General features: G+C 61.3%; 59 protein-coding genes and 2 tRNA genes (2 of these 61 only partly in view). 25 read left to right on the top strand and 36 right to left on the bottom strand.

Annotation, left to right across the window (positions count from 1 at the left end; all coding sequences use genetic code 11):
• From NKJ06_RS00870 to NKJ06_RS00860, 3 genes are all read right to left on the bottom strand, one after another.
• Positions 1–145, bottom strand: the 5' end (the start) of a protein-coding gene (locus NKJ06_RS00870) for an alpha/beta fold hydrolase (protein WP_352808583.1). 752 nt of this gene lie to the left of the window's left edge; 145 of the gene's 897 nt are visible here — the first part of the coding sequence; the start codon lies at positions 143–145; its stop codon lies off the left edge, out of view.
• A complete protein-coding gene (locus NKJ06_RS00865) occupies positions 142–327 on the bottom strand; it encodes a hypothetical protein (RefSeq protein WP_352808581.1) in 186 nt (61 codons plus the stop codon). Before NKJ06_RS00865 ends, NKJ06_RS00870 begins: the two co-directional genes overlap by 4 nt.
• Before the next feature lie 76 nt (positions 328–403).
• Positions 404–598: a DUF2934 domain-containing protein gene (locus tag NKJ06_RS00860; RefSeq protein ID WP_352808579.1), complete on the bottom strand. Its 195-nt coding sequence runs from the start codon at positions 596–598 to the stop codon at positions 404–406.
• Positions 599–897: 299 nt separating this feature from the next.
• Here NKJ06_RS00860 and NKJ06_RS00855 point away from each other — a divergent pair, with 299 nt between their 5' ends.
• From NKJ06_RS00855 to NKJ06_RS00845, 3 genes are all read left to right on the top strand, one after another.
• Complete coding sequence (locus NKJ06_RS00855) at positions 898–1,158, top strand: hypothetical protein (protein ID WP_352627210.1); 261 nt, start codon at positions 898–900, stop codon at positions 1,156–1,158.
• Positions 1,159–1,300: 142 nt separating this feature from the next.
• Positions 1,301–2,002, top strand: a complete 702-nt coding sequence (locus NKJ06_RS00850) for an MgtC/SapB family protein (protein WP_352808625.1) — start codon at positions 1,301–1,303, stop codon at positions 2,000–2,002.
• A 128-nt stretch (positions 2,003–2,130) separates the two neighbouring features.
• Positions 2,131–2,850: a DUF1236 domain-containing protein gene (locus tag NKJ06_RS00845; RefSeq protein ID WP_352808623.1), complete on the top strand. Its 720-nt coding sequence runs from the start codon at positions 2,131–2,133 to the stop codon at positions 2,848–2,850.
• 135 nt (positions 2,851–2,985) lie between these two features.
• On the opposite strand, the gene ku is transcribed toward NKJ06_RS00845, so the two are convergent.
• From ku to NKJ06_RS00825, 4 genes are all read right to left on the bottom strand, one after another.
• Positions 2,986–3,819 carry a non-homologous end joining protein Ku gene (ku, locus tag NKJ06_RS00840; RefSeq protein WP_352808621.1) on the bottom strand — a complete coding sequence of 278 codons (834 nt, stop codon included), beginning with the start codon at positions 3,817–3,819 and terminating at the stop codon, positions 2,986–2,988.
• Between the two features lie 197 nt (positions 3,820–4,016).
• Positions 4,017–5,279 (bottom strand): Nramp family divalent metal transporter, encoded by a 1,263-nt coding sequence (locus tag NKJ06_RS00835; protein WP_352808578.1) that lies wholly within the window; start codon positions 5,277–5,279, stop codon positions 4,017–4,019.
• A 116-nt stretch (positions 5,280–5,395) separates the two neighbouring features.
• On the bottom strand, positions 5,396–5,560 hold the full coding sequence (locus NKJ06_RS00830) for a DUF3309 family protein (RefSeq protein WP_352627205.1): 165 nt from the start codon (positions 5,558–5,560) through the stop codon (positions 5,396–5,398).
• Positions 5,561–5,714: 154 nt separating this feature from the next.
• The gene (locus NKJ06_RS00825) at positions 5,715–6,332 is read right to left on the bottom strand and encodes a flavodoxin family protein (protein ID WP_352808576.1); all 618 of its coding nucleotides are present in this window, start codon (positions 6,330–6,332) and stop codon (positions 5,715–5,717) included.
• A 391-nt stretch (positions 6,333–6,723) separates the two neighbouring features.
• On the opposite strand from NKJ06_RS00825, the gene NKJ06_RS00820 reads away from it, so the two are divergent.
• Positions 6,724–7,572 carry an alpha/beta fold hydrolase gene (locus NKJ06_RS00820; RefSeq protein ID WP_352808574.1) on the top strand — a complete coding sequence of 283 codons (849 nt, stop codon included), beginning with the start codon at positions 6,724–6,726 and terminating at the stop codon, positions 7,570–7,572.
• Between the two features lie 16 nt (positions 7,573–7,588).
• Here the strand turns inward: NKJ06_RS00820 and NKJ06_RS00815 are convergent, their stop codons facing one another.
• Entirely contained in the window at positions 7,589–8,041 is a 453-nt protein-coding gene (locus tag NKJ06_RS00815; protein WP_352808572.1) for a hypothetical protein, read from the bottom strand.
• A 227-nt stretch (positions 8,042–8,268) separates the two neighbouring features.
• Positions 8,269–8,868, bottom strand: a complete 600-nt coding sequence (locus NKJ06_RS00810) for an alpha-ketoglutarate-dependent dioxygenase AlkB (protein WP_352627200.1) — start codon at positions 8,866–8,868, stop codon at positions 8,269–8,271.
• A gap of 283 nt (positions 8,869–9,151) precedes the next feature.
• On the opposite strand from NKJ06_RS00810, the gene NKJ06_RS00805 reads away from it, so the two are divergent.
• Together NKJ06_RS00805 and NKJ06_RS00800 are read left to right on the top strand one after the other, a co-directional pair.
• Positions 9,152–10,150 carry an ATP-dependent DNA ligase gene (locus NKJ06_RS00805; protein WP_352808619.1) on the top strand — a complete coding sequence of 333 codons (999 nt, stop codon included), beginning with the start codon at positions 9,152–9,154 and terminating at the stop codon, positions 10,148–10,150.
• Positions 10,151–10,306: 156 nt separating this feature from the next.
• Complete coding sequence (locus NKJ06_RS00800) at positions 10,307–10,528, top strand: KTSC domain-containing protein (RefSeq protein ID WP_352808570.1); 222 nt, start codon at positions 10,307–10,309, stop codon at positions 10,526–10,528.
• A gap of 26 nt (positions 10,529–10,554) precedes the next feature.
• Here NKJ06_RS00800 and NKJ06_RS00795 read toward each other — a convergent pair whose 3' ends face one another.
• The 8 genes from NKJ06_RS00795 to NKJ06_RS00760 all read right to left on the bottom strand — a co-directional run bounded on the left by NKJ06_RS00795 (position 10,555) and on the right by NKJ06_RS00760 (position 20,497).
• Complete coding sequence (locus NKJ06_RS00795; RefSeq protein WP_352808568.1) at positions 10,555–11,442, bottom strand: isocitrate lyase/PEP mutase family protein; 888 nt, start codon at positions 11,440–11,442, stop codon at positions 10,555–10,557.
• A gap of 334 nt (positions 11,443–11,776) precedes the next feature.
• Positions 11,777–12,241, bottom strand: a complete 465-nt coding sequence (locus tag NKJ06_RS00790; RefSeq protein WP_192259672.1) for a DUF2231 domain-containing protein — start codon at positions 12,239–12,241, stop codon at positions 11,777–11,779.
• A gap of 171 nt (positions 12,242–12,412) precedes the next feature.
• Positions 12,413–13,663 carry an NAD(P)/FAD-dependent oxidoreductase gene (locus tag NKJ06_RS00785; protein ID WP_352808566.1) on the bottom strand — a complete coding sequence of 417 codons (1,251 nt, stop codon included), beginning with the start codon at positions 13,661–13,663 and terminating at the stop codon, positions 12,413–12,415.
• 2 nt (positions 13,664–13,665) lie between these two features.
• Positions 13,666–14,388, bottom strand: a complete 723-nt coding sequence (locus NKJ06_RS00780) for a methyltransferase domain-containing protein (RefSeq protein ID WP_352808564.1) — start codon at positions 14,386–14,388, stop codon at positions 13,666–13,668.
• The gene (locus tag NKJ06_RS00775) at positions 14,385–15,557 is read right to left on the bottom strand and encodes a type III polyketide synthase (protein WP_352808562.1); all 1,173 of its coding nucleotides are present in this window, start codon (positions 15,555–15,557) and stop codon (positions 14,385–14,387) included. The genes NKJ06_RS00780 and NKJ06_RS00775 overlap by 4 nt, the downstream gene beginning before the upstream one ends.
• A gap of 113 nt (positions 15,558–15,670) precedes the next feature.
• Entirely contained in the window at positions 15,671–16,675 is a 1,005-nt protein-coding gene (locus NKJ06_RS00770; RefSeq protein WP_352808560.1) for a L,D-transpeptidase family protein, read from the bottom strand.
• 229 nt (positions 16,676–16,904) lie between these two features.
• Positions 16,905–18,092, bottom strand: coding sequence for an acetate/propionate family kinase (locus NKJ06_RS00765; protein ID WP_352808558.1), 1,188 nt, complete (start codon positions 18,090–18,092; stop codon positions 16,905–16,907).
• Positions 18,089–20,497, bottom strand: a complete 2,409-nt coding sequence (locus NKJ06_RS00760) for a phosphoketolase family protein (RefSeq protein ID WP_352808556.1) — start codon at positions 20,495–20,497, stop codon at positions 18,089–18,091. Before NKJ06_RS00760 ends, NKJ06_RS00765 begins: the two co-directional genes overlap by 4 nt.
• 317 nt (positions 20,498–20,814) lie before the next feature.
• Between NKJ06_RS00760 and NKJ06_RS00755 the strand changes: the two genes are divergently transcribed.
• From NKJ06_RS00755 to NKJ06_RS00740, 4 genes are all read left to right on the top strand, one after another.
• The gene (locus tag NKJ06_RS00755; RefSeq protein WP_352808555.1) at positions 20,815–22,806 is read left to right on the top strand and encodes a protein-L-isoaspartate(D-aspartate) O-methyltransferase; all 1,992 of its coding nucleotides are present in this window, start codon (positions 20,815–20,817) and stop codon (positions 22,804–22,806) included.
• Between the two features lie 80 nt (positions 22,807–22,886).
• Complete coding sequence (locus NKJ06_RS00750; RefSeq protein WP_352627181.1) at positions 22,887–23,093, top strand: hypothetical protein; 207 nt, start codon at positions 22,887–22,889, stop codon at positions 23,091–23,093.
• A gap of 32 nt (positions 23,094–23,125) precedes the next feature.
• Positions 23,126–23,368, top strand: coding sequence for a hypothetical protein (locus NKJ06_RS00745; RefSeq protein ID WP_352808552.1), 243 nt, complete (start codon positions 23,126–23,128; stop codon positions 23,366–23,368).
• A gap of 55 nt (positions 23,369–23,423) precedes the next feature.
• A complete protein-coding gene (locus tag NKJ06_RS00740) occupies positions 23,424–23,891 on the top strand; it encodes a YbhB/YbcL family Raf kinase inhibitor-like protein (RefSeq protein WP_352627178.1) in 468 nt (155 codons plus the stop codon).
• A 222-nt stretch (positions 23,892–24,113) separates the two neighbouring features.
• Here the strand turns inward: NKJ06_RS00740 and NKJ06_RS00735 are convergent, their stop codons facing one another.
• A complete protein-coding gene (locus NKJ06_RS00735; RefSeq protein WP_352627176.1) occupies positions 24,114–24,545 on the bottom strand; it encodes a hypothetical protein in 432 nt (143 codons plus the stop codon).
• A 194-nt stretch (positions 24,546–24,739) separates the two neighbouring features.
• Between NKJ06_RS00735 and NKJ06_RS00730 the strand changes: the two genes are divergently transcribed.
• Positions 24,740–26,650, top strand: a complete 1,911-nt coding sequence (locus NKJ06_RS00730) for a multicopper oxidase domain-containing protein (protein ID WP_352627174.1) — start codon at positions 24,740–24,742, stop codon at positions 26,648–26,650.
• 38 nt (positions 26,651–26,688) lie between these two features.
• Here the strand turns inward: NKJ06_RS00730 and NKJ06_RS00725 are convergent, their stop codons facing one another.
• A complete protein-coding gene (locus NKJ06_RS00725; protein WP_352808549.1) occupies positions 26,689–27,048 on the bottom strand; it encodes a hypothetical protein in 360 nt (119 codons plus the stop codon).
• Positions 27,049–27,061: 13 nt separating this feature from the next.
• On the opposite strand from NKJ06_RS00725, the gene NKJ06_RS00720 reads away from it, so the two are divergent.
• Both NKJ06_RS00720 and NKJ06_RS00715 read left to right on the top strand, forming a co-directional pair.
• Positions 27,062–27,466, top strand: a complete 405-nt coding sequence (locus NKJ06_RS00720; protein ID WP_352808547.1) for a hypothetical protein — start codon at positions 27,062–27,064, stop codon at positions 27,464–27,466.
• Between the two features lie 64 nt (positions 27,467–27,530).
• Entirely contained in the window at positions 27,531–28,721 is a 1,191-nt protein-coding gene (locus tag NKJ06_RS00715) for an NADH-quinone oxidoreductase subunit D (RefSeq protein ID WP_352627168.1), read from the top strand.
• 12 nt (positions 28,722–28,733) lie between these two features.
• Here NKJ06_RS00715 and NKJ06_RS00710 read toward each other — a convergent pair whose 3' ends face one another.
• From NKJ06_RS00710 to ehuB, 5 genes are read right to left on the bottom strand one after another with little or no spacing between them, the layout of a single operon-like run.
• Positions 28,734–29,456: a GntR family transcriptional regulator gene (locus NKJ06_RS00710; RefSeq protein ID WP_352627166.1), complete on the bottom strand. Its 723-nt coding sequence runs from the start codon at positions 29,454–29,456 to the stop codon at positions 28,734–28,736.
• On the bottom strand, positions 29,453–30,232 hold the full coding sequence (ehuA, locus tag NKJ06_RS00705) for an ectoine/hydroxyectoine ABC transporter ATP-binding protein EhuA (RefSeq protein ID WP_352627164.1): 780 nt from the start codon (positions 30,230–30,232) through the stop codon (positions 29,453–29,455). Before ehuA ends, NKJ06_RS00710 begins: the two co-directional genes overlap by 4 nt.
• The gene (gene ehuD / locus NKJ06_RS00700) at positions 30,229–30,888 is read right to left on the bottom strand and encodes an ectoine/hydroxyectoine ABC transporter permease subunit EhuD (protein ID WP_352808543.1); all 660 of its coding nucleotides are present in this window, start codon (positions 30,886–30,888) and stop codon (positions 30,229–30,231) included. The genes ehuA and ehuD overlap by 4 nt, the downstream gene beginning before the upstream one ends.
• Positions 30,885–31,613, bottom strand: coding sequence for an ectoine/hydroxyectoine ABC transporter permease subunit EhuC (gene ehuC, locus NKJ06_RS00695; RefSeq protein ID WP_352808541.1), 729 nt, complete (start codon positions 31,611–31,613; stop codon positions 30,885–30,887). The genes ehuD and ehuC overlap by 4 nt, the downstream gene beginning before the upstream one ends.
• Positions 31,614–31,666: 53 nt before the next feature.
• A complete protein-coding gene (ehuB, locus tag NKJ06_RS00690) occupies positions 31,667–32,536 on the bottom strand; it encodes an ectoine/hydroxyectoine ABC transporter substrate-binding protein EhuB (protein ID WP_352627158.1) in 870 nt (289 codons plus the stop codon).
• Between the two features lie 231 nt (positions 32,537–32,767).
• On the opposite strand from ehuB, the gene NKJ06_RS00685 reads away from it, so the two are divergent.
• From NKJ06_RS00685 to NKJ06_RS00650, 8 genes are all read left to right on the top strand, one after another.
• Complete coding sequence (locus tag NKJ06_RS00685; RefSeq protein ID WP_352808539.1) at positions 32,768–33,958, top strand: M24 family metallopeptidase; 1,191 nt, start codon at positions 32,768–32,770, stop codon at positions 33,956–33,958.
• A 36-nt stretch (positions 33,959–33,994) separates the two neighbouring features.
• A complete protein-coding gene (locus NKJ06_RS00680; RefSeq protein ID WP_352808536.1) occupies positions 33,995–35,143 on the top strand; it encodes a M24 family metallopeptidase in 1,149 nt (382 codons plus the stop codon).
• A gap of 10 nt (positions 35,144–35,153) precedes the next feature.
• A complete protein-coding gene (locus NKJ06_RS00675) occupies positions 35,154–36,410 on the top strand; it encodes a sarcosine oxidase subunit beta family protein (RefSeq protein WP_352808534.1) in 1,257 nt (418 codons plus the stop codon).
• A gap of 14 nt (positions 36,411–36,424) precedes the next feature.
• A complete protein-coding gene (locus tag NKJ06_RS00670; protein WP_352808532.1) occupies positions 36,425–36,691 on the top strand; it encodes a sarcosine oxidase subunit delta in 267 nt (88 codons plus the stop codon).
• Entirely contained in the window at positions 36,688–39,642 is a 2,955-nt protein-coding gene (locus NKJ06_RS00665; protein ID WP_352808530.1) for a sarcosine oxidase subunit alpha family protein, read from the top strand. Before NKJ06_RS00670 ends, NKJ06_RS00665 begins: the two co-directional genes overlap by 4 nt.
• A complete protein-coding gene (locus NKJ06_RS00660; RefSeq protein WP_352808528.1) occupies positions 39,635–40,126 on the top strand; it encodes a sarcosine oxidase subunit gamma family protein in 492 nt (163 codons plus the stop codon). The genes NKJ06_RS00665 and NKJ06_RS00660 overlap by 8 nt, the downstream gene beginning before the upstream one ends.
• 292 nt (positions 40,127–40,418) lie before the next feature.
• Positions 40,419–40,724 (top strand): DUF1236 domain-containing protein, encoded by a 306-nt coding sequence (locus tag NKJ06_RS00655; protein ID WP_352808526.1) that lies wholly within the window; start codon positions 40,419–40,421, stop codon positions 40,722–40,724.
• A gap of 62 nt (positions 40,725–40,786) precedes the next feature.
• Complete coding sequence (locus NKJ06_RS00650) at positions 40,787–40,993, top strand: hypothetical protein (RefSeq protein ID WP_352627145.1); 207 nt, start codon at positions 40,787–40,789, stop codon at positions 40,991–40,993.
• Between the two features lie 53 nt (positions 40,994–41,046).
• Here NKJ06_RS00650 and NKJ06_RS00645 read toward each other — a convergent pair whose 3' ends face one another.
• From NKJ06_RS00645 to NKJ06_RS00630, 4 genes are all read right to left on the bottom strand, one after another.
• A complete protein-coding gene (locus NKJ06_RS00645; protein WP_352808524.1) occupies positions 41,047–41,802 on the bottom strand; it encodes an NYN domain-containing protein in 756 nt (251 codons plus the stop codon).
• A gap of 206 nt (positions 41,803–42,008) precedes the next feature.
• Complete coding sequence (locus tag NKJ06_RS00640; protein WP_352808522.1) at positions 42,009–44,261, bottom strand: xanthine dehydrogenase family protein molybdopterin-binding subunit; 2,253 nt, start codon at positions 44,259–44,261, stop codon at positions 42,009–42,011.
• Positions 44,258–44,758 (bottom strand): (2Fe-2S)-binding protein, encoded by a 501-nt coding sequence (locus NKJ06_RS00635; protein WP_352627140.1) that lies wholly within the window; start codon positions 44,756–44,758, stop codon positions 44,258–44,260. The genes NKJ06_RS00640 and NKJ06_RS00635 overlap by 4 nt, the downstream gene beginning before the upstream one ends.
• A 13-nt stretch (positions 44,759–44,771) precedes the next feature.
• Entirely contained in the window at positions 44,772–46,133 is a 1,362-nt protein-coding gene (locus tag NKJ06_RS00630) for a c-type cytochrome (RefSeq protein ID WP_502905577.1), read from the bottom strand.
• Between the two features lie 515 nt (positions 46,134–46,648).
• Here NKJ06_RS00630 and NKJ06_RS00620 point away from each other — a divergent pair.
• The gene (locus NKJ06_RS00620) at positions 46,649–46,831 is read left to right on the top strand and encodes a hypothetical protein (protein WP_352627136.1); all 183 of its coding nucleotides are present in this window, start codon (positions 46,649–46,651) and stop codon (positions 46,829–46,831) included.
• A gap of 44 nt (positions 46,832–46,875) precedes the next feature.
• Here the strand turns inward: NKJ06_RS00620 and NKJ06_RS00615 are convergent, their stop codons facing one another.
• From NKJ06_RS00615 to NKJ06_RS00600, 4 genes are all read right to left on the bottom strand, one after another.
• Positions 46,876–47,625: a metallophosphoesterase family protein gene (locus NKJ06_RS00615; protein WP_352627135.1), complete on the bottom strand. Its 750-nt coding sequence runs from the start codon at positions 47,623–47,625 to the stop codon at positions 46,876–46,878.
• Positions 47,618–48,427 carry a nucleotidyltransferase family protein gene (locus tag NKJ06_RS00610; RefSeq protein WP_352627320.1) on the bottom strand — a complete coding sequence of 270 codons (810 nt, stop codon included), beginning with the start codon at positions 48,425–48,427 and terminating at the stop codon, positions 47,618–47,620. The genes NKJ06_RS00615 and NKJ06_RS00610 overlap by 8 nt, the downstream gene beginning before the upstream one ends.
• A gap of 192 nt (positions 48,428–48,619) precedes the next feature.
• Positions 48,620–48,696 (bottom strand) — tRNA-Arg (locus tag NKJ06_RS00605).
• Between the two features lie 50 nt (positions 48,697–48,746).
• Positions 48,747–49,052 (bottom strand): ETC complex I subunit, encoded by a 306-nt coding sequence (locus NKJ06_RS00600; protein ID WP_352627134.1) that lies wholly within the window; start codon positions 49,050–49,052, stop codon positions 48,747–48,749.
• 124 nt (positions 49,053–49,176) lie between these two features.
• Between NKJ06_RS00600 and NKJ06_RS00595 the strand changes: the two genes are divergently transcribed.
• Positions 49,177–49,253: transfer RNA gene (locus tag NKJ06_RS00595), tRNA-Pro, on the top strand.
• A gap of 428 nt (positions 49,254–49,681) precedes the next feature.
• Positions 49,682–50,407 carry a glycosyltransferase family 25 protein gene (locus NKJ06_RS00590; protein WP_352627132.1) on the top strand — a complete coding sequence of 242 codons (726 nt, stop codon included), beginning with the start codon at positions 49,682–49,684 and terminating at the stop codon, positions 50,405–50,407.
• A gap of 79 nt (positions 50,408–50,486) precedes the next feature.
• On the opposite strand, the gene hdaA is transcribed toward NKJ06_RS00590, so the two are convergent.
• The 4 genes from hdaA to NKJ06_RS00570 form a co-directional block, all read right to left on the bottom strand.
• Entirely contained in the window at positions 50,487–51,191 is a 705-nt protein-coding gene (gene hdaA, locus NKJ06_RS00585; RefSeq protein ID WP_352627131.1) for a DnaA regulatory inactivator HdaA, read from the bottom strand.
• A gap of 1 nt (position 51,192) precedes the next feature.
• On the bottom strand, positions 51,193–52,401 hold the full coding sequence (locus NKJ06_RS00580) for an AI-2E family transporter (RefSeq protein ID WP_352627130.1): 1,209 nt from the start codon (positions 52,399–52,401) through the stop codon (positions 51,193–51,195).
• Entirely contained in the window at positions 52,373–52,930 is a 558-nt protein-coding gene (locus NKJ06_RS00575; RefSeq protein WP_352627129.1) for a CDP-alcohol phosphatidyltransferase family protein, read from the bottom strand. The genes NKJ06_RS00580 and NKJ06_RS00575 overlap by 29 nt, the downstream gene beginning before the upstream one ends.
• 223 nt (positions 52,931–53,153) lie before the next feature.
• Entirely contained in the window at positions 53,154–54,143 is a 990-nt protein-coding gene (locus NKJ06_RS00570) for a methyltransferase (RefSeq protein ID WP_352627128.1), read from the bottom strand.
• A gap of 268 nt (positions 54,144–54,411) precedes the next feature.
• On the opposite strand from NKJ06_RS00570, the gene purM reads away from it, so the two are divergent.
• Positions 54,412–54,530: the start of a phosphoribosylformylglycinamidine cyclo-ligase gene (gene purM, locus NKJ06_RS00565; RefSeq protein ID WP_352627126.1), read on the top strand. The gene runs 1,006 nt beyond the window's last position; 119 of the gene's 1,125 nt are visible here — the first part of the coding sequence; the start codon lies at positions 54,412–54,414; the stop codon falls past the right edge of the window.

Raw genomic sequence — 54,530 nt, 5'->3', positions numbered from 1 at the left:
CATGCAGGACCGGCGAAATGCGCGCGTAAGTGGTCGCGTCGTCCGGCCAACCATGCAGCAGGACAACGGGCGCGCCGCTTTCTGGCCCGCCACCGAGATAGGCGATGCGCAGCAGTGGCGTATCGCAAGATGAGACGGGGTTCATTTGCTCTCCGGCGCTGTAACCGGCTGGTCGCCGCCAGTCGTCGACTTGGGCCTGGCATCCTGGTCGACCTGCGGGTTCTTGTTGATGGCGTCGGTGTTGGCTTTCGTCGGTTCGATGCTGTTATCACAGGCGCCGAGCGCAAGAGCCGCAGCCAACACCAGAAGCGACAAGGATCTTTTCATCGAAACCTCCTCTGGCTGATATTCGACAAACGAGGCTCCGCGAATTTGGTTGCCTGGGTGGCGCTCGGGCCAGCCTTCAATCCTTCGAGCTTTTTGAGCCGGCGCTGACTGTCGGGTCAGGAACGATAGGGCCGCGTTCGGCCTCCGGACCTTCTCCCTCTATCTCCTGCACGGCTTGATCCCAGTGCTCCTGCTCGCGCCCGGTCGGACGGCCCTCCCGCTCCCAGATCTCGTAGGCACGCCGTTTGATGCGCTCTTCCCTGCTGTCCATGACATTCGATCCTCCGATCTATCAATCTCAATTCCGGACGATATTTTTTGTTCCTCTCTGCCGGCAGAGAGCCGCCGCGGGCGCTGCGTTTCAAACAAGACGCATGTGGATGCGAGCTCAAACCGCTTGGTTATTGCCGTACCGACGTTTTTTCGTGACATGCCGGCGCTGTCGGATTTATGTATCCGACTGTTGATCTGCGCCCTGCACGCCTGGCCTCCACCATCGTCCGATGTGCAGTGCCCTGATCGCCCCGGATCGAAAGACATCACGGGCATTTCGAGACCAAGGTGACGCCCATGCGGGAATTGCCGAAAGACATCGACGCCGATGTAGTGATCGAAATCAGCAAGCTCCTGGACGACAGTCCGCTTTTCGTCCCCGTGCGGGTTCATGAGCTTGCAGCCAGGGTGAGGCAGAAGGTGAAGACAGGTCTGCCGGACCTCTCGATCGAAGAACTGATCGTGGAAATGGCCTCCGTTCGCCAGTTGGCCATGGCGTTCGATCTGCCTGGATCGGAGAATGTGGTGCAGATTCCGATTCGTTATCCGCGCCGCTAAATTCATTGCTCGCTGGGCTGACGCCATGCGCCGTTATCTCTTCTGCCAATCGATCGCACGGCTTACCGTCAAGACGTCGTCGGGAACCTAACGTGCGACTGCGGATTGAGTGCCCGCGAGGGTTCGAATCCAGGTCATTGCGATGCCCCTTAGTCCGGATTGGCAAGATATAGCGGCACGGTTGGTTTTGACCGTGCTTGCCGGCGCGCTGATAGGATTGGATCGCGAAGCGCGCGGTCACGCGGCAGGGCTGCGGACAACCATTCTGGTCGGACTGGCCGCCGCTCTCACAATGTCTCAGGCAAATCTGCTGCTGGGAGTCAGCGGCAAAAATCCCGATTCCTTTGCATCCATGGACGTGTTGCGCTTTCCGCTTGGCGTGCTGACCGGTGTCGGCTTTATCGGCGGCGGCGCCATCCTTCGCCGCGGCAACCTTGTCAGCGGAGTCACAACGGCCGCCACATTATGGGTGATGACGGCGATCGGACTGGCGTTCGGCGGCGGCCAGTACGGTTTGGGGCTGGCTGGGACGGCGCTGACCTTGTTGACACTTCTCGTGCTGAAATGGATCGACGTGCACATTCCGCGCGACCATCACGCCGAACTCGATATCGCCTGGAAGGCGGGAAAGACCGGCGATCTCGGCGAAATCGTCAAGCCGCTCGGTTACCGGGCACGGCTGGTCGGAATGGAGCGGCGCCCGGATCACCACGACCCTGTATTCTCATTTGAAATTGGCTGGACACGACCGGACCGTAGCGGCCCGCCGACGGATTTGCTTTCGCTCTTGGATCAGCACTGCGAGGTCAAAAAATTCAGCCTGGTCAGCGAGCCGGCGCACTGAATGGAATTCCCTGTCGGTTCGAAGAGCGCTCGGCCTTTGTCGTTTTTGGCAGTCACGCCATCTTGGAACAAAGTTTTTTGGTTCAAGTTTACCCAACGAAGGGACGAGCTTTTCCCAGGAGATTTCTCATGAAACATGTTCTCATGACCAGCATGCTGGCGATTGGTCTCGGCTGTGGGGCGGCGATGGCCCAGACGCAACAGCCAGCCGAAAGCCAATCAGGCGCTGACACCAATTGTGCTTCCGGGACGGATAACTGCCAGACCGGTTCGAAGATGGGCGAGCAGGCGCAGGGGAAGGCTAAGGCCAAGGTCCAGACCGACGAGCAAGCCCAGGGCAAGGCTGGTGCCACCACGGATCAGCAGGCGCAGGGCAAAGCCAAGGTCCAGACCGACGAGCAGGCCCAGGGCAAGGCCGGCGCCAACACGGACCAGCAGGCGCAGGGCAAAGCCAAGGTCCAGACCGACGAGCAGGCTCAGGGCAAGGCTGGCGTCACCACGGACGAGCAGGCGCAAGGCAAAGCCAAGGTCCAGACCGATCAGGCCCAGGGCAAAACTCCTGCACAGGATACGACTTCGACCGGCTCGATCAACAATGTTACGGTTGAGCAGAAAACCCAGATCACCCAGGTGATCAGGGAGACGAAGATCGAGCCGGTAGCCAGCGTCGATTTCGACATCTCCATAGGCGTGGAAGTTCCGCGGCACAAAATCAGGCTGCATCGTTTGCCGGCTCGCATCGTCAGAATTGTCCCGGCTTACGAAACTTATGAATATTTCCTGCTTGCCGACGGTCGGATCGTCATCGTCGATCCGGATACGCTCAAGATCGTGCTGATCTTGACCTAACAGTTCCGGCCACTGGCGGTCCGCCCCGCCCATGTCGGGGTGGGCCGAGAGCGCTGGCGAGAATCTCTCTCCTATCGCCCCGGGCACGAAGGACGCCCTCACCATGATGACTCAGCAGCGTGATGGGTGAAAGCCCTATGCACTCTTGCGCTTCGCCGCGATCGACTTCGCCTTGGTGGTGGCCTTGCCACCCTCCTGCGCCAGGCTTTTGCGCAAAATGTCGGCGAGATTGACGACGTTGGTCTTGGGTTTTGGCGCCGGCTTCGGCGGCTTCTTGCCCTCGCGCTTTGCCTCGATCATCGCGATGAGCGCGTTTTCATAGGTGTCTTCGAATTTCGACGGGTCGAATTTGGCGGGTTTCTTGTCGATCAGAAGCTGGGCGATTTCCAGCATCTCCGGATCGACCTTACGGTCCTTCAGGCCTTTGAATACCGACTGCGCCGAGATCATCTCGTTGTGATTGCGCAGCTCGGTCAAAAGCATGCCTTTGCCTTCTGCCTGAATCAACACTTCCCTGCCGCGCTGGTACAGCACCACGCAGGAGCGGGCGGCCACCTTCTTGTGTGCCATTGCATCCCGGATCACAGCATACGCTTCCGCGGATGCGGCATCGGCAGGAACAAGGTAGTAGGGTTTTTCGAGATACCGGGCATCGATGTCATCAATCGGCACGAAGCCGCCAACCTCGAGCGTGTGCTGCGACACCAGCTTGAGCTTCTTGATTTCAGCCGGCTCGATCCGAACGAAGTCGCCTTTTCCGGTCTCATAGCCTTTCAGCTGGTCTTCGGCTTCGACCGTTTCGCCTGTTCCATCGTCAACATAAGCGCTCCTGACCGGCAATCCGTCCTTGCGGTTCAGGATCTTGAAGTGAATTCTTTCGGCCTCGGTGACGGCACCGATGATCTTAACCCCGCATGAAACCGATCCGACCTTCAGGAAGCCTTTCCAGGCAGCACGCGGCGCAACCATAGCAATCCTCACAACTTGCCGATGGATTCTGAACGAGTGGTGCCGCGAATGGTTCCTGGTTTGATTGCGGACAAGCCTGGCGACCCAGCCACGATTTTTCGGAACCGTCCTCACTTCGACAGCGACTTGGGGCTCGGCGCCTCGAGCATCGACGAGTTCCGCCACATCACGGTTGCCCTGCCGCACATGGACGCCTGCTAGTACAACAATTGGAAAATCATGACCGCCGCCGCCAGCGTCATGATGCATGTCGCTACCCAGCCCACCAGACGCATAGCCGTCGGTACAACAGCATTCCCCATCACGTCGCGTCGCGCCGTCATCAGCATCGTCACCACCATTACCGGGACCGCGACCACGCCGTTGACCACCGCACTCCAGTAGAGCGCTTTGATCGGATTGACAGGCGTAAAATCGAGACACGCACCAAGGAACGTCGCCAGCGCGATCGTTGCGTAGAACGCTTTCGCCTTCAGCGGTTCGCGCTCCAGCCCGATCGGCCATTTGCGCGCCTCGCCGAGCGCATAGCCGGCCGACCCGGCAAGGACCGGAATTGCCAGGAGCCCTGTTCCGATGATGCCGAGGGCAAAGATTGTGAAGGCGAACTGGCCGGCGACGGGTTTCAGCGCTTCCGCCGCCTGGCTCGAGGATGTTATGTCGGTGACACCCCCGGCATGCAGTGTGGCGCCTGCGGTTATCATGATGGCAAGCGCCACCAGATTCGAGAATGCCATCCCAACATAAGTATCCAGCCGAATGCGCTTAATGGCGTGGGCTGACTGCCGCGGTGCCTTTTTCAGAGGCTTGCGTCGGGGATTGGCTTTTTCTTCTTCAACCTCCTGCGAGGCTTGCCAGAAGAACAGATAGGGGCTGATGGTCGTTCCGAAAATGGCCACGACCGTGGTCCAGAACTGCGGGTCTGGCGACAATGTCGGGATGAACAATCCGCGCGCGATTTCCGCCCAGGGCACGTGCACGAACAGGATCGTACCGAAATAGGCAAACAGCGAGACCGTCAGCCATTTCAGGATCGAGACGTAGCGGCTGTATTTCAAGAATATCTGAAGAACCACCGATATGCCCGCAAAAAGCGCGACATAGAGCAATTGCGGGCCGCCAATGATAAGCCGCAGCGCATCGGCCATGGCACCAAGGTCGGCGCCGATGTTGATGGTATTGGCGATGAGAAGAAGAAAAACAATCGCCTGCAGCAGCCAGTTTGGATAGTAGATCCGCATGTTGCCGGCGATGCCCCGGCCAGTGGTCCGGCCAATGCGCGCGCTGATTTCCTGAACCACCGACATCAGTGGGTAACTGAATAGCATCGTCCATGTCAGTCCGTAGCCAAATTGCGCACCAGCCTGTGAATAGGTGGCAATGCCGCTCGGATCATCGTCGGAGGCTCCGGTTATCAAGCCCGGCCCGAGGACGGTGAGAAACCGTGATTTGAGTGCCCTCACCCAACCGGAAACATCGGCGTTCAGCGCTCGCTCCTTCGCTGTCGTTTAATCCGGGCATTACAAAGGGCCCGCCGCCCCCTGAGAAGCGACGGGTCGGACATTCGCCTCAGGTGACGCTAGATGCGCCCGAGCACGACCAAGATGATGATAATAAGCAGCACCAGACCAAGACCGCCGCCACCATAGTAGCCGGTGCCGTAGAATGGCCCGCCGCCAAGTCCACTAAAGCCGCCAAGCAATGCAAGAATCAGAATGATGATGAGAATGGTGCCGAGACTCATGACGTTCTCCCGTCTGCAGCTTACCTCCGTTGCGAAACGCAGCGGCGCCCGCCTGCTAAGACTATGAACTCGCCACAAGCCTTCCTGTTCCCGGGCGAGGTCCACTGGTTTTGACACGTCGGTTCTTGACAGTTTCAACATGCCTTGAACAAAGTCACCCCGCGACGCCTGGATAGCCTTGGCCTTTCAACAATCCAGCGAGATGGGCGGTGTTGGACGCAGCCATTTCAATCGCGCCGGAGACCTTCTCCGGTGTTCCCGGCAAGTCGACATAATTGACATCACCCATGGCTTCGCCAACCCAATAGATCCCGCTATTGGCGGGAATGGTGAAGCCAACGTCGTTCAGTGCTTGAAAACATTCGGCGTGGCAGTGATGCGCCCCGTCCTCGTTGCCGACGATGGCCACCAAAGCCACCTTTCCTGCCGCCGGCATGCGCCCTTTGTCGTCGGTCTCCTCCAGAAATGCATCCATTCGCTCCAGAACGCGCTTGGCCACGCTCGAGGGCTGGCCGAGCCAGATTGGCAGCCCGAGCACGAAGATGTCGGCCGCCAGTATCTTCTTCCTGAGTTTCGGCCAATCATCGCCCTTGCCCATATCGGAAAGCACACCTGGCTTGATATCGTGATCGACCGAACGCACGATCTCGCCTTTGACGCCGTACGGCACCAGCGCCGCCAGGACATCGGCAAGCAACCGGTCCGTGGAGGATTTTTCTCTGTCGTTCGAAGCTTTGAGCGAGCAATTGAGGGCGAAGGCCGTAAGTGGCATGTGAGATCTCCTGCATTATCCCAGCCAACTGCAATCGCCGCAGCTCCCACGCGGCGGCGCGTTTATGCAACTTGTTGCGGGATTGCTTGGCATTTAACGCTGAGGGTAAAGGCTTGTTCCGCGGACGGGCCACTCGACCTGGCACGAGAATTCCCAGGTTTTTGCCATCCCTTGCGGAACCAGAAAGCAACCATATCGGTTCTTGAGCAGCCGCTTCGCACTGGGCGGCGAGAAGTGGCTCCCCTCCCACTTCGTCACGGTCCCGCCGGCTCCGAGCCGGCGGGATTTTGAGCAATGACGCCTGCTGGGAACGGGCGGCGACGTCGAGCAACGCGGCTGACCCAATCGGCAACCTATTCGACCGACCGTCGTTTCCCCGGAATTCTTGCGAATGGATACAATGCTCGTCCAGACTCCAGAAGTAAGCGGCGTGCGGTTGGCGGTGTCCGTGGCCGGCGATCCGGCGCGGCCGGCCCTGATCCTTCTCCATGGCTGGCCCCATTCCAGAGAAATCTACGATGGAGTGCTCGACGAACTCGGCAAGCGATACTTCACTTTGGCTTTCGACCTTCCGGAGATTGGCGGGTCGCGAGGTGCCCCGCCATCGGCGGAGAAGAAAGTCCTGGCAGATATCGTGATTTCAGCCGCCGAGGCGATTGGCGCCAGGTCCATGGTGGTTGCCGGCTTCGACGTCGGCGGCATGATCGCCTTCGCCGCCGCGCGCTATTACGGTGACCGCATCGTTGGCGCGGTGCCGATGAATACGGTCATCCCCGGCCTTCATCCATGGGCTGATGTAATCGCAAACCCGGCCATCTGGCACTTTGCGTTCCATGCGGTGCCGGAGTTGCCGGAATTATTGGTGACCGGCCATCAGCGTGCGTATTTCGACTTCTTCTTCGATCTTCTCGCTGGCCGTCATGGTGCCGTGACGAATGAAATGCGGCAGATATTCACTGCGGCCTATTCGAGGCCGGAGGCACTCAAGGCCGGCTTTGACTGGTATCGCGCATTTGAAGCGGATGCCAAGGCCAACGCCGTTCGGGCAAGCATCGAGGTTCCACTTCTCTACATCCGCGGTGACGCTGACTTCGGATCGATCGACGACTATCTCGAAGGTTTGAGGCTATCGGGTGCGAAGAACGTGCGAGGCCATGTGGTCGCCAATTGCGGCGAGTTTCTGCCTATCGAGGCACCGGAGGCATTCGTCAGGGCGGTGGCGGAATTTGCGCCGAGATAGCACACGCAAATGCCGCTCAGCGCCCTGCGGTGCGAAGCGCCGATATGAAAACCAGCAGCAGCGCCAAGGCGTTGAGACCCGCCGCGATGGCATGCGAATATTCCCATTGGCGCCGGAGCAACTCCCAGTTTTCGGGCAGAATGGTCCAATTCCGCGTTGCCCGATTGATCGGATATGTCAGCGTCCAGAAGGCAAACTGCGTGGCGCCGATGCTGAGAAAGGCGACCACGATCAAACCAAACGATCCGCCTGATCGATAAAGCAAAACTGCCAGAGCAGCCGTCGAGAGCAACGCCCCCAGCACCACGATGCCAAACAGGCTCCAGCCATCATAGGCGCGTTGCGCGGCCAGATAACTCGTCCCGTCGAGCTTCATCTTGTTGAACATCGCGAAGAGATGCGCGCCGGCCGGGATGAAAGCCAATGCAACGAAAATGAAGCTGATCACTCTCAGACCATAGATCGGCATATCCGGTCTCCTCTCGAGGAGAACAGCTAGGGCAATCGACATGGTTGGAAAGGTGGTTTGAATTGTGCAGCCAAGCCCGATTTACCCGCAAGCCTGTGAGTACGCAGTGGGTTGCGGAAGTCACGTCGCGCTGTGCACCAGCGTTGAAGAGGAACAGCTGGCGTTCATCGTGAGAGCCCGTCGCAAAGCCCCAGCATTCTGAAAGGCCAGCGTGAGGCACAGGGATCTTAAGCCCGCAATGTCCGCAAGGTGATCGAATAGCGGTGCTCGGCAAGCGGCGGGATGCTGTGCTCCCATTCCGTGCGCGAGGGACCGGTCATGAGATAGGCCGACCGTGGCTCGACGAGGATGGTCTTTCGATCCCATCTGGTGCCGTTCTTTCGCCGGAGGCGGAAACTGCAAGGCGCCAGCAGCGAAACACCCGCCACGTCTTCGAAATGAGGCTTGTCGCGGTGCCAGCCGATGCCAGCGCCAGACTGGTACTCGTTGATCAACACCTGCGCGAAAGCTTCGGCTGGCCGGCTAGCCAAGACCGCGACCTTCTTGCGCAGAGACAACAGAAAATCAGGTATCGGGGGCGCCTCCACGACTTCACGCCGCTCGTAATCGTAGCGCAAGCCAAAACCGACGACGCGTCGGTTTGCCGGATGGCCATGAAAATCAAACGCTTGAAAAGGCAGGCCTTCCAGGTGCCGGGCGAGTTCGGTTTCTTCTTCCGGTGTGATCAAGTCGGGCCGATAGAAGAAACCCTCCGGCAGATCGTCGGTGGCACCGAAGAGATCGGCTTGGCGCGCGGGAGCGGCAGTCTTGGATTTGAGCGACGGCATGGTCCTTAGATGGTGAAGCGAACCTATCCGGCAACCTCCAGATTGTTTCCAACGGCGTTGTCGAAATCTTCCAGAACGGTCGGGCCTCGCTCATCCAGCTTGAGCGAATTTCTGATCGTCTGAAATCTCGCCATGACAATGCCGGCATTCCCGGCGGCAATCGGAAAACTCCGTGTGCTTCAACAGGCGGCACTCCGAGCTCCGTCACCTGCGTTATCCAACGGAACGGAGCGGCCGCAAGACGGTTGAGGTTTTGGCATCGCGTCCTCGGGACCAGAGATCAATGAACATCTTTCCACTGCCGCTCGACATCCGTCCAATGGAGGCGAAGATTGCCGACGCGATCCCCGAAAAAAATGGGCCCTGGCAGTACGAACCCAAATGGGATGGATTTCGCTGCCTGGTATTCAAGAATGGCAATGCCGTGGACTTGCGCGCCAAGTCCGGAAAGCCGCTCGGCCGCTATTTTCCTGAGATCATCGCGGCGGTACGCGACCTCAAGAGTGGGCATTTCGTCATCGACGGCGAGATCGTCATCGAGGTCGATGGCACGCTCTCCTTCGAAGCGTTACAGATGCGTCTTCACCCTGCGCAGAGCAGAATCCGTAGGCTGAGCTTGGAAACGCCCGCCAAGCTGATCCTCTTCGACGTGCTTGCCGAACCCGGCGGTCGGATCATCACGGACAGACCACTTGCCGAGAGGAGGCGGGCGATCGAGGATTTCGTGACCTCCTCGGACAATCCGGATCTTCGTCTGTCGAAGTGCACGCATGACAACGCCACCGCAGCACAGTGGCTAAGGGGAGCCGGACATGGGTCGACCGACGGCATCGTCGCCAAATTGCTCGAGGGTCATTATCTGCCCGGCCAACGTGCAATGGTAAAGGTAAAGCGGCTGCGTAGCGCCGATTGCGTCGTCGGTGGTTTCCGCTACCTCGCTGGCAGTCGTGACGTCGGCTCGCTGCTCCTCGGTCTCTACAATGATGACGGCAAGCTCGACCATGTCGGCTTCACCTCGACCATCGGCAACAATGACAGGGCAGCGCTCACGAGAAGGCTGGAGGGGATGCGGGCTGAGCCTGGGTTCACCGGCAAGGCGCCCGGTGGGCCGAGCCGTTGGAGTACCGAGCGCAGCGGAGAGTGGGAACCGCTGAGACCCGAACTGGTGGTTGAGGTTCGCTTCGATCACGTTACCAGCGACCGGTTCCGCCATGGCACCAAGCTGCTGCGCTGGCGCCCGGACAAGGCACCACGGCAATGTACGTTCGAGCAGATCAAATAGCCTCTCCTGCGTTCGCTCTTTCACGATTTCGGTACCCGGCACATGTCTGCCCATATTCAGCAATCCGCGTGACAGATAGCGGTAGTGGTGAGGCGTGGCAGGAGTGGAACCGGACAATCCCCAGCGGGTTTTGTCCGAGTGACATCGGGTGCCGACATGCCGTCGACTGTGATCCGCGACACGAACTACGACCCCGCGACCAGGATCCTCTCCGTCTGGTTCGTGCCGAGCGGTATCCGCTATGACTATGAGGACGTGGCCCCAGCAACCTACGCCGCTTTCAGAAAGGCCTCATCCAAAGGCCGTTTCTTCAATGAATTCATTCGTGATCGCCACAAATATCACCGCTTTGGGGAACGGCAGGCCGTCGGGAAATGAAGTGCTTAATCACGGGCCGTGCGGGGTCACTGTCCTGACAGCTTCTGCTTGATCTTCTTTATCATGCCGTCGTGAGATTGACCCATGAAACGGTTCTCGATCCCGGCCCATTCAGACATGCGCACGATGTCCTCGAAGCCCGCGAGGTCGACGCTTGCTTCCGGCACCAGCGGCTTGCCTTGCCGCAAATCGTCGAGCGCCTGCTGCAGGGCATGGACAGCACGGAACAAAAGCGTCGTCGGATAAAGGATCATGTCGTAGCCCATTTCATGCAACTCGGCAGGCGATTGCCAGGGCGTCTTGCCGCCGCGCTCCAGAATGCTCGTGGCTAGTGGAACATTTCTGAACGCCTCGCCGACCTGGGTCAGCTCCTCCACGCTGGTCGGCCCCTCGACGTAGACACCGTCGGCGCCGGCGTCGAGATAGCGCTTGCCGCGCTCGATCGCATCGCGCAGCCCGTGCGGCTGCCGCGCATCGGTGCGGGCGAGCAGGAAGAAATCCGGGTCGGTGCGTGCCGCGACGGCGGCGCGAATCTTTTGCTCCATGAATTCCGGCGCAACGACCTCCTTGCCAGCCGTGTGGCCGCAGCGTTTGGGTGGCTTCTGGTCCTCGACGAACAGAGCCGAGGCACCGATCGCCTCGTAGCTCCTGACGGTGCGCGTCACGTTCTTGACGTCGCCATAGCCGTCGTCGCCGTCGATCAGCACCGGCAGGTCGGAAGCCTCGACGATCTCACGTGCCCTGGCATGCTTTTCGCCAAACTGTTCGAGATCGATGTCGGGCACCGCGTGCATGGCCGCGACCATGGCGAACCCGCCGATCTGATAGGCCGGGAATCCGGCGCGCTCGATCAACCGGGCCGTCAGCGCGTCGCCCGCCGACGGCAACACCAGCGGCGCGTTATGATCAATCATCGATCTCCAGGATAGACGCCGGACCATTTTCGAACCTCCCGTCGGAAACGCGAGCGATAGATCGAGGTTCCAGGCGCTTTCGAGAGAGTGTTTGGCCCGACATTGTGACAACGCCGAAGCTGACACGGTCAAAGCGCCGATTTCGTGAGGCTCGCACGTGCCGAGGGAGGCAAAGGGCGGCGATTCACCTCAGCGGAAGATCTTGCGGATTTACCGGAAGCGCTCGCGGGTACCGATCCGGCCGGTGGTTTGCATCTGTTTTGAGATCACGATCATGGGCGTCGAGACGCCGGCTGGCACTTGCAACGATATCCCGGTTGCAAGTCGCGCCGGTTCAGCGCAATTCGTCCGAACCGTCAGCGACACCCACGCGATGCCGATAGACCATTTCCCATCCCTTCCAGCCTGTAAACAGCAGGATGAGAACCACTATCAGCGAGAGGATCAGGCCGGTGGGAACCACAGCCGCCTCCCCATGTTCGTATCGGGAGTACCAGTTGTAAAGTTCGATCAGGACGACGAGTATATTTCCCCCTGCATGAAGCCATGCCGTTGTGAGATTGCGAATCTGAACATCGCCCAGAACGTCGGTCAAGCCGGCAAGAGCGGCCAGGGCCGCCATTATCAGGCCCGCTCCGAGAAGCCACAGTGAACCGGTGACCCATCCCGGATTGCCTGTTCGCCAGAAGATCAAGTCGCAAACGAAGGTAGCAACAAAAAAAGCGATAGGGAATGGAATCAACATGGGATGAATTGGATGGCCGGCGACGCTGGCTGTGCTGTGCGGGTTGTGGGTCATCGTGATGCCTCCAACAAATGTGGCGCGTGTTCGCGTCCACGTCGGATTGCGGTCAAACCCCGCTGTGCCATTGGAGGCAAATAGCCTCAAAACCTTGGTAAAACGCTGGTTCCGATGGAATGTTCCATAACCTTGCTCGGACAATGCTGCGAACGGAAGCCGCAGCGCCGATCATCCAAGACCGGGGATCGCCCTCGTCTTGCCGCTTATATGCGCGCCCAGTGTCAGCGCCTGCGGGAAACTCCGGACAGCCGCGCCCATTGATGCAGCGCCACCGGGCCCAAGGGCCAATCGGGCGATGGCTGCGGCCGCGTGGACACGCGTCGAAAACAGGCCTCTCCAGGCCGCCTGGTAGCGTCTGCCGGCAGCTTCGCGGCCCGCCCGGCCGCTTGACGCGCCGGCGAGTTCGGCGGCCAGCAGCCAGCTGGACTGAAGTGCCATCGAGATGCCTTCGGCGATGATTGGATGAGACTCCCCGGCGGCATTACCGACGCGGAAGATATCCTTTTCATAGCAGGCGCGGATGCCCGGCCGGATCGGGCCGGCTGCAAGCCACGGACCGTCGAGGCGAGCCCCCTCAAGAGCATCGCTCACACCTCGGCAAGAGGCCATGAGATGGCGAAAGACCGCGTCGGCGGCCGACGGATGGCCATCCTGGCTAGGGTCATCAGGTTCGGAGCCAAGGGGCCTGCGCAGCCGCGCGAGCATGTCACGCCTTAGGCAGCATGAGATCGACAGCCGGCCATGATCGGCCAAGACCATGCCGCCATAGCCGCCGGGAAATATCAGCAGAGGCATCAGATCAGGCGCGAGTGACGACCCGGTGAAGTGCGCCTTGAAGCCGAGCAGGTCCGACGCGTGGTTGGCCTTTTCGAGCTGGCTTGGCAGCGGTCCCGGTTCCCAGGAACCATGCGCGGCGACGACTACCGGAGCCCGCAAGACTGTCGTTTCGTCCCCGGAATTCTCGTCTTTTGCCTGAATTCGCACCGCTTGCATGTCGCCATCCTGATCAATGGCGACAGCGCGGCAAGGCTGGAAGATTTCCGCGCCTGCCGATCGCGCCGCTTGCAGCAGCAGATGGTCCAGCATGTCCCGGCCCAACGCCCGGCCAAAGGCGTCTTCTACAGGAGGCCCATATTTTGCACCCGGCATCGGCGCCTCGATGCAAGTCGCGCCGGAAAAGAAGCCGACGCGGCGGATTTCGGGGCCGGCATTGGCGCGCCAGGCGTTGCCGACCTCCAGCCGGTCGAGAAGCGCTAGATTGCTTGCCGAGATGTATTCGCCACACACCTTGCGACGCGGGAACATTCTCTTTTCCACGACCGCCACGGTCCACCCGCGCCGGGCCAGCAGCAACGCCAGCGAAGTGCCTGCCGGGCCGGCCCCGATGACAATCGCATCGTGGGTGGATGGTCGTCTCATGATCATCTCGATCGCGCACTGGCATTGGCACCGGCGCCAACGAAGACGTGCGAGAAGGGACCCGCACGCCGCTCCTCAAGTGGCCTGCCGCCGGCCGCAAGCCAGAGGTCGGAAAGTTCTTTGCCACGAAAGCCAGCGCGCACGCTCTGAGCCGCGTCATGTCGCGTGACGTCGTTGGCGCCGATCGCCGGGAGGAGACGGGTCGCGGCCAGCGCGAACCTTGCCCTCAGCGGTTCCGTCGCCAGGAGCAGCGGGGCTTTCGACGCCAGCAGTGAAAACAGACGCACGAGTTCGGTGTCATCGAAATGATGCAGGAACAGATTGACGGTGATCGCGTCGAACCGCTCGCCCCCGGTCCCTTCCGCCCAGTCGAAGACGTCAGCGGTGATGACTTCGGTGCTCCATCCCAGCCTGTTGAATTCGGCGAGGATTCCGGTACTGGCAAGGCCGACGCGGTCGAGCAAGGTCAGCTCTACCTCGGGCCAGTGCCGTGCCAATCGCCTTCCGAGCTTGAGCATGAAGGTGCCGTCGCCGGCGCCGATCTCCAATATGCGGTGCGGCGGTCTTGGCAGGAATTTCCTGAGCAAAGACGCCATGATCGGCGCCTGAAACATCAACGCGTTGATCCATCGGAGGTCGCGGCGCGAGGCGAGCGCCCGCGGATCGTCGGCCGCAAGCCCGTCAAGGATTTCCGGGACGAGGCTGCGGTGACTGAGCGCGTTCATGACACGGTTCGAAAAAGCATGGTTTCGGCCGTTAGTCCGGGTCCGAACGACATACCGCAGCCGAGCAGTCCGGATGGAGCCTTCAGCATTTCTTCCATCACGAACATGACCGTCGCCGACGACATGTTGCCGTATCGGCGCAGCACCTCGCGCGATGGCGTGAGCGTGGCGGGCGCAAGTTTCAGCGCCCTCTCGACGGCATCGAGGACCGAGCGTCCGCCGGGGTGCACGGCCCAGAGGTCGATCGCGTCCGGTGGCCGGTCGCCGAGAAAGGCGTCCTGGTTGCTTCGCAACACGTCTTGGATCGCCGTCGGCACCTGGCCGGAGAGAACCATGTCGAAGCCGTGGTCGCGAATATCCCATCTCATCAGGTCGCGCCGCTCATCCGCGACCATGCAATGAAAGCTGTCGAGTTCAATGCCGGGCGGCTCGGCGGTGACAAGAGTTGCCGCGCAGCCATCGCCCCAGAGGCAGAAGGACAGCAGCTTTTCCAGTTCGGGGCTTTCCCTGAGATGCAAGGTGCAGAGTTCGATATTGACCAGCAAGACCCTGGCCCGTGGATCTGACCTGACGATATGGCGGGCAAGCTTGAGGCCGTTGATCGCTGCGTAGCAGCCCATGAACCCGATCATCGTGCGTTCGATGCCGTCCGGCAGGCCGCAGCGTTTGACCAGATCCAAGTCGATGCCGGGCGCGGAAAATCCGGTGCAGGTGGTGACGATGAGATGGGTGATGCGCGACGTCTCGTCGCCAAGATGCAGCCCGTCGACGGCCTTTTGCGCCAGCACTGGAGCGGCTTCGCCAAACATCGCCATTCTCGCGGCTGTTCCTGGAAACGCGCCGCGAGTGAAGGTTCCGCTGAGGTCGGCGGACGGCCCTTCGGGGTCGAGAGCAGGTGGAAAGCAGGAATAGCGGTTCTCGATGCCGGCGAGGCCGGCCATGCGTTCAAATATCCTGCGGTGATTGGCGGCGAGCATGGAGGCCGCGAACCGCAGATAGAACCGGTGAACCTCGTGTTCAGGTACCGCTGTCGCAATCCGGTTGATATAGGCGTTAGCGGGCATTTCCGTCTCCCAGGGCGCCGCGCGCTGCATGGCGCGGATGCCCGAGTGATCTTTGCTGAATGGCGCCAGCGTTAAGGCGCCTGGTTTGAGCGTTGCCTGTTCCATGAACGCTTCATGAAGCCAGTTTCGTCCCGGGCGGCCGCACTGCCAACGGACACCATATTGGTCCCGCAATCGGGAACCGCGCGCTTCCATGTCGGTGTCGCGGCTGGCGAACGCTACTGCGGCCGCGTATCGCCAGCGTCCGCCATCTCGTCCTTGAAGTTAACTTTCGTGCCCTGCTGCACCATGGCAGCGAGGTCTTCGGCATCCCAGTTGGTCAGGCGGATACAGCCATGCGAGAAGGTCTTGCCGATCTTGCCGGGTTCGGGCGTGCCGTGAATGCCGTAGCTTTCGACTGAGAGGTCGATCCAGACCGATCCCACGGGATTGTTGGGGCCCGCCGCGATGGTGAAGGGCCGCTTGGTCTTCACTCCCTTGAAGGCGAAGTCCGGATCGTAATGATAGGTGGGGTTGTGCACCACGCGTTTGACTTCCGCCGTGCCGCTCGGCGCCGGCTTTTCGTCGCTGCCGATCGAGGCGGGGTAGACTGCGAGCCATTTGCCGGAAGCATCGAGCACGCGCACCGAACGGTCGCCCTTGTCGATCTCGATACCGGCAACGGCGACAGGAGGATCGCCCCGGCCAACATCTGGGACCACCAACATCGTGCCGGGCTTCCTGAAGCCGATGCCCGGATTGAGTTCTCTGAGCAATTGTTCGCTGATATGGAAGCGCTCCGCCAGCTTCTCCACCGCGTTGTGATAGCCGAGCCGCCGCAGGTGGGCCATCTTCTCCATGCGAGCCGGAATACGCTTGGTGAAGGGTCCGCGTACATCCTTGGGCGTTACCTCATAGGGTACCAGGACCGGGCCGGCGGAATTTGCCACGAGCTTGTCCCAGGTCTCCCGGGTGAGCTTGCCGTCGGCCCGGAATCCGTTCGCGGTCTGAAAGGCGCTAACCGCCTTAGCGAAATTCTCTGACAGACGGCCGTCGATCAGGCCCGGCGAGAAACGGGCGCGATCCAGGAGAATCTGCGCCTTCAGGACTGTCGGATCGATGCCCTTTGGCTCGCCGGCAGCGAATTGGGCCTGATTGACAGTGATTGAGTCCAGCTTGGCCGCCTCCGTCCCTCCGCATGCGAGGACGAGCGCCGCCACGACGACAAGAAGGAGCCTGATCATCAATGTCACTCCCTGCACTGCAAACAGAAATCTGGACTGCAACAGAACTCTGCTTCTATGACGCGGCACGCCCTATCTGGTTCCCTTTGCTGACACATCCATGATCGCCGAAAGGGGCGACGCTTAAGGCGCCCGCGGGTGTTGGCAGCCTTCTCACGGCCAGCCAAGGACCTCGTGCGAAAGCACGGCAGGGATAGTCCCAAGGTGAGCAGAAGCCGGCTCGCTGGCCTTAAGTTGCGGACCCGGCCTGCATTACCGCGCGGCTATGGTGCGCGATGACGCTTTCCTCGTCTGTCGCAATCACACGCACTTCCACCTTGCTGTCCGGACGACTGACGATTTCGGCGTGGGCGTCATTGGCCGGCTCGTCGAGCGCCAGGCCGAGCCACGTCAATTTTTCGCAGATCTTCTTGCGGATGGACGATGACCGTTCGCCGATACCGGCGGTGAACACGAGGCATTCGAGACCATCCATGGTGTTTGCGAGCGCTGCTGCTTCCCTCGCGGCGCGGAAGGCGAAAACCTCGATCGCCTCGCGGGCGCGAGGGTCGCTGCTTGCCTCCAGCGTGCGCATGTCGCCCGAAATGCCGGACACCCCGAGCAGTCCGGATTTCTCGTAGAGCATCGTCTGCAGCTCGTCCGCCGCCATGCCTCTTTCCAGCAGGAAGTACAACAGCACGCCGGGATCGATGGCGCCGCAACGCGTGCCCATGACAAGTCCATCCAGTGCCGAAAAGCCCATCGTCGTATCGACGCTTTTGCCCTCGCGCAGAGCGCAAAGGCTTGCCCCGTTGCCGAGATGAGCGACGATTGTCCGTTTTGCCGCGAGCGCGGGCGATATCTCGCTCAGCCGCTCAGCAATATATTCGTAGGAGAGGCCATGAAATCCGTAGCGTCGCAGTCCCTCCCGTTCATATTTTTGCGGCAGGGCAAAGCGCCGCACGAGCGGATCGATCGTCTGGTGGAATGCGGTATCGAAACATCCGATCTGTGGCAGATCCGGTTGCAATGCAGCTATCGCGCGAACTGGCGCGAGACTGCGAGGCTGATGCAAAGGCGCGAGTGCGGTCAGCCTGTCCAGGGCCTCAATGGTAGTGGGCGTCAGTCGGACAGGTTTGCTGAACTCGTTTCCCCCATGCACGATACGGTGGCCGGTGCAGATCAGTTTTCTTCCACCAAGTTCGCGCTGCACCAAACTCAGTATTTCGCCGATACCCGCGCCATGCGGATCGTCCGCAGTGAACTGCCTATCACACTGCACTGTTCCATCGGCCGCTTTTGCTGTGAGTCTGGGCGTGTCGCCCAGATCCAGAGTGCCGCGCGAAACGAGCTGCTGGCCATTCGGCGAGCCAAGATCGTATAGCGCGAACTTGACGCTGGACGAGCCGGCATTCAACGCCAGGATCGACTGACTCATCGACCGGCCTTTGCCCCGTTCGCAGCCGGCCAACTCCATTTCCGGATCTCGGGCATGTCTTCGCCGTGCTCGCGGACATAGGCCTTGTGCTTGGCCAGTCGATCGTGAAGTTCGCCGGCGAGGCCTTCCGCCCTTTCGGCCAGGCCCGGCACGCGTGCGATCGCGGCAAGTGCGAGATGGTAGCGATCGAGTTCGTTGAGCACCACCATGTCGAACGGCGTCGTCGTGGTGCCCTCCTCACGAAAGCCGTGCACATGCATGTTGTCATGATTGGCACGACGGTAGGTCAAGCGATGGATGAGATAGGGATAGCCGTGATAGGCGAAGATCACCGGCCTTGTCTTCGTGAACAGCGCATCGAAAGCCTGGTCGGTGAGCCCATGCGGGTGTTCGGTGTTCGACTGCAATGTCATCAGGTCGACGACGTTGACGACGCGGATTTTCAGATCGGGGATTGCAGAGCGAAGAATGTCCGTCGCAGCCAGCGTTTCCAGCGTCGGAACGTCGCCGGCACAAGCCAGCACGACATCCGGCTCCTCGCCTTTTGAAACCGTGCCGGCCCATTCCCAGATGCCCGCGCCGGCCTTGCAGTGCGCCTCAGCGTCCTCGATAGACAGCCATTGCGGTGTCGGCTGCTTGCCGGCGGTGATGACGTTGATGCGGTTGTAGGTTCTCAGGCAATGGTCGGTGATCCACAGCAGCGTGTTGGCATCCGGCGGGAAATAGAGCCTGACCGTGTCGGCCTTCTTGTTGGCGACAAAGTCGGCAAAGCCCGGGTCCTGATGACTGAAGCCATTGTGATCCTGGCGCCAGACATGAGAGGTCAGCAGGTAATTGAGCGAGGCGATCGGCTTGCGCCAGGCAAGCTCGCCGGAGGTTTTCAACCATTTCGCATGCTGGTTGACCATAGAGTCGACGATGTGAATGAACGCCTCGTAGCATGAGAACAGACCGTGGCGGCCGGTAAGCAGATAGCCTTCCAGCCAACCCTGGCAGAGATGCTCGCTCAGCACTTCCATGACACGGCCGTCGCGGGAAAGATGGACGTCGTAGGGCTCGATACGTTCCATCCAGATCCGATCCGTGACCTCGAACACATCGTCTAGGCGATTGGAAGACGTCTCGTCCGGTCCCATCAGCCGGAAATTCCGCGCTTTGGCGTTAAGGCGAAAGACCTCGCGAAGATAGCCGCCACAAATCCGTGTCGCTTCGGCAATGACGCCTCCGGGCCGAGGCACTTCGAGCGCCAGGCTTTTCCAGTCCGGCAGCGCCAGGTCGCGCTTCAACAACCCGCCATTCGCATACGGAGTTGCGCCCATGCGCCTTGTTCCAGTTGGGGCAAGTGCCGCGAGTTCCGGCAGCAGATGTCCAGCTTTATCGAACAGTTTCTCCGGTTCGTAGCTTCGCATCCAGGTTTCGAGGATCTTGCGGTGCTCGTCATTGCCGCGGGCGTTCGATACCGGCACTTGGTGCGAGCGCCAGAAACCCTCGACTTTTTCGCCATCGACCTCTTTCGGTCCAGTCCAGCCCTTGGGGCTGCGCAGGACGATCATCGGCCAACGCGGACGTTCGCCACGCCATCCCGGACCTCGCGCCTGTTCCTGAATGGAACGGATCTGATCGAGCACCTTGTCGAGCGTTTTGGCCATCGCCTGGTGCATGGCAACCGGCTCATGGCCTTCGACAAAGAACGGTTCGTAGCCGTAGCCGGTGAAGAGGTTGCGCAACTCCTGGTCATCCATGCGGCCGAGGATCGTCGGGTTGGCGATCTTGTAGCCGTTGAGATGAAGGATTGGCAGCACCGCGCCGTCCAAGGCTGGGTTCAGGAATTTGTTGGAATGCCATGCCGCCGCGAGCGGACCGGTTTCGGCCTCGCCGTCGCCAACCACGCAGGCAACCACCAGATCCGGATTGTCGAACGCCGCGCCGAAAGCATGGACCAGGGCATATCCGAGTTCGCCGCCCTCATGAATGGAGCCGGGCGTTTCGGGCGCCACATGACTTGGCACCCCGCCTGGAAAGGAAAATTGCCGGAACAGTTTTCTCAGGCCGTCTTCGCCATGGCCGATATCTGGGTAGATCTCGCCATAGGTGCCCTCGAGCCAGGTATTGGCGACCATTGCCGGACCGCCATGCCCAGGACCGCAGACAAACAGCACATCGAGATCACGCTCGCGGATAATCCGGTTCAGATGCAGGTAGAGGAAATTGAGGCCCGGCGTCGTACCCCAATGGCCGAGCAGCCGCGGCTTGACGTGCTCGGCTTTCAAGGGTTCGCGCAGCAGCGGATTGTCGAGCAGATAGATCTGGCCAACCGAGATGTAATTCGCGGCGCTCCAGTAGCGGTTCATGAGATCGATCCGTTCGAGGCTGATCACCTGCGTCGTGGCGGCCTTGTCGTTCATCGCCCAGTCTCCAGCATCGGTTTCCCCCAGCATCGGCTCGCTGGAGATAACTGGAGCGACTTCGCGCCTGAGCAAGCCCAAATTGGCAATGGCGTTCGAAGCAATGTCCAGGCGCCGCTTGGGCAAACAGGAACCGTCAGCGTCTCGAACCGGGTCCATGGACTTGTCATGCAATACAGAAGGAACTTTGGGGCCCTCCAGCGGTTAGAGGCATGAACCGGGAGAGAGCCGCTGAAGGCAGAGGACGTGGCTCACCGGCTGGTGTCAAAGGATATCCTTGAACAATCGCGGACAAGCGGCCGCCAAGGGAGCTGAAAATGCTCGATCTTCCCAGTGCTCGCGACCGGATGGTCAATGTTCATATCGCCCGGCGTGGCATCCACAATCGCGAGATCCTGCAGGCCATGCGGGAAGTTCCGCGCGAGGCTTTCGTCGACCCCGGCTTCGAAGAATTCGCTTATGAAGACGGACCCCTGCCCATCGCTGATGGACAGACGATATCGCAACCCTACATCGTCGCGCTCATGATCGAGCTGGCGGATGTCAAGGCTGGTGACCACGTACTGGAGATTGGCACCGGCTCGGGCTATGCGGCGGCCGTAATGAGCCGGATCGTCGAACAGGTCTACACGATCGAGCGTCATCCCGGATTGGCCGAAACCGCGAAGCGTCGGTTTGAGAGACTTGGCTACGAGAACATCGAGGTCAGGACCGGTGACGGCACCAAGGGCTGGCCGGAGGCAGCGCCCTACGACGCCATCGTGGTGACGGCCAGCGGACCCGGCGCGCCGCTCGCCCTGCAGGAACAACTCGATGTCGGCGGCAGGCTTGTCATTCCGGTCGGTGACGATCTGGATTCGCAACGCCTGCTCAAGGTCACCCGAACGGGTGCTGCAACCTACAGCGAGGAGGATTTTGGCGGCGTGCGGTTCGTCCCTCTCATCGGCGAGCAAGGCTGGCCCGAGAGCGGCGAAATCGTCGAGGTCGGTCGTCCGCTCCGGCATCCGCATCCTGCCAGTGTGCCCGATATGATCGCAATGGCGGCCGAGCCGCTTCCGGATTTCGACGACCCCGCCTTCGGCGAATTGTTCGATAGGTTCGCCGACCGGCGCGTCGTTCTGCTTGGTGAAGCAAGCCATGGCACGTCGGAGTTCTACAAGGCACGCGCGGCGATCACCCGCAGGCTCGTCGAGAAGCACGGTTTCACGATCGTTGCGGTCGAAGCCGATTGGCCCGACGCCGCGGCTATCGACCGCTATGTTCGTCATCGCGAGCCACGAGCCGGTATCGGCGCGCCATTCCAGCGGTTCCCGACCTGGATGTGGCGCAACACCGATGTCTCGGCCTTCACCAGTTGGATGCGCGACCACAACGAGAAGCTCGAGCCATCCAGGCAAGCAGGGTTCTACGGCCTCGACATCTACAATATGAGCGGGTCCATAGCTGCGGTTCTCGAATATCTTGACCGGGTTGATCCTCAGGCAGCAAAGATCGCGCGCGAGCGCTATGGCTGCCTGACCCCATGGCAAAACGAACCGTCCACCTACGGCCGCGCGGCGCTGACCTCGGGCTACCGTGAATGCGAGCAGGCGGTTCTCGAGCAATGTCGAGACCTGCTCGCCAGGCAACTGGACTATGCCCGACGGGACGGCAGCGACTTTCTCGATGCCGCTCAGAACGCCCGGTTGATAGCCTCCGCCGAACGTTATTACCGGATCATGTACTATGGCGGCGCGGAATCCTGGAACCTGCGTGACACGCATATGTTCGAAACGCTGGAACATCTGCTGGACGCCAACGGACCGAATTCCAAGGCGGTTGTCTGGGCGCACAATTCGCATATCGGAGATGCCCGTTATACAGAAATGGGCGTTGTCCGGGACGAACTGAATATCGGCCAGCTTTGCCGGCAACGGTTCGGCGACAGGGCAGCCCTGATCGGTTTGGGCACGCATTCCGGCACCGTGGCCGCCGCCTCCGACTGGGACGGCGAGATGAAGGTGAAGCAGGTACGGCCCTCACACGCCGACAGCTACGAGCGGCTTTGCCATGACTGCCGCATTCCGCGTTTTCTGCTCGACCTGAAGCGCGACGAGATGCTGCGCGAGCGGCTCCTGGAACGCAGGCTGGAACGCTTCATCGGGGTGATCTACCGGCCGGAAACCGAACTTCGCAGCCACTATGCCGACGTTTCCCTACCCCAGCAATTCGACGCCTTCGTGTGGTTCGACAAAACCACAGCGGTAACTCCGCTTGGTCCGGAGCATGCAAGAGCTGGTGTTCCCGACACCTATCCGTTCGGACTTTAGCGGTCGGCGAGCGGCGAATGGCTGGGAACATTTCGGCCGGCCTTGGGTTTTGAAACCGAACCCCTCGAAGGAGTTGTCTCATGAGCACGAGCAGACATCCAAAGTGGAAAAAGCCGAGCGATGCCGACCTGGTGAACAATCCGGGCATCGGAACCTCCAAGGGCACGATCAAGGAAGGCGACGAACTCGACCTTGAAGGCGAGAACACGATCGAAGGTGACGTCGAGAACGACACGACGGCGGCCGGCGGAATCAATCCAAGGCAGAAAATGCGGACGAACAAGTAGCCCCCCGAATTGCACGAAAAAGGAGGCTGTCGATGGCCGGAAACAAAACCCACGAGCAAAGCCTTCGCGTAATCGAAAAACGCGAGAATACGAAGAATGCCGGCAAGGACTTCGACGCGAAGACGGAGCTTGGAAAGACCGACGCTGAGCGTGCAGCCTTGCGGCAGGACAACCTCAGACCCAAGCTGAGGGATATTGCCGACCCCGATGATCGGAACATCATCCGCGGAGAGAACCAGGAAAGCTCTCACAACAAGCGTCGGCGAGGTCGTTGAGGTCGGCCCCGTGCGCCGATATCCGCGTAGCAACTGTCTTCCGAAGGAGCAACTCATGCCACTCACGCTCAGCAGTTCCGCCTTTGCCGAAGGCGCAAAAATCCCCGAAAGATATGCGCGGGACGGCAAGAACGTGTCTCCGCCGCTGAAGTGGTCGGGGGCACCTGATGATACAAGGAGCTTCGTTCTGGTCGTTCAGGATCCGGATGCGCCGAGCGGAACGTTTGGCCATTGGGCGGTGTTCAACATGTCCCCGGACACCCAGGAACTTCCCGAGGCGGCAAGCGGCAAGCCGGGTCCGCAGGCCCTCAGGCAGGCGACGAACGATTTTGGCAACGCCTATTATGACGGCCCTCAACCACCGGTCGGTCACGGCGTCCATCACTATCATTTCCGGCTGGCCGCGCTCGACACGCCAAACCTTGCTATTCCGGCAAGCGCCGGCATCCAGCGTATCTGGCAGGAAGCGCAAAAACATCTGCTCGAGCAGGCAGAACTCGTCGGAACATACGAACGGATTTGATGAGTTGCATCCAGCCGGTGGTTGGTTGTCGCGGCCGGCGGGCCATTGTTGCCGGTTATATTGATGCCCTATGTCGTGTTAACACGCCTCCGCCCTGCCCCCACCGAACGCAGGGAACGTGATCGCGCTGCCGACCCGCCGTATCGCCAGGACAGGCGCTGATCCGGAAATGGGGCGGTCGGGAATCGCATAGCCGCGGGCGCCACGATCCCCAACTCTCGGTCAGTGCATGATCCTTTGCCTCAACCACGCGAGAAACCTGTTCCCGCCAATCGTTGCGCGAACCCGGGCGGCGGCCCACCGTGCTTTCATGGTAGCGCCTACGTGACAATCGCAGACGATGTCGTGAAGTTGCCAGTCATTCAGTTCGAAGAAGCGCTTGGCCTCGCCATAGGTGTCATCCCTTAGGCCCGATGCGCGCAGCACCGCGTCCTCGAAGGCAACAGCAATCGCCGACCCCTCGCCACGCACCGTGGCTCGTGCTTCCGGATGCAAATGCTCGGTGCCGGAAAACGCTGCGAGGCATCGCTCGGGATTCTGCTCGAGAAGTTCCGCCCAACGCTCGATGCGCTGGTTTCGTGTCATTGCCGAATATTCAGCCGAGGATCCAATAACGGCGACGGCCTGCAGTTGGTCGAGTGTCTGGTATTTCATGGTCGGCTCCTGTTTCAAAGGAAGATGCGCCCACGCCTTCAAAGGAATTATCGCGCGGCGATGCTCCGACAAGAGCGGAAGCCCGACAGAATTCGTCACCGCCAAGTTCAACCGGCTGGATCGTAAACACGCCGGCCGCGTTCATGGAAAAGAGGGGTTATCACCAGCCACGGATCCAGAATCAGGTTCTGCCAATGCTCGTCCAGCCGATCGACTATTTTCTTGTTGCCTGGTTCGCTCTTGCCGCTGCCTCGACGCTCTATGTCGGCATAGATCAGTACCGCAACAATCCCGAACCGGTTGTGATGAAATGGGGGTTCATTCTCGTAACCCTCTACATGGGCCCACTCGGCCTGCTGCTGTATGTGCTGGCCGACAAGGAGCCGCGACTAGGCGAGCACGAGGACTTCACCAGGCCGCTGTGGAAGCAAGGCGTCGGCTCGACCATCCACTGCGTTGCCGGAGATGCTACAGGCATCATCCTCGCCGCCGTCGTCACGGCGACGCTCGGTCTTCCTATGTGGCTCGACCTCATTGTCGAATATGTTTCCGGCTTCGCCTTCGGTCTGTTCATCTTTCAGTCGCTGTTCATGAAGTCGATGATGGGCGGCACCTATTGGCGGAACGTGCGCAAAAGCTTCCTGCCCGAGTTCATCTCGATGAACTTCATGATGGCAGGTATGGCGCCTGTCATGAGCTTCCTGATGATGGGGCGCGACATGCGCGCGATGGAGCCGACGGAACTTCTGTTCTGGGGCGTGATGTCGATCGGTGTCATCGCCGGCTTCACACTCGCCTATCCCGCCAATGTCTGGCTGGTGGCACGCGGATTGAAACATGGGCTGATGACGCTGCGCCCCCGGACGGCCAACGCGAACAGTCGGCAGCCGCCTGCTCACCGACAGCATGCAACGCGAATGCATCATACCGATGCCAGCCAGGAACAGAGGCGCGGCAGCACCGCCCACAAGGCAGAAGGCAGCGTTGGCCATCAGATGCAAACGGACGCCACGACGCCGCAGGTCTCGGCACTCGGCATCGTATCCGTGATTGCGCTGGCGATCGGCATGGCCGCGCCGGCGAACTGGCTGAACCTGACGCTGTCGGCCCGTGATGTCGGCGGGGTGATCATGCCGCAAGGCATGATCATGGGCCGCGATACGCCGGCGGAAGCCATGCGCGATATGGCGGCAGCCGATCCGCGCCGGGTGACGGCTTCCTATGATCTGTCCGCCAAGGGCGACCAGGAATTGCCGTTCCGCCTGGAGAACGGCGTCAAGGTGTTCGAACTCAGACCGTCGGTGATCCGCTGGCACATATTGCCCAACGTGGCGGTCGATGCCTATGCCTATAACGGCCAGATTCCCGGGCCGCGCATCCACATCCGCCAAGGCGACAAGGTTCGCATCAATGTCACCAACGACCTGCCGGAGGAAACGACGGTGCATTGGCACGGCATGATCCTGCCAAACCAGATGGACGGACCCGCCGAGATTACCCAAGCGCCGATCGAGCCCGGACAATCCTACTCCTATGAGTTCACCGCTACCCAACACGGGACCTATTTCTATCATCCGCACGCCAAGCCCGACCGCACCCAGGCGCTCGGCCTCTACGGCGCGCTGATCATCGACCCCGTCGATCCCGCCGACGAGGTCCAGGCCGACCACGACTATCTGATCGAGCTTCAGGAATGGCTGGTGCGCGGCGGCCTGACCTATCCGTCGATGCCGATGGAAGGCGGCATGCCGAACTTCTTCACCATCAACGGCAAAGCGTATCCTTCAACCGATACGATCCATATGAAGCTCGGCGAGACGCTGAAGGTGCGTTTCATCGGCACCAACAATGGCTTTATCCATCCGATGCATATCCATGGCGGCCCCTTCGAGGTCGTCGCCCGTGACGGCGAGACACTTTCCCCGTCGGCGCGCTTCCTGGCCGATACGATCAATGTTGGGCCGGGGCAGCGCTATGACGTCGTCTGGAAGGCACAGCGGCCCGGCAAGTGGCTGATCCACTGCCACATTCCGCATCACACGACGAACAACAATGTCGAGGAAAAGGGCGGCGGCGGGTTGATGGTCATCATTGATGTCAGCTAACCGACACGAGACCATGGCCGAACAAGTGCGCTCGCGTCCTACTTCTTGATAATGTTCCCGTCGCGCAGGTCGAATGCTTCGGTGCCGCGAGCCTGGCGGTAGAAATCGTCCTGCAATTCACCCCATTCGCCGAGGAAGGCACCGCACTTGCTGCAATGGATTGGCGTCGACTCCTTGGCGTTGTCGGGAATGTCCATCTGGATCGTCCCGCAAGCCTTGCAATCGAGTTTGTCGTCCAGTCGGCGTCCCATTTCCCAATGATCGCGCATTTTCACACAGGAGCCAATTGTCGTTTTCGTACGAAGCGGCGCCGGCCAGCCGATAAGGGCAACAGCTGAAATTGCCCCAACACGGCCGACCCACGGAACCATCGCCCGGTATAACGGTTGTGTCTGCATCGTCCTGGGAGACATGCAAGGAACGATTATGCGAATGTTGACGATAGTTGCCGCGCTTTCCGGTGCGGTCATCACGCAACCTCTCTACGGGCAAACCATCGATCCGCAGGCCCCACAGATAACACCGCTGGAGCCCCTGCCGGACCAGATACCGCCCCAGCAAGGGGCTCCTGACGAGAATTTCACCAACGTCGCCATCGTTGCCGTCGAGGATCTACCTGCGGAAATCAAGGCACAGGCGGAAGCCATGATTACCCAGACCAGTGCGCAAGATCTGCTGCGTCTGCAGAATTCCATCGATGCATCGCCTCAGGCAACATTGGCGCTGAGGGCGAACGGGCTCAACTCGTCACAGGTCGTGGCCGCCAACATCGATGGCGATGGCACGCTGACGCTGATCATCCAAACGACAACTTGATCGGCCACCCGAACCATACGGCTACGCCGTAAGCAACGAAACGCAGATGTCGCGGAGAGCCGCCATGGCCGAAGCCGCTGTTCGCAACTTCACCATCAATTTCGGACCGCAGCATCCGTCGGCTCACGGGGTCCTGCGGTTGGTACTGGAACTGGATGGCGAGATCGTCGACCGTGCCGATCCGCATATCGGCCTACTCCATCGCGGCACGGAAAAGCTCATAGAATACAAGAACTATCTGCAGGCCCTGCCCTATTTCGACCGGCTAGACTACGTCGCACCGATGAATCAGGAGCATGCCTTCTGCCTCGCCGCCGAGAAATTGCTCGAAATATCGGTGCCAAGGCGTGGGCAACTCATCCGCGTCCTGTTTTGCGAAATCGGCCGGCTTCTGTCGCATCTCCTCAACGTCACGACCCAGGCGATGGACATCGGCGCACTGACCCCGCCGCTCTGGGGTTTCGCCGAGCGTGAGAAGTTGATGGTCTTCTACGAGCGCGCCTCGGGCGCCCGCATGCATGCGAATTATTTCAGGATCGGCGGCGTGCACCAGGACCTGCCTTCCAAGCTTCTCGACGACATCTGGGATTTCTGCGATCCGTTCCTCAAGGTCTGCGACAATCTCGATGCCCTGCTCACCAACAGCCGCATTTTCAAGCAACGCAATGTCGATGTTGGCGCGATTGGGCTCGATGACGCCTGGGCCTGGGGCTTTTCCGGCGTGATGGTGCGTGGATCGGGAGCGCCATGGGACCTGCGCAAGGCGCAGCCATACGAATGTTATCCCGAGATGGATTTCGACATACCGGTCGGCAAGAATGGAGACTGTTACGATCGGTACCTGGTTCGCATGGAGGAAATGCGCCAGTCAGTCCGGATCATGAAGCAATGCCTGGAAAAATTGCGCTCGCCGGAAGGCCAGGGGCCGGTGGCGATCCCGAACCAGAAGATCACGCCACCGCCGCGTGCCAGGATGAAACGCTCGATGGAGGCGACCATCCAGCATTTCAAACTTTACACGGAAGGGCATCGTGTGCCGGCCGGCGAGGTTTATGCGGCGGTCGAGGCTCCGAAGGGCGAGTTCGGCGTCTATCTGGTTTCGAACGGAAGCAACGTTCCCTATCGATGCAAGATACGCGCGCCTTCCTTTGCCCATCTGCAGGCGATGGATTTCCTGTCCCGAGGGCACATGATCGCCGATGTCGCCGCAATCATCGGCTCACTTGATATCGTGTTCGGCGAGATCGACCGCTGACCAATGTGCAGATCACATGCCGTCATCGAAATCGGTGGCCTCATCGGCGTGGCGCATCATGCGGCGGAAGCTCATCGAGATGTGGGCGCGCCTTATGTGGCCGATCGATTCCCAGTCTCCGATCTCCGCGGCGGCAAGGACTTCCTCCATCTCCCGGCGGAAGGCAGTGAATTCTTCGACAAGGCCCAATTGCGGCATCATCTTCAGGACGACGCGTGCGACCTGAAAATACAGGCGCTCGCTGATCTCACGCAGTGGCTGGTTGCCGGTCATCGCAGTGAGTTCGTAGAAGAAATCCATATTGAGACGAAGGAACGCGCGCTGGTCGGGGTTGAGGACATCGGAGTCACAACGCGCGATTAGCGCTCTGATCCGATCGAGATCCTCAGCCGTACGCGGGATCGGCGACAACTTGCCGACCAGCAGCGCCAGTTCCAGCCTCAGGTGGTAGACCTGTTGGAGTTCCTCGATATCGACGTCCGTGACGATCGTGCCGACGCCATGGACGGATTGAACAAGACCTTCGGATTCGAGGCGCGCCAGCACGCGCCGAACCGGTGTCCGGCTGATCTCGAATTCCTGGGCGAGTTCTTCTTCGGAGAGATGACTTCCCGGAGCATAGTCCAGCAGGCAGATGCGGTCGCGCAAGATCCGGTAGATACGCTCGAACCGCTCCCGCGCCGAGAGCGGGCGCGGGGTCTCGGTTATGGGCGCGGCATCCGTTTCAAGCGTCATCCAGCCTCCAGGACAGCGTGCAGGAACTGCCGTGTCCGCTCATTCTTGGGCGCCCCGAACAGTTCGTTTGGCGGTCCCTGTTCGCAGATCTTGCCTTGGTAAAAGAAGCAAACGCGATCGGAAAACTCCTTGGCGAAGCCCATCTGATGGGTAACCATCAGCATGGTCAGATCGTGCTCGCGCCCGATCTGCCTTATCACCTGCAGCACTTCGCCGACAAGCTCCGGGTCGAGCGCCGACGTCACCTCGTCAAACAGCATGATCTTGGGTCGCATGGCCAGCGCCCTGGCGATGGCGACGCGTTGCTGCTGGCCACCGGAAAGCTGCGACGGGTAGTGGTCCTTCTTCTGGGCCAGCCCCACCAGTTCCAGCAATTCGGCCGCCCGCGCCTCGGCATCCGCGCGCTTCATGCCAAGCACCGTCATCGGCGCCTCGATGCAGTTCGCCATCGCCGTCATGTGCGGGAAGAGGTTGAAGGATTGGAACACCATGCCGATTTTCGCCCTGATGCGGCGAATATGCGCAATGTCGGCGGGAACGAGCATGCCGTTCTTCTTCATGTGGGTCAGCGGTTCGCCTTCGACCCAGATGACGCCATCGTTGATCGTCTCCAGCGTCATCAGCATGCGCAGCACCGTCGTCTTGCCCGAACCTGATGGGCCGATGACGGAGACTTTTTCGCCACGTGCGATTTCAAGATTGAGCCCGTCGAGGACGGTCAGCGTGCCATAGCGTTTCGACACATTGTCAAAACGAACCATCGGTTGTTCCGTCATCGCATGGTCCTCTGGTTGAGCAAGCGTTCGAGAGCCCGGATGAGCGCGGCTGAAACCAGGCTCATGGCAAGGAAGAACAAGCCGACCAGCGTGATCGGCTCGGTGTAGCGGAAGGTCTCCGAGCCGATGATCTTGGCCGTCTGCATCAGCTCCATCACGGCGATCGCGGAAAGCAATGGCGTCTCCTTGAACAAGGCGACGAGATAGTTGCCCAGTGCTGGAACGATCGGTGGAATCGCCTGCGGGATGATGATGTCGCGAAACGTCGTCCAGGCCGACAGATTGAGCGCGATCGAGGCTTCCCACTGACCGCGATGGATGTTGTCGAAACCGGCGCGATAGACCTCGGAACAATAGGCGGCGTAGTGGATGCCGATGGCAAGCACGCCGGCGGTGAAGGCGTCGAGCACGAGGCCGAATTTCGGGAAGACGAAGTAGATAAAAAATATCTGAATGAGCAGTGGGGTCGAGCGGATCAGCTCGACGAGAATCGAAATCGTCCAGCCGGTCCGCGGTACGGCGATGCGCACGACCGCCAGCACCAGGCCGAGGGTGGCGGCAAGCACGAAGCCGATCAGCGTCGCCTCAATCGAGATGATTGCCGCGTGCGCCAGCACCGGCAGGATTTCGAGGGTGAAGTTCCAGTCCCAGATCATGCTGCCTTCCCCCGCGCCAGACCAGCCGACGCCCGCCTTTCGAGCAGCCGCATGCCGATGGTGAGGACCAGCGACATGACGAGATACATCAGCAGGACGAGAGTGAAGATCGGAATGGTCTTGAACGTATTCTGATTCATCTGCTGCGCCTTGAAGGCGAGATCCGAGAGCGTGATCAGCGAGACCAGCGACGTCGATTTGAGAAGCTCGATGAACAGATTGCCCCAGGGCGGGATCATGGCGACAAAGGCTTGCGGCAGGATCACGCGCCGCAGCATCTGGGCACGGCTCATATTCAGCGCCGTGCATCCCTCCCACTGGCCGCGAGCGACAGACAGGATCGCGCCACGTACGACCTCTGATCCGTAGGCGCCGACGTTCAGCCCGAGCGCTAGGACGGCGACCGGGAATGGGTCGAGCGAAACGCCGAATTGCGGCAGCACGAAAAACAGCCAGAACAGTTGCACCAGCGCCGAGGTGCCGCGGAAGATCTCGACATAGACCGTTGCCAGCCATCTGAGCGGTGCTGGACCGTAGAGTCGGGCGAGTGCTGCAAGCACGCCCATGATGACCGCGAGCAGGCTGCCAAGGATGGCGATCTCGATCGTCAAGACCGCGCCCTGCAGCAAGCCGGGTAGAAACAGGCTGTAGGCCTGCTGTGTCGCCAGGAAGCCGATGACCGCGAGTGCAATCGCCAGCATCGCTACAAGCGTGCCAATTCCCATCTGCCTCTCCGAAAAAAGGGGCGGCGCCTTCGCGCCGCCCAGCAGTTGGGACCTTATTTGCCGGCGCAGAGTTCGGCGGTGGTCTTGTTCGGCAGGTAGTCCTTGCCGAAGCCGAGCGGCTCGACGAGTGCGATATGCTCCGGCGAGCCAAGGAATTTCTTCAGCTCGGCGTTGAATGCCTCTTGCAAATCAGTGTCTTCCTTGCGGAAGCCGAAGCCACCGTGGCCCTTCACCGACTTGCCGGCAACTTCGCCGAACGGTTTCGTCGATTCCACGCCGTCGGCCTTCTTGGCCATGTCGGCGATAGACAGGGCGGTTAGCGCAGCGGCGTCGGCACGGCCCGACTGGACGGCGGCGACGAGGCTGGACTGGTCAGGCAGGGAAACGACCTGCCCTGCCGCGACACCGGCATCCTTGGCAAAGCCGCCCTCGACCGCGCCGGCCATCACGGCGAGCTTGAGATCGGGATTGTCCTTGAAGCTCGAAAAGTCCTTCACGGCCTTCGGATTGCCCTTTGCCACCAGCAAGGCCTCGCCGATGCCGTAAGAAGGTTCGGAATAGTTGATCTCGGCGCAGCGCTTGGGAGTGATGAACATGCCGGCGGCGATGATGTCGAAGCGTCCGGCCTTGAGACCAGGAATGAGCGACCCGAACTCGGTCAGCACGCCGTCGACCTGCTTGATGCCCATCTTGGCGAGCACCGCCTTGGCGACTTCCGGCGCCTCACCGGTCAGCTTGCCGTCAGGCGTGGCGTAACCGAAGGGCGCCTCGTTGGCGAAGCCGACGCGGATGTAGCCGTCTTTCTTGGCCCGTTCGAGGGTGGTTTCCGCGTGTGCGGCCACGGGCACGAGCGACGTGGCGGCAAGTGCAAGACACGCGGCCGCCTTAACGACCATACGGCGCGATATCGATGATTTGAACATGCTTTTCTCCCATTGAACAACTGATGATGGTTCCCAGCGTCGCGGCCTTCTTCGAGGTTGAAACGCGCTTGACCAGACGTATACAACTGCCCTAGACATTGTGCAAGCCAAGACACAGAAACCTTTGAAAATTCGACAACCATGCAACAAGCTCCTATCAAGTTGTGCACAATTTAGGCAAATTTGCTCATCGCAAGGGCGGAAGACATATCCGGGAGGCAGGGCATTCAGGTGGCGAGCGCGAACCATTTCGGAACATTCACGCAAGCGGAATATGCGCAGCGCTTGACCGGCGTGAAGGCGCGCATGGAAAGGGCCGGCTTCGACCTCATCGTCTGTCAGGATCCCGCCAACATGTGCTGGCTGACTGGCTATGACGGATGGTCGTTCTACGTTCCGCAGTGCGTGCTCGTCCATATGGAGGAGGACCGGCCGATCTGGTTCGGCAGGGCGCAAGATGCGCGCAGCGCGCGTCTAACCACCGGCCTGCCGGAGAAAAACATCGTGCCGTTCTCGGAACGGCTGGTGCAGCAGCCCGTCGAACATCCCTATGACGAGCTTGCCCAGCTGATCCGCTCGCGCGGCTGGGGGACCGCTCGCATCGGTGTCGAGATGGACGCGCATTACTACACCGCGCGCTGCCACGCCCATCTCACCCAAGGGTTGCCCGACGCGCACTTCGCCAACAACCGCGATCTCGTCAATTGGGCGCGGCTGGTCAAATCCGAAGCGGAGCTGACGCTGATCCGCGAGGCCGGTGCGATCTGCACCCATGCCATGAACCGCGCCATCGACAAGATGCGGCCCGGCGTGCCGCAGAACCACGTCATCGCCGAGATCTATCACGCGCAGATCATGGGCGTGCCCGGAGCTGGCGGCGACTATGCCGCGATCTGTCCGCTGATGCCAGTTGGCGAGGGCACCAGCACGCCACATCTGACCTGGTCCGACGCGCCGCTGCCGGACAGCGGACTTGCGATCCTGGAGATTGCCGGCGTCCGTCGACGCTATCACGCGGCGCTGACGCGCACCGTGCATTTCGGCAAGCCGCCGCAGGCCATCCTCGATATGGCCAGGGCAATCGTCGAGGGCGTCGACGCCGGCCTTGAGAAGGCGCGGCCCGGCAGCACCGCCGAAGAAGTAGAAGCGGCATGGCAGGCTGTTTTGCGCAAGAACGGGCTGAAGAAGGAAAGCCGCGTCGGCTATCCGGTCGGGCTGGCATATCCGCCCGATTGGGGCGAACGCACCGCAAGTCTTCGCCCCGGCGACACCACGGAGATGCAGCCGGGAATGTGCTTCCACTTCATGGCCGGCGTTTGGCTCGACGATTTCGGCATCGCCATCTCGGAATCCTTCGTGGTCACGGATCGCGGCGGCGAACGCCTCTGCGATGTGGCGCGCGAACTTATCGTCATCGACTGACAACCGGCGCAAGAACTGGCAATTCGAGGATATCCAATGGACCGCAATCCCTTTTCCGAAGCCGAAATCGCCGGCCGCCTTGCAAGGATCCGCACGGCACTGGCCGAGCGCGAACTCGACGCGGCCGTCTTCGCGTCGCCGGAGAACGTCTTCTATCTCACCGGGCTCGATCACTGGGGCTATTTTGCCCCTCACCTGCTGATCGTTCCGCTCGAAGGAAAACCCGTCCTGGTCACCCGTTCGATGGAAAGGGTGACGATCGAGAAGCAGGTGAAGGCAGCGGTGTTCCGCGGCCACTCCGACAGTGAAACGGCGGCGGATCTTGCGGCGCGGGTGCTGGCGGAACTCGGCCTGTCCAGTAAGCGGATCGGCCTCGAGTACTGGACGGCGGGCCTCAGCCACGGGCTTGCCGTGGCGCTCCAGGCGCAGGCGGATGCCAGATGGAGCGACGTCTCCGGTCTGGTCGACAGGATGCGGCGGGTGAAAAGCGCCGAGGAACAGGCCCTGATGCGGCAGGCCGCCAGAGTGACCGACGCTGCCGCCGGAGCCGCGATCGCGGCGATCTCGGACGGCGCCACCGAGCAGGAGGTCGCCGCCCAATGTGTTTCGGCGATGATCCGCGCCGGCGGCCATGCGCCGGGCTTCGGCCCGTTCATCCGCCCGGCCGCGCGGCTTGGCGAGGAGCATACGACCTGGGGCGACGGGATTTATCGCAAGGGCGAGCCGGTCTTCGTCGAACTATCCGGCTGCATCTCGCGCTACCACGCGCCGCTCGGCCGGCTTGTTCGCATCGGCCATATCAGCGACGAAGACGCCGCTATGGCCGAAGTGACTGCCAAGGCATTCGACGCGGTCGTCAAGGCGCTGCGGCCCGGCACCAAGGCGCGCGATGTCTATGCCGCCTGGCAGGCCGTCGCCGACGAGGCCGGCCTTGCCCACTATCGCCGCCATCACTGCGGCTACCTCGTCGGCGCCGGCCAGCCCCCATCATGGACCGGCGGCAATTCGGTGACCGGGCTGCGGCATGATTCCGATCTCGAGATCAAGACCGGGATGAGCTTCCACATCCTGTCCTGGCTGATGGGTACCGGTCGTGGCGATGACTTCGTCTCCAACACCGTGCTGTTGACCGATGCGGGTGCCGAAGTGCTGACCCGCACGCCGACCGGCCCGATCGTTCGATAGAGCCGCACGCATGGCGCCTTACTCGGCATTCCAGATTTTCCGCAATGCGCTGTCCGGCCAGAAGAACTGGCAGCGCGCCTGGCGGGCGGCGGAGCCCAAACCGTCCTACGATGTGATCGTCATCGGCGGCGGCGGACACGGCCTAGCGACCGCTTTCTACCTCGCCGAAAACCATGGCATCCGCAATGTCGCCGTGCTCGAAAAAGGCTACATTGGCGGCGGTAATGTCGGCCGCAACACCACCGTCATCCGCTCCAACTATCTGCTCGACGGCAACACCCAGTTCTACGAGTTCTCGATGAAGCTCTGGGAAGGCATGTCGCGGGCGCTGAACTTCAACGTCATGTTCTCGCAGCGCGGCCAGCTCGTCACCGCGCATTCGGCCGACCAGCTCGACGGCTTCAGCCACCGCGCCAACGTCATGCGGCTGAACGGCATCGACGCCGATATCCTCGATCGCGACGACGTGCGCCGGCTGGTGCCTTATCTCGATTTCTCCGATACGGCCCGCTTCCCGATCCATGGCGCCATCTTCCAGGGCCGCGCGGGCACCGCGCGCCACGACGCCGTCGCTTGGGGCTATGCGCGCGCCGCCGATGGCCATGGCGTAGACATCATCCAGAACTGCGAAGTGACGGGCTTCATTCGCGATGGCGAACGGATCGTCGGCGTCGAAACGACCAAAGGCCGGATCGGCGCCGGCAAGGTCGGCCTCGCCGTCGCCGGCCATACATCCATTCTCGGTGCCAAGGCCGGCCTTGAACTGCCGATCGAAAGCCATGTCCTGCAGGCTTTCGTCACCGAACCGCTGAAGCCGCTGGTCGACCATGTCGTCGCCTACGGCGCCGATCATTTCTACGTCAGCCAGTCGGATAAGGGCGGGCTGGTCTTCGGCGGCAATCTCGACGGCTACAATTCCTACGCCCAGCGCGGCAATCTCGGCGTCGTGCGCGAAGTGGCGGAGGCGGCGATCGCATTGATGCCTTGCATCTCGCGCATCCGTCTGCTGCGTCATTGGGGCGGCGTCATGGGCATGACGCCGGATGCCAGCCCGATCATCTGCCCGACGCCGATCGGCGGCCTCTATCTCAACGGCGGCTGGTGCTATGGCGGCTTCAAGGCGACGCCGGCTTCCGGCTGGTGCTTCGCCCACACGATCGCCACCGGCAAGCCGCATCCGTTGATCGCGGCCTACGGGCTCGACCGTTTCCGGACCGGCCGCACGCTGGACGAGGCCGGCGCCGGCCCCTCCGCCTGGCTGCAATAGGAGGCCGGAAGAAAATGCTGCGCATCGAATGCCCCTGCTGCGGTCCGCGTGACCATGACGAGTTCCGCTATGGCGGCGACGCTTCCGTCAGGCGTCCGACCCATGACGATCCCGATCCGGAGGCCTGGTACGCCTATGTCTATGTCCGGAAGAATCCGGCAGACCTCCACCGAGAGTTCTGGCAGCACGTGATCGGCTGCCGCCAGTGGCTGGTGGTCGAGCGCGACACGCGCAACCACGTCGTTTCTTCGGTCACCTTCGCCAGGACATCGCAAGCATGAACGTCCAGAACAAGCGGCTACGCGGCGGCGGTCGCATCGACCGCTCTTATCCCGTCGAATTCAGCTTCGACGGCCGAAAGATGACCGGATATCGTGGTGACACGCTCGCATCCGCGCTGCTCGCCAACGGCGTCAGCCTGGTTGGACGCAGCTTCAAGTATCATCGTCCGCGTGGCATTCTTTCCGCCGGGCCGGAGGAGCCGAACGCACTGGTCACGCTCGGGACAGCGGGCAGGCGCGAGCCGAACCTGCCGGCGACGACACTGGAACTTGACGACGGCATGGTCGCAGAAAGCCAGAACCGCTGGCCGTCGCTCGCCTTCGACGTCCAAAGCATCAATGGCCTGTTCGCGCCATTTCTTTCTGCCGGCTTCTACTACAAGACCTTCATGGGCCCGACGCGGCGCGCCTGGATGGTCTACGAGCATTTCATCCGTAGAGCCGCCGGCCTCGGCCAGGCCGGCATCGAGCCGGATCCCGATCGCTACGAGGTTCGTCATGCCTTTGCCGATGTCGCAATTGTCGGTGGTGGTCCGGCCGGATTATCGGCGGCGCGGGCTGCGGCCGCCGCCGGCGCGCGAGTAGTGCTGATCGAACAGGATTTCCTGCTCGGCGGCCAGCTTCTGGCGGAACGCTCGGACGGCGCGGCGGCCTCATGGTTGAGCCATGTCGAATCCGAGTTGAAGAACTTCGAAACCGTCACGTTGATGAAGCGGACCAGCGCTTTCGGCATCTATGACGGCAATGTCATAGGCCTGGTCGAACAACGCGACCAGATCGACCCGCCGCGAACCGGCGAAGCTCGGGAGACAGTCACCATGCTTCGCGCCCGCTCGATCGTTTTCGCCACCGGCGCTATCGAGCGGCCAATGGTGTTCGCCAACAACGACCGGCCCGGCGTCATGCTTGCCTCGGCCGCCCGGACCTACCTCAACCGCTTCGCCGTCCTGCCGGGCAGGAAAGTCATCGTCACCGCTGCCAATGACAGCGCCTGGCGCACTGCGTTCGACTACGCCGCAGCCGGCGCAGAGGTGACGGTTGCCGATCAGCGCGCCGCACCGCCGACGGCGCTTGTCGCGGAAGCCGCACGCATCGGCGTCACGGTGCGGGCCGCAACGCGCATTGTCGACCTGCACGGCAGCCGTGCCGTCAGGGGCGCGACACTCGCCGGACCGGACGGCCAATCCGAGGCCGCCTGCGATCTGGTTTGCGTGTCCGGCGGCTGGTCGCCGACCGTGCACCTGACTTCGCATCTGGGCATCAAGCCTCGATATCGCGAAGACGTCGACGGCTTCGTGCCGGGCGCCTTTCCAGCCAATCAGTTCGGCGCCGGCGCAATGATGGGAAACTATTCGACCGCCGATGTCATCGAGGACGGTCATCGCGCCGGCATCGAAGCGGCGTCCTTCTGTGGAAAGTCGGGGCCTGTATCAGTTCCTTCGAAGCTCGATCTGGGCGAGACCATCACGACCATGCTTCGCGAAGTCCCGTCCGCCCAACGCGGAAAAGCCTTTGTCGATTTCCAGATGGACGTGACGACAAAGGACATCGAACTCGCCCATCGCGAAGGCTATGAATCGGTTGAACACCTGAAACGCTACACAACGCTAGGCATGGGTACCGACCAGGGCAAGACCAGCAATTTCCCCGCACTTTCCGCGATGGCCGCCCTGCGTGGCGCAACGGTCCCCGAGACCGGCACCACGACCTTCCGCCCGCCCTTCACGCCGGTCGCCATCGGCGCGCTTGCCGGCCGCGCCACCGGCCATCATTTCAAGCCATTCCGCCGCACGCCGATGCACGACTGGCATCTGGCGAACGGCGCCGACATGCTGGAAGTCGGCCTCTGGATGAGGCCCTGGTTTTACAACCAGTCCGGAGCCGATGTGAATGAAGCCTACGTCGCCGAAATGCGAAATGTGCGACAGGCCGCTGGCCTGATGGACATCTCCACCCTCGGCAAGATCGACGTCCAGGGTCCCGACGCCGCCGTGTTCCTCGACCGGCTCTACGCCAACGGCTTCGCCAAGCTGCAAGTCGGCCGTGCCCGCTACGGCGTCATGCTGCGCGACGACGGCATTGTCTTCGACGACGGCACCACGACGCGGCTGGCGGAAAGCCGGTTCTTCATGACCACGTCGACCGCCAAGGCCGCCGACGTGCTGTCGAGGCTGGAGTTCCTGCTCGACACCGCATGGCCGGAACTGCGCGTCGCCGTCACCTCGGTGAGCGATGAATGGGCGGCGATGTCGGTCGCCGGACCGAAGAGCCGTGCGATCCTGGCGGCGGCGTTTCCGTCGCTCGATGTTTCCAACGAAGCGCTGCCGCATATGGGCGCGCACGAGGGCCAATGGGAAGGCTGCGCGCTGCGCATCCTGCGCCTCAGCTATTCCGGCGAGCGGGCCTATGAAATCTATGTCGGCGCAACTGCCGGTGAACGGCTCTGGAGCCGCTTGCTCGAAGCCGGCAGGCCGTTCGACCTGAAGCCCTACGGCGTCGAGGCGCTTGGTGCGCTGCGCGTCGAGAAAGGCCACGTCGCGGGGCCAGAGATCGATGGGCGCACGACGCTCGACGATCTCGGCCTTGGCCGTATGGTCGGCAAGCGCATCGGCTTCGTTGGCGATGTGCTGCGGCGGCGCCCTGCCTTGCTGGCGTCTGACCGGCAACGTCTGGTCGGGCTGGAATGCATCGAGAACGGAAAGCGCCTGCGTGGTGGCGCCATCCTGTTCCTGCCAGGCGAGAAAGCCCACGGGCACGGAAGCGGCCGCGTCACCTCCGTCACCTACAGCCCCGAACGTGGCCGCTATGTTGGGCTGGCGCTGCTTGCCGGCGATGTCGCGACAGAGGGAAGCGAGATCGTGGCCGTCTATCCCATGAAGGCCGAAACTGTGCGTGCCCGCATCGTCTCGCCGGTATTCCTCGATCCGCAAGGAGAACGGCTGCATGGTTAGCCCGGATTTCAGCCTGTCCGTGGCCGATTGTCAGCTCATCCAGGTCGAGGCATGGGACGGAACGCTGGGCCAACTCGAATCGAGCCTCTCGGTGGCGCTCGGCACAGGACTTCCCGCCTCGGTCGGAGAGACGGTTCGTCACAAGAACCTTCTCATCATCCGCGTTGCACCGCGTCGTCTCTGGCTGGCGCTCGACGACGGGACGCAAGCGCCGTCCCTTGCCATCGATCCGGATCTCGGCTGTTCGGTTTGCCTTGGCGAAGGTCGCGTGCGTTTCAGCCTGGCCGGGGCCGACATCGCAAGCGTTCTCTCAACCTGCATCGCCGTCGACTGGCATGCGCGGACCAGCGCTCCGGGCCGGGCCGTGCAGACATCCTTCCACCATGTGCCGGTACTCTTGCTTCGCACCGGTGAGATCTCGTGCGATCTCGTCGCGCCGCGAAGCTTCGCCCGCAGCCTCCATGATTGGCTCGCCGACGGCTAGGCTGAATACTGCCCAGAAATCCCATTATGCGAATCCGACGCCGCGCCGGCTTGGTCACGCGACTTCGCTCATCACAAAGCGATTCATGGCGATTGCTCCTGGCGTTTCCCGCCCAAAGGAGGCTGATAGCCTCGTATTCCTGCGACAGCGCGTGGCCACTACGATGCCCAACAACCCGATCAATTAGTCATCGCTCACGGAACAAGGCGGCTCGGTGAACGTTGAAAAAAATGGGTTCGCCGTCTGCGAAGCAGTGAAAGGCGGATCTCCCCTCCAGGAATAGGAGAAGACGATGAGAAGTCATCTGGTTCCTGCCGCCACCGGGCTTATTCTGCTCGCCGGCATTGGCGTGGCCACCGCGGACGAGGTGATTGTCACGCCCGAACAGCAGACGGTCATCCGCGAATATGTCCACAAGCATCCGCTGGCATCGATCAATCTTCTTGGGGTGGAACTTAGTGTCGGCTCCGCTTTGCCCGACACGGTCGAACTTCGGTCGATCGATGTTCCCGATGTCAAATACAAATATGTCGTCGTCGGCGATCACACAGTGCTGGTCGACCCCGGCACGCGCAAGATTGTGAGAGTTATCGACTGACGGTAAGCCTGCCGTTCCTCGGGACGGCAGGCTTACCGCTCGATAGGAAAGGAGCCAGTTCAATGTTGCCGCATGTTGAGACGTGCGATGTGGCTGCGGCTGTCGATCAACTCCTGAACGAGCGATGCAACGCGTTGCTGTCGATGAAGGCAGCAATCGCCGCACTGCGGGAACGTACGGGAACGGAACGCTCCGACGCGGATCTGGAAGGACTGATCACCAAGAAAGCGGCGCTCTTCGGCGTCGCGGTGCTGTCCGACAGGGACTGAAGGCGAAAGCGCCATTCGCAGCATGATCGAGAGGCCTCTACCTCGACACCCGCTTATCGGCGAGCCTTCGACCTCGCCTGCCTGGCCGCCGCCGGTTTTATACGAATCCGCAACGATCCACCTTCGGGATGGTCAATCTCGAAAGAATTCGTTTTCCGCACGAGATCACTTAGTTTCCGAAATCCGAAGGTCCGCGGATCGAAGTCCGAGGCCAGGTTGGCGAGTTGCGTGCCGACAGCGCCGAGCGGGACCCACCCGTCCTCGCTCTCCATCTGCGCGATGACTTTCGAAATGACAGGCGTGGCGGCACTGGGAGACTGAAGCGGGTTCGTGGCCCGGCTTGTGTCCTCACTATTCGCATGCGTCGTTGCAAGCAGGTTCTCCGTGTAGACGAATTTGCGGCAGGCCTGCCGAAAACTCTCCGGGGTCTTCTGCTCGCCGAAGCCAAACACATCGATCCCCTGCTCGCGGATGCGTGCCGCGAGACGAGTGAAATCGCTATCCGACGAAACCAGGCAGAAACCGTCGAAGCGGCCGCTGTGAAGCAGGTCCATTGCATCGATCACGAGGGTGATGTCCGAGGCATTCTTTCCCGTTGTGTAGGCAAACTGTTGTTGTGGAATGATGGCATGCTTGGCCAGGATGTCGGCCCAGCCTTTGGAACGGACGCCGGAGAAGTCGCCGTATATGCGGCGCACGCTTGCCTCGCCGAGCTTGGCGATCTCTTCGAACAGGCCATCAGCGATCTTGGACGACGCGTTGTCGGCGTCAATGAGGACAGCGAGACGCGGAGAACGTATCTCAGGCATTGGATTTCTCCTTGGAAAAAATTAGCCGAACCTTGAAGCGTCACCACGGTTTGAATGGTGGTTAGACGTAGGCACCAAATGATCCTGGTCGATCGAACAGTCCAACGAGCTCATGCTCGGGGGCGCTGCGATCATGTCATTGCCTCTGCGGAAACTGGACAAGTCGGCCTGATCTTGCGTGCCTCTTCTTGCTCCTTTTCGGCCTCCTAGACGCCGAGTACGGCTTTCACGCGTTCGCGCGTGTAGGGCAGGTCGTGGATGCGTTTTCCCGTTGCGTGGCGGAACGCATTGGCGATCGCGCCGGCGGTCGGCCCTTGAGCTGCTTCCGCCACGCCGAGATAGGGTGAGCCTGGATTGTCGACGACATGCACCGCGACGCTGTCGGGAACGGCGCTGAAGCGCAGGATCGGATAGGCCGACCAGTCGGGACTGAGGATGCGGGTGTCGTTGAAATGGACGGCCTCGTAGAGCGTCCAGCTCAGCGACTGCAATATGCCGCCTTCGGTCTGGCTGACGATCGAATCCGGCGCCACCGCCTCGCCGCAATCGACCGCGCACACGACATGCGAGAGGACGATGGCGCCGCTGTCGCGGTCCACGTCCGCTTCCAACGCGATGGCGAGATAGGCGGCGTGGTTCTTGTACTTCGCGAAGGCAAAGCCCCTGCCCCGGCCTTCCGGCATCGGGTCGTTGCTCCAGCCGAATTTTTCGGCCGCCACCTCGATCACCTTTTTGGCGCGCGGGTCCTTCAGGTGCCGCAGCCGGTACTCGACACGGTCGGCATTGGCCGCCAGGGCCAGTTCGTCCATGAAGCTTTCGATGGCGAAGACGTTGCAATAGGCGCCGAGCCCGCGCAGCGCCGAGACGCGCACCGGCATGTCGGCGACGAAATGCCAGTTCACGCGCTGGTTCGGCACATCGTAGAGCGGAATGGCATTGCGGTCGCCATTGCCGAGCGGAGAAATCTGCAGCTTGGCCGTGTCGGGCGGAAAATGCCGTGCCATCAGCCGGCCGGCGATCAGCGACCCGGCCGAACCCGGCCGCGTGCCATGGTTGTTGCTCCACAGATCATAGTGCCAATTGACGATGTTGCCGTTCGCGTCGAGCGTCGCACTCGCCTTCGTCAGCATGGCCGGACCGTAGGGTTCCCATAGATGCTCCTGGTCGCGCATCCACTGCACGCGCACCGGCGTGCCGGGCAGCGCCTGCGCGATCAGCGCGGCATCGGCCGCGGCATCGTCGGCGCCATTATGGCCATAGCAGCCGGAACCCTCGGTGTGGATGCAGCGCACCTTTTCGGGCAGTACGCCCAGCATCTCCGCAATCGCCTTGCGGTCGGGATAGACACCCTGCGTGTGCGTCCACACCGTCGTCAGGCCGTTGTCGACCATGGCGACAGCACTGGACGGGCCGATCGAGCCGTGCATCTGGTACGCGCGGGTAAACTGCGCCTCCAGCGTCTTTGCACCCGGCGCGGAATCGGCGCCAACCGAAGTCACCGTGCCGATTTCGGCAACTGATTTTTCGAGGAAGGGCGGGATCTGGTCCTGGTCCGGCAGTGCAGCCTGTTCCTGCCATTTTGCCGTCGCCGCCATGGCGCGCATGGCCTTCACCGCCTGGAACTCCTGTTTCGCCACCACCGCCAGGAAATCGCCGTCATGGACCACCGCCACCACGCCCGGCATGGCCTTGACGGCCGCCTCCTCGAAACCGGTCAGCTTTGCCGAATAGCTCGGCGGGCGGACGACGCGCGCATGCACCATGCCGGGCAACCGCATGTCCTGAACGAAAGCTTCGCCGCCGGTCACCTTGGCTGGAATGTCGACTCGGGCGAAGGGCTTGCCGCTCGCATGATAGGTCTCCGGCGCCTTCAGCCTGGTGTCGGCGGCTGCGTCGACATGCAGGAAATCGGCGGCGACCAGTTCGCCATAGCCAACCGAGGCGCCGTTGGGCCCGACGATCTTGCCATCTTGCGCCTTGAGCTGATCGACCGGCACACCGAGCTTATCGCTGGCCTTGGCCACCAGGATCTGGCGCACCTGCGCCGACGCATAGCGTATCGCAGTGCCGCTGTTCTGGATCGTCTGGCTGCCGGCCGTGTAGCCTTCATTGGGCGTCAGTGCGGTATCGGCGGTGATCAGCCTGATTGCCGCGGGCTCGACTTCCAGTTCTTCGGCCGCGATCTGGCGCAGCGATGTCTTGGTGCCCTGGCCGAGTTCGGCCTTGCCGGTGAAGACGGTGATCGAACCATCGGCATCGACGCGGATCCAGGCATCCAGCGACGGCGTATCGGCAAGGCTGCCCGGTAGCGGCGACGTCTTGGCCGGTGCAGGGGCCGGCGCGGGTGCCGCAGGTGCCGCCTGCTGGGCTAGTGCTGGAACGGTGAAGGAGACGAGCAGCGCTCCTGTTCCGGCCAGAAAACCGCGCCGGCTCAGGTCGGGGAAGTCTGGGGCGTTCATGATGCCCTCCCCGCGGCTGCCGGCATCGAAGCCGATTTCGACCTCATAAGGTCGCGGGCGCGGGCGACGGCACGCAGGATGCGCATGTGCGTGCCGCAACGGCAAAGATTCGGCTCCAGCGCCTGCCGGATGTCGGCGTCGCCGGCGTCGGGCTTGGCCTCGAGCAGAGCCTGTGCCCGCATCATCATGCCGGCGATGCAGTAGCCGCACTGCACCGCCTGCTCCTCGATGAAAGCGGTCTGCATCGGCCCCGGCTCATCGATCGTGCCCAGCCCCTCAACCGTCTTGACCTGGCGGCCTTCCACCAGCATCGCCGGCGTCAGGCATGAGAAGACCGCCTGGCCGTCGACCATCACCGTGCAGGCGCCGCATTGTCCGAGTCCGCAGCCGAACTTGGCGCCGTTGAGCTTCAGATCGTTGCGCAGCACATAGAGGAGTGGCGTCGCAGGGTCGGCTTCGACGTCATGCGAGACGCCGTTGACGTTGAGCTTCATCATCTGGCTCCTGCTTTCATTTGTCCTGGGCCCCTACATTGTCCGGGCCGCGCTCGATGCCGTCGGACGGGCGCACGCTGACCTGGTATTTGCCGTTTCGTGTAGCAGTCAGCCGGTCGGCGGCATCCGGCCACGCCGGCTGGCCAGCGAAGGCCTCACGCAGATAGGCGAGCAGATCGGTCACCTGCTCGTCGCGCAGCGTCGCGGCGAAACCCGGCATGACTGCGCTCTGGCGTCCGCTCGCCGCCGGCAGGCCGAACAACACGGTGTTGATGAGGTTCTGCGGGCCGGGTGCATTGACCGCGCTCGAAAGATGGAAGTCTATACCGCCGAACGGCGGCGGGCGGCTGCCGTCATGGCAGGTCGCGCAGGCCGCCTGGAAGATCACCGCGCCGCGCCCGGCCGGCGTTTCGGCCGATGCCGACACCGGAATGGGAACCGCGCCGGCATCGGCCGACAGTTTCGTGCGGATCTCCTGCGCTTTCGCGGTGCGCTGCGGCGAAGGCTCGCCCATCTGCGAGGCGACATAGGTGGCCATGGCGCTGATGTCGGCATCTGCAAGCCGGCCGAGATTGCCGGTCACCTCGCCCATCGGGCCGTTGGCGACGCCATGGTCGGTATGCCACCCTTGCCGGAGATAATCGAAAAGACTGTCACGCGTCCATGGCACTGGCGCGGGCGAGCTGGCATCGAGGGCGAAAGCCGTCCAGCCCTCGGCTTCGCCGCCGGCAAGGTGCGACCCCTTTTTCTCGGCGCCGAGCACGTTGCGCGGCGTGTGGCAGGCGCCGCAATGTCCGAGGCCGTTGACGAGGTAGGCGCCGCGGTTCCACTCTGCACTTTCCGACGCGATATTTTGGTATGCGCCTCTGTCGAAGAACAGCAGCTTCCAGCCGGCCAGCACCAGCCGCACATTCAGCGGGAACGGCAATTCATTGGCGGGCGGGCGCTTGTTCACCGGCTGGCGCGTCATCAGATAGGCATAGAGCGCGCTGTTGTCTTCGTCCGAGACCAACGTGAAATGATCGTAGGGAAATGCCGGGTAGAGGTGGTTGCCGGCGCGGTCGACGCCCTCGCGCATGGCACGGGTGAAGGCGGCCTGCGACCAGCGGCCGATACCCGTCTCGGGGTTGGGCGTGATGTTGGTGGAATAGATCGTGCCGAAGGGCGTCGGCACGGCAAGGCCGCCGGCAAAGGATTTGTCGCCGGGCCTGGTGTGGCAGGACGTGCAATTGCCGACCGAGGCCAGCACCGCGCCCTTCTCGATCAGGGACTGATCGAAGGACGAGCGCTGCGGCGGCTCGACCGGACCGATCGCCGGTTTCCAGGCATAGGCGAAGAACCCAGCGCCCAACACAACGACAATGACAACAACGCTCATCCAGAAGCGTTTCAAGACAGAGCCTCCTTTGGCAGACCGTCCAGAGGCAGGAGCGCAGACACCTGATTATTCCCGCGCGCGTGTTCACCGCCACGCAGGAAAAGTTAGGCGCGATGCGGCTGTCGTCAATTGTCCGATTGCTTCAACTGCGATCACTCGCTTGCGAACCAGATATCGATCCTGTGGCGTGGACCGAAGGTTCTTCATTCTCGTCGGGGATTGGGCAGCGGAGTTTCGTCCCGACAGCCTTTCCGGTTCGGGCTCCTCGATCGGTTCAGGCTTCCACGTCGGAGCCGGCATGGGCACATCGCGATTTGGGTCGGGTTCTCTTGGCTGCAACATCGAGATTATCTCCGTTCTTCCTGGCAGAACCTTCGCCGTTGTGATCGTTGCGCAATCGAGACCTTGCATGGCTGGTGGTAGCGGCGAGACATTGGCGCTCGTGTTTTGCAGATCTTTCGGAACCGGTGCGATTTTCAAGCCGTTGTCTTGGACAGCGATCGAGGAGAACCGTCATGAAGGACAAGGCAGCAGATTTCGACAACACCTTGCCGCAGGTTGCCATCGACGATCAGGTGCGACAGCTGGCCGCCACAGCCGATTTGCCGCCAAACCAAGCCCGCGAACTGGTGCGCCGTCACGGCAACGATCCCAGGAAGCTGGAAGAGCTGGCAAAGTCGATCAACGCAGCGAACTGAGCCCGGGGCAGATTGGATCTGGTCGGGCTGCATGCCAACGCGCATCAGATGTCGAGCAAGGCATAGGGGCGGCCGGTCGGCTTGGCCACATGCATCGCGACGTTGTAGACATTGGCTCCGCCAGGCGTTTGACCTTGGTAGGAGCCGCGATGCGCATGACCGTGCACGACGGCGCTGACCCGGAAACGATCGATCGTTTCCGCCAAACGTGAAGAACCCAAAAACGGAAATATCTCCAGGGGCTCTCCCGCAACGGTCTCGGCAATCGGGGCGTAGTGGAGAACTACCAGTGTGCGTTTCGTGCGAACCTGGCGCATCGCATTTTCAAGCCGCATTGCCTCGTTCACGTTTTCCGCGACCATCGCTTTGATCGCCGGTTCGCCGAAGGAGCCGAGCATGCGCGCCCCAAAGCCGCCGATGAACCCTTTCACGCCGACAAAACCGACTTCCGCGATTTCGATCGTCTGCCCGTCGAGAAGGCGGACGTCCGCCTGGCGCAGGATGTTTGTGACGTCTTCCACCGCATCGGACTCATAGTCGTGATTGCCGAGCACGGCCACCACCGGGATCGAGCAGTGACGCAAATCCTCGGCGAGCAGCTCTGCTTCACGAGGCTTGCCGAGGTTGGTGAGATCTCCGGCGAGCACGAGGACATCGGCTTCGCGCGATATTTCGCCGAAGAGATCGCGATACGACGCTTGGGCATCTTCCCTGACATGCAGGTCGCCCACCGCGGCAATCTTGAGCGTGCGTGCACCGTCCGTCGACGTTGCGCTCTTGATGTGATCAGCCATCGCGAGACTCTCCCGCGCCCCCGACGCCCGCAAAGCCCCATTCCTTGACGTCGATTTCGTAGTCGACTTGCGAAAGCAGGCGTCCGCGGCAGATCTTCATTCTGGGAGACGGCAATTGTCGTTGCTTGGCGAGGCGGTCCAGCAATTCATCGAGCAGCCAAGCCGGAATATGATCGCGCTCGCTCGGATAGATCCATCTGAAATTGAGAAGATGCATCAGCAGCACCTCCCAGTGAACCTCCAGGTAGGAAAGCAGCCTGTGCCAGTCGATCTGGTCATGCGCCTTGAGAATCGTATGAGCGATATCGGCTCCGTCGTGACGGCCCCTGTCCTGGATGAAGCATTTGGACCAGACAAGCTCGGTCGGTCCGATGATCCTCACCCGACTGCCCAGCAGCTCGGTTTGACGGGCCTGCTCCAGCCACAGATCGCCAACAGGCATCATGCCGTTCGCAGAGGCGAATATGACGTCGAAGAAATGTGTGCCCTTGAACACTTTTCCAAGCCACCGATCGTCTTCGATTTCGACCGCATATCCAAGCTGTTTGAAATGGGCGAGGATACGCGGATAGTCGCCCGCCTTGCAGAAGATATCGAGATCCTTGGTCTGGCGGGTGACGCCCGTATAGGCGCTTAACGCGTACGTTCCGGCGACAAGAAAAGGAATGTCCGTGGCGGTGAGTTCGCGGATCGCCTCCATATAGAACACCTCCGCCTCGGCGTTCTTGAGTGTCGGCGCAGCCTTTGCGTCGATCGTGGGAAGCGTAACCGGAACGTTTTCGGGTAAAGGGCCATTGGACATGAAACGATGACTCCGAATCCGACGGCCAACGACCGCCCACTGGAGTAACAACGTGAACCGCACCCGGTTCCGCCGGCCAGGCAGCCAGCTGGATTTCATTCTCGTCACGGTGCGAGGATCAGGGGCCGGCACAATCTATCGCGGGAGAACAATCCCGATGGCAAAAAACTGTTAGATATCATTTAGTTAATCTGGCGATCCCGACAGGATTCGAACCTGTGACCATCGGCTTAGAAGGCCGGTGCTCTATCCAGCTGAGCTACGGGACCGCTGGCCGGCCTGGGCCGGTCAGATACTTGTGCGAGGCGCTGGCCGCCGTTCAATGCGTCCAGGGCGTCCTGCGGTCATAGCGGAAATTCTCCGCATAGGAAATCTGGCGGCGTTTGGTCTCTTTCGGCTCTTCGACGCGGTAGGCCAGCCCTTGCTTCTCGGCGTAGGCCACCGCCTCTTCCCGCGTGTCGAAGGTGAGCCTGATTTGGCTTCTCATGTCTCCCGACGTCGTGTAGCCCATCAGCGGGTCGATCTTCTTGCGCATCTCAGGATCGAATTCGAGCACCCAGTAGCCAGTCTTGCCCTTGCCGGACTGCATCGCGGTTTTGGCAGGGCTGAAAATGCGCGCGGACATGGCCACCTCGTTTTTGTGCAAGGCAGCATCGCCACCCTTTGCCCGTCATTACTGCGCAATGCGCACGGCGGCAAGGTTTTTGCACTTGCCATGCTCCACTGAAATGAATAGGCAACAGACCGTTCGGAGTGTAGCGCAGCCTGGTAGCGCATCTGGTTTGGGACCAGAGGGTCGGGAGTTCGAATCTCTCCACTCCGACCATCCTCTCATTTTCCACGAGATCCAGGCATCTGTGCCCGCGACGAGAGCCGTAACCACCACGGTCAACCGATCCGTCGTGCCCTTGATCCTCTTCGCTTCGTTGGCGAATGCGATTGGCAGGCGAGCCGAGCGAATGCTCATTCCGCATGGTCGTCTCTCGCCCTGATGAACACAGCGGCTTCGCTGCCGGCAAGTTTCTGGCAGCATCGGTGATCGGCGGTTCGGTGGGCAATGCCGCGATACAGCTGGCGCGCTTTTGGCCAAGGCTACTGCCCGATGGGGAACCTACCGTACACCGCTGGACCGCAAGAGCAGAGTGACCTCGTCGCACGCCTCCGCACCAGCCCGGTCGGCATTTGGCAGAAACAACCAATACTGTTGCCATCAGAGGCGCTTGATTTACCAATCTGAATGCGTAAAACGCCTCCATGAAAACCTTTCCGAACGATGTCTTTGTCCGGGTATGCCATGTAAAGACGGGATACGAGGACCGAGAGCGGCACATTTTGAAAGAGCTTGGAAGCCGGGGCGTTCCCGTCAACTGGTTCTTGGATTACGATGTTTCGGATATCCAAGAAAAAATTCGAGAAGAGTTTTCTGAAGCGACGCTTTCCGCACCGCAAATATCATGCAGTTTGAAACATATTGGTGTATGGCAGGAATTTTTGACCTCCGGATTGCCATATTGTCTCGTTCTGGAAGACGACGTTTTTCTTACTCCGGATTTTGTCGACAAGCTGAAGCAAGGAATTGCCGAACTTGGAAACCCCAATAGGAAAGTAGCGATATATCTCGGCAATGCAGGTAACTACTACTTGCCAATCTGGAGAATATCGAAGCGGCAGAAGCTGTATCCCGCCCCCCATAGTCGTGCGACGGACTCATATCTCATCACGAGACCGACCGCGGAAGCGCGTTGTGATTGGTTTTCCAAAAACAAGGTGACAACAACGATAGGCCACCAGTTGGACAGGATCGATCCGCTACTGGGCGTAGAAGTCCTTTGGTTTGAAAGGCCTATCGTTGAACAGGGAACCCACAACGGAGCCTTCCCGACCTCCATACCCGGTCAAAACAAGTGGCGCCCCTTGTGGTACAAGCGACTTGAGTGGAATTGGAAAAAGGTTCGTCGCCGGATATTTGGGCACATCTAACTCTACTCCGCAACGGTATCATCATCATCGCATATGGTACCGATCTGGACCGCCAGAAGTTCGCCGTCCTCGCCCAATACTAAATCTCGAACTCTCCCTGTCCCGCATCCATGGCGCTGACGGTTTCAGCGGCGAGCGTGCGCGTGATTGGCGTCTTGCGCTCGAGTGCGGTGCGGTCCAGCCTTTCCACCACGCGCATCGCTGTCGCCAGCGAGCGCTCGATGCGGCGCACCAGATACTGCACGACATGCGGCTCGACCTCGATCTGGCGGTCGGCGAACAGCTTGGTGATTACGCCGGCGAGCAAGAGATCGTCGGGCTCATGTATCTCGACTGTCGCCGCCGCCTTCAGCCGCGAGGAAAGGTCAGGCAGCCTGACACCCCAGGCCGACGGAAAGCGGCGCGCCGTCAGGAGCAATGTGGATCCGGCACCACGCACCGCATTGATCAGATGGAACAGGCCCTGTTCATCAACCGCTCCGGTATCGACATCGTCGATCAGTGCCGGGCTGGCGCCGAGATTGGCGATGCTGTCGCCAATGCGCCTGGCGTCAACCGCCACCGCGTTGGCGCGCGCGCGCCATATCGAGGCCAGGTGCGTCTTGCCCGAACCCGCGGGACCGGCCAGCACTACCACCGGCGAGGGCCAGTCCGGCCAGCGGTCGACCAGCGCCACCGCCTGGCTGTTGGTGCCGGAGACGACGAGGTCGTCGCGCGAATAGCCGGTGCCATGGCCGAGATCGAGCGGCAACTGACGCGGCGGGTCGGTTGGTTGGGCAGTCACTTCAGCGACGCGGTTGCGTGCGGTGGCCGCCGCCGCGATCGGCCGGAAGCTGCGGCACAGACGCAGCGCCGTGACCTTTGTAAAGCGGCGATTCGAGATAGCGGGCGATGGCAAACCGCACCAGCACTGCAACGGCGGCGGAAGCCGGCACCGCGATCAACAAGCCGACGAAGCCGAACAGCGCGCCGAAGGCAAACAGCGAAAACATCAGCCATACCGGGTGCAGGCCGACGCTTTTGCCGACCAGCCGCGGCTGCAGGATGTTGCCCTCGATGAACTGGCCGATGAAGAATACCACCGCGACGGCGACGATCATCGTCCAGTCCGGCCAGAACTGGACGATGGCAACGCCGACGGCCAGCACCAACCCGGTGAGCGAACCGACATAGGGAATGAACGAAATCAGCCCGGCGAACAGGCCGATGAGGATGGCGAAATTCAAGCCGGTCAGCGTCAGTCCGGTGGCGTACATGGCGCCCAGCACCAGGCACAGCGTGCCCTGGCCGCGTACGAAGCCGGCGGTGGCGGTGTTGATGTCCTTGGCGATGGCGCGCACCGTCGCGACGTTGTCGCGCGGCACCCAGCCGTCGATGACCGCCACCATGCGGTCCCAGTCGAGCAGCATGTAGAAGGCGACCACCGGCGTCACCACGAACAGGCTGACCACCGAGACCAGCGCCACGCCGGAACTCCAGATCGAGGTGAAGACCGTGGTGAGCAGGCCGAAGCCGGAGGTCAGCAGCGAATTCAGCCCGTCACGCAAGCCATTGGCGTTGACGCCGAATCTCTGTTCCAGCCATTTCGGATCGAAAGACGTGATCAGGCTCTGCAGCCGGGTCAGGTATTCCGGCAATTTGCTGGCGAAATCGGCCATCTGCGTCGCCAGCACCGGAATGAGGATGACGAAGGCCAGCACCAGCACGATGAGGAAGGTGATGAGGATGACCACCGTCGCCATGAAGCGGGACAGGCCGAGCCGCTGCAGCCGGTCGGCGACCGGATCGAGGAAATAGGCCAGCACCATGCCGGCGACGAACGGTAAAAGGATGCCTGAGAAGACGTAGAGGAACAGCGCCAGCAGGACGGCGCTGATCAGCCAGAAGCGGATCTGGCGGTGAAATGCCAGAGACGCAGTTTCGCCTGCCGCCGCGGCCTCGGCGGCCGCTTCGATGGATTCTTGGTCAGGTGCCCGGTTTGGAGCCTTCGCCATAGCCGCTCATATGCCTCAGCCAAGCCACGAGATAGGCCGCGGCCGAAGCCACGGTCAAGACCCCGGATAGCAATATGAGGACTAGCCTCAGCGGGTCGAGGTGCACGACAAGGGCGAGTTCGCCCAGCACAACCGAGGCCAGCACGATCTGGATGGCGGTGTTGGCCTTCGACACAAAAAGCGGTTTCATCTCGACCGGATGGGCCATGACGGTGGACAACACAACGGCGCAGACGATCAACGCGTCGCGCGACACCATGGTGACGACGAGCCAGAGCGGCAATTGCCCGATGAAGCCCATGACGACGAAGACCGAAACCAGCAGCAGCTTGTCGGCGATCGGGTCGAGATAGGCGCCGAGCGTGGACTGCTGGTTGAAACGGCGGGCAATGAAGCCGTCGACGCCGTCGGAAATGCCGGCAATGAGAAAACCGGCGAAGGCCCAGTCCCAGCGCGCCTGCAGCATTGCCAGCACCACCGCCGGCACCAGAACAAGGCGCAGGATGGTGATCAGATTGGGGATGGTCAAAGCGTGCCTGCCGGGTTTGCTTCTAATACATGATGGAGACGGAGGAGGATCGCAAGGGAGAAGCGCCGGACGTGGCAAAGGTCTGTGAGTGAACCACCCCTTTTGCCCTGCCGGCCATCTCGACAGTCTCGCGTATATACGATGTCCCTAACCTTCACGGAAAATGTGCGGTCGCTGGACAGCGAAGTACAGCGACCTGGGCTCGCGGCGACACCTTCCTTGGTCAGACCGCAGACGCCTCGAGGATGGAAATGGGTCCTCGGGTCTGAATCACGTGTTCAAGGCGTAGCCCGGCGGCGTCGAACAAGCTTGCATATTGGGTCCGCGTTCTCTCCAGGCCGCCAGTGACGGCGAGCATGACCACGTCGATACCCTTGATCTGGTTCGGTTCGTCACCTGGCGGCACGAGCGTCTCGGCCACAAGCACCTTCCCGTTCGGCAGCATTGCCTTGCGGCAATTTCGCAGGATCTCCGCGGCACGCCCATCATCCCAATCGTGAACGACCTTCTTGATGACATAGACGTCACCGGTGGGAACACTTTCAAAGAAATTACCGGCGACAAATTCGGTGCGCGGCAGGTCGCCTCCGGCACCCTGGCGCGCTGCCGCGACGCCCGAAGGCAGATCGAAAAGCACGCCGTCCAGGTGAGGGTTGCGCGCCAGGATCGCCGAGAGAAGCTGGCCATGTCCACCGCCAACGTCGACGATCCGCGTGAACGGCTTGAAATCATAGGCTTCGGCAATGGCCTCGTTACTGCCTTGGCTCAAGGCGACCATGGCACGCTGAAACAAGGCAGCCTGCTCCGGATGTTCCGACAGCCAGTCAAACCTTGGGCTCCCGAAAACCTTGTCGAAGGCCGGCTTTCCGGTGCGAACAGAATGCAGGAGCTGCTCGAAGGCAAGATAGGCCTCGCTGTTGATCATACGAACGAAGTCACGGGGACCCGGCTGATCGGAGCGCAGCACCGCACCAACCTCCGTCAACTCGAAATGACGGGGCAGCACTTCCCTAAACACCCCTTCAGGCGCGAGAAGTCGCATTACACGATAAAGCGAGTCAGCATCCGATTGAGTGGCAGCCGCCAGTTCATCTACCGACCGCTCGTTGGCAGCCAGGAGATCGGGGATGCCGAGTTCGATAATGACGCGCAGCGCCTGTGACACGGCGAATCCGAAGCCTAGTCTCATGACCTGTTGCGAAGGATTGAGCATGGCTTGTCCCCCAATGCCTGATGCATGGCAACAGAGCACCAACAACAACTACATACAAGGATGCAAAGGGGGGAGGCGAAATGGAGACGCGAGGTTTGCCTCCGATGAGAGAGGTTTGCCTCCGATGAGAAACGAGGGCGGAGGAGATTTTGCACAAGGGGCGCCATCGCTTCGCTTTTATCGGGGGCAAAAGCCAACCATTCTGTCGTCATCCTTGCGAGGCGCAGCCGTTCATGCGAAGAGCCCGCAAACGAGCAGGAAAATTGCGATGAGCAAGCGCGACACAAGCCAGGCCAAAACGGGCCAGCCCAAAACGAGCAAGCCCGAAACGAGCAAGCGCAGAAACGGGCTCACCTATGCCGAGGCCGGTGTCGATATCGACGCGGG

It is taken from the genome of Mesorhizobium sp. M0293, from assembly GCF_040321735.1.
Classification (GTDB): domain Bacteria; phylum Pseudomonadota; class Alphaproteobacteria; order Rhizobiales; family Rhizobiaceae; genus Mesorhizobium.
The sequence above is the reverse complement of the archived record's forward strand: the minus strand, read 5'-3'. Positions and strand labels throughout refer to the sequence as shown.

Bases quoted from the DNA above. Each gene is read 5' to 3' on its own strand.
- NKJ06_RS00825 (WP_352808576.1), bottom strand. From the start codon at position 6,332: ATGCCACTTACGGCCTTCGCCCTCAATTGCTCGCTCAAAGCTTCGAAC.
- NKJ06_RS00780 (WP_352808564.1), bottom strand. From the start codon at position 14,388: ATGAACGCGCTCAGTCACCGCAGCCTCGTCCCGGAAATCCTTGACGGG.
- NKJ06_RS00820 (WP_352808574.1), top strand. From the start codon at position 6,724: ATGGATACAATGCTCGTCCAGACTCCAGAAGTAAGCGGCGTGCGGTTG.
- NKJ06_RS00850 (WP_352808625.1), top strand. From the start codon at position 1,301: ATGCCCCTTAGTCCGGATTGGCAAGATATAGCGGCACGGTTGGTTTTG.
- NKJ06_RS00745 (WP_352808552.1), top strand. From the start codon at position 23,126: ATGGCCGGAAACAAAACCCACGAGCAAAGCCTTCGCGTAATCGAAAAA.
- NKJ06_RS00665 (WP_352808530.1), top strand. From the start codon at position 36,688: ATGAACGTCCAGAACAAGCGGCTACGCGGCGGCGGTCGCATCGACCGC.
- NKJ06_RS00600 (WP_352627134.1), bottom strand. From the start codon at position 49,052: ATGTCCGCGCGCATTTTCAGCCCTGCCAAAACCGCGATGCAGTCCGGC.
- NKJ06_RS00770 (WP_352808560.1), bottom strand. From the start codon at position 16,675: ATGATCAGGCTCCTTCTTGTCGTCGTGGCGGCGCTCGTCCTCGCATGC.
- NKJ06_RS00725 (WP_352808549.1), bottom strand. From the start codon at position 27,048: ATGCAGACACAACCGTTATACCGGGCGATGGTTCCGTGGGTCGGCCGT.
- NKJ06_RS00860 (WP_352808579.1), bottom strand. From the start codon at position 598: ATGGACAGCAGGGAAGAGCGCATCAAACGGCGTGCCTACGAGATCTGG.
- NKJ06_RS00650 (WP_352627145.1), top strand. From the start codon at position 40,787: ATGTTGCCGCATGTTGAGACGTGCGATGTGGCTGCGGCTGTCGATCAA.
- NKJ06_RS00845 (WP_352808623.1), top strand. From the start codon at position 2,131: ATGAAACATGTTCTCATGACCAGCATGCTGGCGATTGGTCTCGGCTGT.
- NKJ06_RS00720 (WP_352808547.1), top strand. From the start codon at position 27,062: ATGCAAGGAACGATTATGCGAATGTTGACGATAGTTGCCGCGCTTTCC.
- ehuD (WP_352808543.1), bottom strand. From the start codon at position 30,888: ATGATCTGGGACTGGAACTTCACCCTCGAAATCCTGCCGGTGCTGGCG.
- ehuB (WP_352627158.1), bottom strand. From the start codon at position 32,536: ATGTTCAAATCATCGATATCGCGCCGTATGGTCGTTAAGGCGGCCGCG.
- NKJ06_RS00740 (WP_352627178.1), top strand. From the start codon at position 23,424: ATGCCACTCACGCTCAGCAGTTCCGCCTTTGCCGAAGGCGCAAAAATC.
- NKJ06_RS00765 (WP_352808558.1), bottom strand. From the start codon at position 18,092: ATGAGTCAGTCGATCCTGGCGTTGAATGCCGGCTCGTCCAGCGTCAAG.
- NKJ06_RS00715 (WP_352627168.1), top strand. From the start codon at position 27,531: ATGGCCGAAGCCGCTGTTCGCAACTTCACCATCAATTTCGGACCGCAG.
- NKJ06_RS00830 (WP_352627205.1), bottom strand. From the start codon at position 5,560: ATGAGTCTCGGCACCATTCTCATCATCATTCTGATTCTTGCATTGCTT.
- NKJ06_RS00785 (WP_352808566.1), bottom strand. From the start codon at position 13,663: ATGAGACGACCATCCACCCACGATGCGATTGTCATCGGGGCCGGCCCG.
- NKJ06_RS00865 (WP_352808581.1), bottom strand. From the start codon at position 327: ATGAAAAGATCCTTGTCGCTTCTGGTGTTGGCTGCGGCTCTTGCGCTC.
- NKJ06_RS00570 (WP_352627128.1), bottom strand. From the start codon at position 54,143: ATGCTCAATCCTTCGCAACAGGTCATGAGACTAGGCTTCGGATTCGCC.
- NKJ06_RS00655 (WP_352808526.1), top strand. From the start codon at position 40,419: ATGAGAAGTCATCTGGTTCCTGCCGCCACCGGGCTTATTCTGCTCGCC.
- ehuC (WP_352808541.1), bottom strand. From the start codon at position 31,613: ATGGGAATTGGCACGCTTGTAGCGATGCTGGCGATTGCACTCGCGGTC.
- NKJ06_RS00730 (WP_352627174.1), top strand. From the start codon at position 24,740: ATGCTCGTCCAGCCGATCGACTATTTTCTTGTTGCCTGGTTCGCTCTT.
- NKJ06_RS00805 (WP_352808619.1), top strand. From the start codon at position 9,152: ATGAACATCTTTCCACTGCCGCTCGACATCCGTCCAATGGAGGCGAAG.
- NKJ06_RS00855 (WP_352627210.1), top strand. From the start codon at position 898: ATGCGGGAATTGCCGAAAGACATCGACGCCGATGTAGTGATCGAAATC.
- NKJ06_RS00580 (WP_352627130.1), bottom strand. From the start codon at position 52,401: ATGGCGAAGGCTCCAAACCGGGCACCTGACCAAGAATCCATCGAAGCG.
- NKJ06_RS00640 (WP_352808522.1), bottom strand. From the start codon at position 44,261: ATGAACGCCCCAGACTTCCCCGACCTGAGCCGGCGCGGTTTTCTGGCC.
- NKJ06_RS00750 (WP_352627181.1), top strand. From the start codon at position 22,887: ATGAGCACGAGCAGACATCCAAAGTGGAAAAAGCCGAGCGATGCCGAC.
- NKJ06_RS00735 (WP_352627176.1), bottom strand. From the start codon at position 24,545: ATGAAATACCAGACACTCGACCAACTGCAGGCCGTCGCCGTTATTGGA.
- NKJ06_RS00615 (WP_352627135.1), bottom strand. From the start codon at position 47,625: ATGGCTGATCACATCAAGAGCGCAACGTCGACGGACGGTGCACGCACG.
- NKJ06_RS00790 (WP_192259672.1), bottom strand. From the start codon at position 12,241: ATGACCCACAACCCGCACAGCACAGCCAGCGTCGCCGGCCATCCAATT.
- NKJ06_RS00760 (WP_352808556.1), bottom strand. From the start codon at position 20,497: ATGAACGACAAGGCCGCCACGACGCAGGTGATCAGCCTCGAACGGATC.
- NKJ06_RS00680 (WP_352808536.1), top strand. From the start codon at position 33,995: ATGGACCGCAATCCCTTTTCCGAAGCCGAAATCGCCGGCCGCCTTGCA.
- NKJ06_RS00660 (WP_352808528.1), top strand. From the start codon at position 39,635: ATGGTTAGCCCGGATTTCAGCCTGTCCGTGGCCGATTGTCAGCTCATC.
- NKJ06_RS00610 (WP_352627320.1), bottom strand. From the start codon at position 48,427: ATGTCCAATGGCCCTTTACCCGAAAACGTTCCGGTTACGCTTCCCACG.
- NKJ06_RS00630 (WP_502905577.1), bottom strand. From the start codon at position 46,133: ATGAGCGTTGTTGTCATTGTCGTTGTGTTGGGCGCTGGGTTCTTCGCC.
- NKJ06_RS00645 (WP_352808524.1), bottom strand. From the start codon at position 41,802: ATGCCTGAGATACGTTCTCCGCGTCTCGCTGTCCTCATTGACGCCGAC.
- NKJ06_RS00810 (WP_352627200.1), bottom strand. From the start codon at position 8,868: ATGCCGTCGCTCAAATCCAAGACTGCCGCTCCCGCGCGCCAAGCCGAT.
- NKJ06_RS00620 (WP_352627136.1), top strand. From the start codon at position 46,649: ATGAAGGACAAGGCAGCAGATTTCGACAACACCTTGCCGCAGGTTGCC.
- NKJ06_RS00815 (WP_352808572.1), bottom strand. From the start codon at position 8,041: ATGCCGATCTATGGTCTGAGAGTGATCAGCTTCATTTTCGTTGCATTG.
- NKJ06_RS00775 (WP_352808562.1), bottom strand. From the start codon at position 15,557: ATGGAACAGGCAACGCTCAAACCAGGCGCCTTAACGCTGGCGCCATTC.
- ku (WP_352808621.1), bottom strand. From the start codon at position 3,819: ATGGTTGCGCCGCGTGCTGCCTGGAAAGGCTTCCTGAAGGTCGGATCG.
- ehuA (WP_352627164.1), bottom strand. From the start codon at position 30,232: ATGACGGAACAACCGATGGTTCGTTTTGACAATGTGTCGAAACGCTAT.
- NKJ06_RS00800 (WP_352808570.1), top strand. From the start codon at position 10,307: ATGCCGTCGACTGTGATCCGCGACACGAACTACGACCCCGCGACCAGG.
- NKJ06_RS00675 (WP_352808534.1), top strand. From the start codon at position 35,154: ATGGCGCCTTACTCGGCATTCCAGATTTTCCGCAATGCGCTGTCCGGC.
- NKJ06_RS00670 (WP_352808532.1), top strand. From the start codon at position 36,425: ATGCTGCGCATCGAATGCCCCTGCTGCGGTCCGCGTGACCATGACGAG.
- NKJ06_RS00590 (WP_352627132.1), top strand. From the start codon at position 49,682: ATGAAAACCTTTCCGAACGATGTCTTTGTCCGGGTATGCCATGTAAAG.
- NKJ06_RS00635 (WP_352627140.1), bottom strand. From the start codon at position 44,758: ATGATGAAGCTCAACGTCAACGGCGTCTCGCATGACGTCGAAGCCGAC.
- NKJ06_RS00795 (WP_352808568.1), bottom strand. From the start codon at position 11,442: ATGATTGATCATAACGCGCCGCTGGTGTTGCCGTCGGCGGGCGACGCG.
- NKJ06_RS00755 (WP_352808555.1), top strand. From the start codon at position 20,815: ATGCTCGATCTTCCCAGTGCTCGCGACCGGATGGTCAATGTTCATATC.
- NKJ06_RS00710 (WP_352627166.1), bottom strand. From the start codon at position 29,456: ATGACGCTTGAAACGGATGCCGCGCCCATAACCGAGACCCCGCGCCCG.